Annotated in this window: 45 protein-coding genes and 1 tRNA gene (1 of these 46 only partly in view); 17 read left to right on the top strand and 29 right to left on the bottom strand. The window is 33.6% G+C overall.

Translation table 11 applies throughout. The features are described from left to right. The 6 genes in view from mraY to mraZ are tightly spaced (at most 57 nt apart) and all read right to left on the bottom strand, a layout consistent with a single transcriptional unit that may run on beyond the window. Nucleotides 1–1,126, bottom strand: partial view of a phospho-N-acetylmuramoyl-pentapeptide-transferase gene (gene mraY / locus ACTU6T_RS09055; RefSeq protein ID WP_460217890.1) — the 5' portion only. It extends 116 nt beyond the left edge of the window; the window shows 1,126 of its 1,242 coding nt (coding positions 1–1,126); its start codon is at nt 1,124–1,126; its stop codon lies off the left edge, out of view. 36 nt (nt 1,127–1,162) lie between these two features. Continuing rightward, the gene (locus ACTU6T_RS09050; RefSeq protein ID WP_460217889.1) at nt 1,163–2,626 is read right to left on the bottom strand and encodes a UDP-N-acetylmuramoyl-L-alanyl-D-glutamate--2,6-diaminopimelate ligase; all 1,464 of its coding nucleotides are present in this window, start codon (nt 2,624–2,626) and stop codon (nt 1,163–1,165) included. After that, nucleotides 2,626–4,572, bottom strand: a complete 1,947-nt coding sequence (locus ACTU6T_RS09045; RefSeq protein WP_460220757.1) for a penicillin-binding protein — start codon at nt 4,570–4,572, stop codon at nt 2,626–2,628. Before ACTU6T_RS09045 ends, ACTU6T_RS09050 begins: the two co-directional genes overlap by 1 nt. A gap of 57 nt (nt 4,573–4,629) precedes the next feature. After that, on the bottom strand, nt 4,630–4,947 hold the full coding sequence (locus ACTU6T_RS09040; protein ID WP_460217888.1) for an FtsL-like putative cell division protein: 318 nt from the start codon (nt 4,945–4,947) through the stop codon (nt 4,630–4,632). Further along, nucleotides 4,944–5,840 (bottom strand): 16S rRNA (cytosine(1402)-N(4))-methyltransferase RsmH, encoded by an 897-nt coding sequence (rsmH, locus tag ACTU6T_RS09035; protein ID WP_460217887.1) that lies wholly within the window; start codon nt 5,838–5,840, stop codon nt 4,944–4,946. Before rsmH ends, ACTU6T_RS09040 begins: the two co-directional genes overlap by 4 nt. Then, nucleotides 5,827–6,294, bottom strand: coding sequence for a division/cell wall cluster transcriptional repressor MraZ (mraZ, locus tag ACTU6T_RS09030; protein WP_460217886.1), 468 nt, complete (start codon nt 6,292–6,294; stop codon nt 5,827–5,829). The genes rsmH and mraZ overlap by 14 nt, the downstream gene beginning before the upstream one ends. A gap of 299 nt (nt 6,295–6,593) precedes the next feature. Here mraZ and ACTU6T_RS09025 point away from each other — a divergent pair, with 299 nt between their 5' ends. Together ACTU6T_RS09025 and yihA are read left to right on the top strand one after the other, a co-directional pair. Then, nucleotides 6,594–7,358, top strand: a complete 765-nt coding sequence (locus tag ACTU6T_RS09025) for an alpha/beta fold hydrolase (RefSeq protein ID WP_460217885.1) — start codon at nt 6,594–6,596, stop codon at nt 7,356–7,358. Between the two features lie 32 nt (nt 7,359–7,390). Next, entirely contained in the window at nt 7,391–7,999 is a 609-nt protein-coding gene (gene yihA / locus ACTU6T_RS09020; RefSeq protein WP_460217884.1) for a ribosome biogenesis GTP-binding protein YihA/YsxC, read from the top strand. Here yihA and ACTU6T_RS09015 read toward each other — a convergent pair whose 3' ends face one another. Next, nucleotides 8,000–9,094 carry an ABC transporter permease gene (locus ACTU6T_RS09015; protein WP_460217883.1) on the bottom strand — a complete coding sequence of 365 codons (1,095 nt, stop codon included), beginning with the start codon at nt 9,092–9,094 and terminating at the stop codon, nt 8,000–8,002. 1 nt (nt 9,095) lies between these two features. Beyond that, nucleotides 9,096–11,261, bottom strand: coding sequence for a carboxy terminal-processing peptidase (locus tag ACTU6T_RS09010; protein WP_460220756.1), 2,166 nt, complete (start codon nt 11,259–11,261; stop codon nt 9,096–9,098). A 214-nt stretch (nt 11,262–11,475) separates the two neighbouring features. Between ACTU6T_RS09010 and surE the strand changes: the two genes are divergently transcribed. The 3 genes from surE to lpxB are packed head-to-tail and all read left to right on the top strand — an operon-like array spanning nt 11,476 to nt 13,688. Next, a complete protein-coding gene (gene surE, locus ACTU6T_RS09005; RefSeq protein WP_460217882.1) occupies nt 11,476–12,255 on the top strand; it encodes a 5'/3'-nucleotidase SurE in 780 nt (259 codons plus the stop codon). After that, a complete protein-coding gene (locus ACTU6T_RS09000; RefSeq protein WP_460217881.1) occupies nt 12,245–12,529 on the top strand; it encodes a hypothetical protein in 285 nt (94 codons plus the stop codon). Before surE ends, ACTU6T_RS09000 begins: the two co-directional genes overlap by 11 nt. A gap of 49 nt (nt 12,530–12,578) precedes the next feature. Then, the gene (lpxB, locus tag ACTU6T_RS08995) at nt 12,579–13,688 is read left to right on the top strand and encodes a lipid-A-disaccharide synthase (protein ID WP_460217880.1); all 1,110 of its coding nucleotides are present in this window, start codon (nt 12,579–12,581) and stop codon (nt 13,686–13,688) included. Here lpxB and ACTU6T_RS08990 read toward each other — a convergent pair whose 3' ends face one another. Beyond that, nucleotides 13,689–14,033, bottom strand: coding sequence for a hypothetical protein (locus ACTU6T_RS08990; RefSeq protein WP_460217879.1), 345 nt, complete (start codon nt 14,031–14,033; stop codon nt 13,689–13,691). It lies immediately after the preceding gene. Between the two features lie 46 nt (nt 14,034–14,079). On the opposite strand from ACTU6T_RS08990, the gene ACTU6T_RS08985 reads away from it, so the two are divergent. Next, the gene (locus ACTU6T_RS08985) at nt 14,080–14,592 is read left to right on the top strand and encodes a C40 family peptidase (protein ID WP_460217878.1); all 513 of its coding nucleotides are present in this window, start codon (nt 14,080–14,082) and stop codon (nt 14,590–14,592) included. Between the two features lie 38 nt (nt 14,593–14,630). After that, nucleotides 14,631–16,664, top strand: coding sequence for a ComEC/Rec2 family competence protein (locus ACTU6T_RS08980; RefSeq protein WP_460217877.1), 2,034 nt, complete (start codon nt 14,631–14,633; stop codon nt 16,662–16,664). Between the two features lie 5 nt (nt 16,665–16,669). On the opposite strand, the gene ACTU6T_RS08975 is transcribed toward ACTU6T_RS08980, so the two are convergent. The 3 genes from ACTU6T_RS08975 to ACTU6T_RS08965 form a co-directional block, all read right to left on the bottom strand. Beyond that, nucleotides 16,670–17,227: a thioredoxin family protein gene (locus ACTU6T_RS08975; protein WP_460220755.1), complete on the bottom strand. Its 558-nt coding sequence runs from the start codon at nt 17,225–17,227 to the stop codon at nt 16,670–16,672. Nucleotides 17,228–17,311: 84 nt separating this feature from the next. After that, nucleotides 17,312–19,096, bottom strand: a complete 1,785-nt coding sequence (locus tag ACTU6T_RS08970; protein WP_460217876.1) for a peptide MFS transporter — start codon at nt 19,094–19,096, stop codon at nt 17,312–17,314. 73 nt (nt 19,097–19,169) lie between these two features. Beyond that, entirely contained in the window at nt 19,170–20,600 is a 1,431-nt protein-coding gene (locus ACTU6T_RS08965; RefSeq protein ID WP_460217875.1) for a peptide MFS transporter, read from the bottom strand. 416 nt (nt 20,601–21,016) lie between these two features. On the opposite strand from ACTU6T_RS08965, the gene ACTU6T_RS08960 reads away from it, so the two are divergent. Both ACTU6T_RS08960 and ACTU6T_RS08955 read left to right on the top strand, forming a co-directional pair. Then, the gene (locus tag ACTU6T_RS08960) at nt 21,017–22,333 is read left to right on the top strand and encodes a hydroxymethylglutaryl-CoA reductase, degradative (protein WP_460217874.1); all 1,317 of its coding nucleotides are present in this window, start codon (nt 21,017–21,019) and stop codon (nt 22,331–22,333) included. Continuing rightward, nucleotides 22,334–23,251, top strand: a complete 918-nt coding sequence (locus tag ACTU6T_RS08955) for a GYDIA family GHMP kinase (RefSeq protein WP_460217873.1) — start codon at nt 22,334–22,336, stop codon at nt 23,249–23,251. Nucleotides 23,252–23,299: 48 nt separating this feature from the next. On the opposite strand, the gene ACTU6T_RS08950 is transcribed toward ACTU6T_RS08955, so the two are convergent. The 7 genes from ACTU6T_RS08950 to ACTU6T_RS08920 form a co-directional block, all read right to left on the bottom strand. Continuing rightward, on the bottom strand, nt 23,300–25,462 hold the full coding sequence (locus ACTU6T_RS08950; protein ID WP_460217872.1) for a peptidylprolyl isomerase: 2,163 nt from the start codon (nt 25,460–25,462) through the stop codon (nt 23,300–23,302). A 165-nt stretch (nt 25,463–25,627) separates the two neighbouring features. After that, nucleotides 25,628–26,917 carry a hemolysin family protein gene (locus ACTU6T_RS08945; RefSeq protein WP_460217871.1) on the bottom strand — a complete coding sequence of 430 codons (1,290 nt, stop codon included), beginning with the start codon at nt 26,915–26,917 and terminating at the stop codon, nt 25,628–25,630. A 5-nt stretch (nt 26,918–26,922) separates the two neighbouring features. Further along, a complete protein-coding gene (locus ACTU6T_RS08940) occupies nt 26,923–27,111 on the bottom strand; it encodes a hypothetical protein (RefSeq protein ID WP_460217870.1) in 189 nt (62 codons plus the stop codon). Nucleotides 27,112–27,172: 61 nt separating this feature from the next. Continuing rightward, the gene (lptC, locus tag ACTU6T_RS08935) at nt 27,173–27,742 is read right to left on the bottom strand and encodes an LPS export ABC transporter periplasmic protein LptC (protein ID WP_460217869.1); all 570 of its coding nucleotides are present in this window, start codon (nt 27,740–27,742) and stop codon (nt 27,173–27,175) included. Next, nucleotides 27,743–29,125 carry a tetratricopeptide repeat protein gene (locus ACTU6T_RS08930; RefSeq protein WP_460217868.1) on the bottom strand — a complete coding sequence of 461 codons (1,383 nt, stop codon included), beginning with the start codon at nt 29,123–29,125 and terminating at the stop codon, nt 27,743–27,745. Nucleotides 29,126–29,142: 17 nt separating this feature from the next. Then, on the bottom strand, nt 29,143–30,447 hold the full coding sequence (locus ACTU6T_RS08925; protein WP_460217867.1) for a hypothetical protein: 1,305 nt from the start codon (nt 30,445–30,447) through the stop codon (nt 29,143–29,145). Further along, the gene (locus tag ACTU6T_RS08920; RefSeq protein ID WP_460217866.1) at nt 30,447–31,175 is read right to left on the bottom strand and encodes a type III pantothenate kinase; all 729 of its coding nucleotides are present in this window, start codon (nt 31,173–31,175) and stop codon (nt 30,447–30,449) included. The genes ACTU6T_RS08925 and ACTU6T_RS08920 overlap by 1 nt, the downstream gene beginning before the upstream one ends. 191 nt (nt 31,176–31,366) lie before the next feature. On the opposite strand from ACTU6T_RS08920, the gene ACTU6T_RS08915 reads away from it, so the two are divergent. Continuing rightward, nucleotides 31,367–31,442, top strand: a tRNA-Phe gene (locus tag ACTU6T_RS08915). A gap of 144 nt (nt 31,443–31,586) precedes the next feature. Here the strand turns inward: ACTU6T_RS08915 and ACTU6T_RS08910 are convergent. The 10 genes from ACTU6T_RS08910 to ACTU6T_RS08865 form a co-directional block, all read right to left on the bottom strand. Further along, complete coding sequence (locus ACTU6T_RS08910) at nt 31,587–32,888, bottom strand: dicarboxylate/amino acid:cation symporter (RefSeq protein ID WP_460217865.1); 1,302 nt, start codon at nt 32,886–32,888, stop codon at nt 31,587–31,589. Nucleotides 32,889–32,930: 42 nt separating this feature from the next. Continuing rightward, the gene (locus tag ACTU6T_RS08905; RefSeq protein ID WP_460217864.1) at nt 32,931–34,232 is read right to left on the bottom strand and encodes a fibronectin type III domain-containing protein; all 1,302 of its coding nucleotides are present in this window, start codon (nt 34,230–34,232) and stop codon (nt 32,931–32,933) included. Nucleotides 34,233–34,237: 5 nt separating this feature from the next. Then, nucleotides 34,238–35,773, bottom strand: a complete 1,536-nt coding sequence (locus ACTU6T_RS08900) for a glutamate racemase (RefSeq protein ID WP_460217863.1) — start codon at nt 35,771–35,773, stop codon at nt 34,238–34,240. After that, nucleotides 35,757–37,331 carry an N-acyl-D-amino-acid deacylase family protein gene (locus ACTU6T_RS08895; RefSeq protein WP_460217862.1) on the bottom strand — a complete coding sequence of 525 codons (1,575 nt, stop codon included), beginning with the start codon at nt 37,329–37,331 and terminating at the stop codon, nt 35,757–35,759. The genes ACTU6T_RS08900 and ACTU6T_RS08895 overlap by 17 nt, the downstream gene beginning before the upstream one ends. Then, nucleotides 37,321–38,481, bottom strand: coding sequence for a M14 family metallopeptidase (locus ACTU6T_RS08890; RefSeq protein WP_460217861.1), 1,161 nt, complete (start codon nt 38,479–38,481; stop codon nt 37,321–37,323). Before ACTU6T_RS08890 ends, ACTU6T_RS08895 begins: the two co-directional genes overlap by 11 nt. Then, nucleotides 38,482–39,477: an NAD(P)H-dependent amine dehydrogenase family protein gene (locus ACTU6T_RS08885; RefSeq protein WP_460217860.1), complete on the bottom strand. Its 996-nt coding sequence runs from the start codon at nt 39,475–39,477 to the stop codon at nt 38,482–38,484. Nucleotides 39,478–39,616: 139 nt separating this feature from the next. After that, nucleotides 39,617–40,780, bottom strand: coding sequence for a hypothetical protein (locus ACTU6T_RS08880; RefSeq protein WP_460217859.1), 1,164 nt, complete (start codon nt 40,778–40,780; stop codon nt 39,617–39,619). A gap of 12 nt (nt 40,781–40,792) precedes the next feature. Continuing rightward, nucleotides 40,793–42,397: a SusD/RagB family nutrient-binding outer membrane lipoprotein gene (locus ACTU6T_RS08875; RefSeq protein WP_460217858.1), complete on the bottom strand. Its 1,605-nt coding sequence runs from the start codon at nt 42,395–42,397 to the stop codon at nt 40,793–40,795. A 17-nt stretch (nt 42,398–42,414) separates the two neighbouring features. Continuing rightward, nucleotides 42,415–45,492 (bottom strand): SusC/RagA family TonB-linked outer membrane protein, encoded by a 3,078-nt coding sequence (locus tag ACTU6T_RS08870; RefSeq protein ID WP_460217857.1) that lies wholly within the window; start codon nt 45,490–45,492, stop codon nt 42,415–42,417. Between the two features lie 15 nt (nt 45,493–45,507). Continuing rightward, nucleotides 45,508–46,752, bottom strand: coding sequence for a M14 family metallopeptidase (locus ACTU6T_RS08865; RefSeq protein WP_460217856.1), 1,245 nt, complete (start codon nt 46,750–46,752; stop codon nt 45,508–45,510). A 79-nt stretch (nt 46,753–46,831) separates the two neighbouring features. Here ACTU6T_RS08865 and pdxR point away from each other — a divergent pair, with 79 nt between their 5' ends. From pdxR to ACTU6T_RS08830, 7 genes are all read left to right on the top strand, one after another. Beyond that, complete coding sequence (gene pdxR / locus ACTU6T_RS08860) at nt 46,832–48,307, top strand: MocR-like pyridoxine biosynthesis transcription factor PdxR (RefSeq protein ID WP_460217855.1); 1,476 nt, start codon at nt 46,832–46,834, stop codon at nt 48,305–48,307. A gap of 492 nt (nt 48,308–48,799) precedes the next feature. Then, entirely contained in the window at nt 48,800–50,479 is a 1,680-nt protein-coding gene (gene ilvD, locus ACTU6T_RS08855) for a dihydroxy-acid dehydratase (protein WP_460217854.1), read from the top strand. Nucleotides 50,480–50,491: 12 nt separating this feature from the next. Beyond that, nucleotides 50,492–52,228 carry a biosynthetic-type acetolactate synthase large subunit gene (gene ilvB, locus ACTU6T_RS08850; RefSeq protein ID WP_460217853.1) on the top strand — a complete coding sequence of 579 codons (1,737 nt, stop codon included), beginning with the start codon at nt 50,492–50,494 and terminating at the stop codon, nt 52,226–52,228. 16 nt (nt 52,229–52,244) lie between these two features. After that, on the top strand, nt 52,245–52,775 hold the full coding sequence (ilvN, locus tag ACTU6T_RS08845) for an acetolactate synthase small subunit (protein WP_460217852.1): 531 nt from the start codon (nt 52,245–52,247) through the stop codon (nt 52,773–52,775). Nucleotides 52,776–52,791: 16 nt separating this feature from the next. Beyond that, on the top strand, nt 52,792–54,291 hold the full coding sequence (gene ilvC, locus ACTU6T_RS08840) for a ketol-acid reductoisomerase (RefSeq protein WP_460217851.1): 1,500 nt from the start codon (nt 52,792–52,794) through the stop codon (nt 54,289–54,291). 99 nt (nt 54,292–54,390) lie between these two features. Then, entirely contained in the window at nt 54,391–55,659 is a 1,269-nt protein-coding gene (gene ilvA, locus ACTU6T_RS08835; RefSeq protein WP_460217850.1) for a threonine ammonia-lyase IlvA, read from the top strand. A gap of 11 nt (nt 55,660–55,670) precedes the next feature. Next, nucleotides 55,671–57,248: an NADP-dependent glyceraldehyde-3-phosphate dehydrogenase gene (locus ACTU6T_RS08830; protein ID WP_460217849.1), complete on the top strand. Its 1,578-nt coding sequence runs from the start codon at nt 55,671–55,673 to the stop codon at nt 57,246–57,248. Nucleotides 57,249–57,671: the final 423 nt, after the last annotated feature.

Genomic DNA, 57,671 nt, shown 5'->3' with positions numbered 1-57,671 from the left:
GCGACATCTTAAAAATGCGTCGACCTTCACCATACTTTTTCCTTGTGTATTTGAAATAACTAACCTGCATAATCACCGATAAGTTTTCGGCCAAAAAGATTCCGCACAATACAGGTATTAACCATTCTTTACGAACTGCTATAGCGATAACAGCTATAATTCCTCCAATAGTCAAACTCCCAGTATCGCCCATAAACACTTGTGCTGGATAGGTATTATACCACAGAAATCCAATAAGAGCTCCTACAAAAGCAGCAATATAAATTGTAATTTCTTCCACCCTTGGGATGTACATGATATCTAAATATTCTGAAAAAATAATGTTACCCGAAACCCATGCAAATATTCCTAAAGTGAGCACAATAATTGCCGAAGTTCCAGCCGCCAGTCCATCAATACCATCAGTAAGATTAGCTCCATTAGATACAGCTGTAATAATAATAATGCAAGCCAAAATAAAAATCAACCAAGCATATTTTGCCAAATCTGGGCTAATCCAAGTAATCAAATTAGCATAGTCAAATTCATTACCCTTTACGAAAGGAATTGTTGTTTTTGTTGATTTTGCTTCATCTTCAAATAATTTTGATGGTGCAATATCAGGGTCTTCTGCTTTTAAGATTCTTTGCTGTTCTATTGGTAACTTTTCCTTTATAGTAACATCATTATGAATGTACATTGTTGCGCCTACAATGACACCTAACCCTACTTGCCCAAGGACTTTAAAACGACCTTTTAAACCATCTTTATTATTCTTAAATTTTTTAAGATAGTCATCAATAAAACCGATAATCCCCATCCAAACTGTAGTCACAATAAGTAGAATGATGTAAATATTTTCAAGCTTAGCTAATAACAACACCGGAATTAAAGTTGCCAAAATGATAATAATCCCACCCATAGTTGGCGTCCCTGCTTTTTCAGCTTGACCTTCTAGTCCAAGATCTCTAATTGTCTCACCCATTTGCTTCTTTTGCAAAAAACGAATGATACGCTTACCAAAGATTGTTGAGATTAATAAGGATAGAATAATTGCAACTGCAGCTCTAAAGGTTAAAAAACCAAAAAGCGATGCTCCAGGAAACTGAAACTGTTGTTCCAAATATTCAAATAGGTAATACAACATATTATTTCATCTGGTATTTAATACTGTTACTAACACTCATTTTTGTAATTGTTTTAAAAATTCTTCAACAATTTTATAATCATCAAAATCGGTACGCTCACCTTTGATTTCTTGGTAGGTTTCATGTCCTTTTCCAGCAATCAAAATGATGTCATTTGAACTAGCCAATTGACACGCTGTTTTAATTGCTTGTTTTCTATCTACTATAGACATGGTTTTTTTGAAATTTTGAGGCTCTACACCTTTTTCTATATCATTAATTATGATTTCAGGCACTTCACTCCTTGGATTATCGCTTGTAAAAATCACTTTAGTACTCAATTCTGAAGCGATATGTCCCATCTTAGGGCGTTTGCTCTTATCGCGATCGCCTCCACAACCAACTACAGTGATTAACTCTTCATTATTTGTACGTATACTATTTATAGTTTCAAGGACATTCTTCAATGCATCAGGCGTATGAGCATAATCAACAATTGCAGTAACCTTTTCTTCTGAAATGAAATACTGAAAACGCCCACTTACGCTTTCTAATTCACTTATAAGCCGTAATACTTCGACTTTTTCAAGACCTAATAAATCTGCAGCACCAAAAATTGCTGTGACATTGTAAGCATTAAAACTTCCAATTAATTTTGTCCATAATTCATTATCGTTGAGTTTTAAGAGCAACCCACTAAACTCATTTTCTAATACCTGAGCCTTATAATCGGCATAGGTTTTAAGAGCATAAGTATATTTCTTGGCTTGTGTATTTTGCAACATAACCAAACCGTTTTTATCATCAATATTAACTAGCGCAAATGCCTGTTTTGACAAATGATCGAAGAATGATTTTTTAACATCGCGATACTCTGCAAACGTATTATGATAATCTAAATGATCATGTGTGATGTTTGTGAAAATTCCGCCTTCAAAATGTAAGCCTTCTGACCTATGCTGATGAATCCCATGTGAACTCACTTCCATAAAACAAAACTCAACACCTTCTTCATTCATCAACTTTAAATATTTATTAATTGTCAGCGAATCTGGTGTCGTATGCGTAGCTTTATATTCTGTATTATCTACCATTATTTTTACAGTAGACAACAACCCAACTTTATAACCAGCTTTTTTAAATAACTGATATAATAAGGTTACTATAGTTGTTTTTCCATTGGTACCTGTTACTCCTACCAAGCGTAAGTTTTCTGATGGGTTTCCATAAAAATTGGCAGCCATAAATGCTAATGCTTGACTAGCATTTTCTACTTGCACATAGGTAACAGCGTCTTCTAATTCAGAAGGCAATACTTCACAAACTATAGCTTTAGCACCATTTGTAATAGCTTTTTCAATAAACTCATGACCATCTACAACTGTGCCTTTTATAGCCACAAAAACATCACCATTAGATACTTGTCGAGAATCAAAGTGTAATGCATTAACCTCTGCACTTGTGTTTCCAACAACAGCATTAATAGTAACCTTGTACAATATGTCTTTTAATTGCGTCATTATGTCCCTAAGACTATTACTTGATTTCGCTTAATTTTCACACCCTTTTTAATTGATTGAGAAGTTATCGTTCCGACACCATTCAACTTCACTTTCATTCCCATATTTTCCAATAATGCCAAGGCATCCATTGCTGGCAATCCAACTACATTAGGCATGATTGTTTTATAGGTTTGAGCTGTATTGTAGAACGACTGAAATGCCTCTTCAACTTGCGTATTATCAACCACTAAAGATTCCACCTCATCTATTAAAGGGGTTTCGGTATATATTTTTTGAGCAATTCTTTTAAAGACAGGCCCTGATACGTCCGACCCATAAATACCAATTTTTGTGCTTGGTTTATGAATAACAACAATGCAAGAATATTTAGGATTCTCTGCCGGAAAGTAACCCGCAAATGATGACACATATTTCCTATCCTTTAACCATTCTTCATAATTACTATAATCTGTTCTTGCAGTTCCTGTTTTTCCAGCCATGGAGAAATTTTCAGAATACATACGCTTACCCGTACCTCGGATTACCACATTTTTCAAAATTTCACGAATTTCACCTAGTGTTTTATCAGAGCATATTTTTTGATTAATAACCTCTTTTTCAAATACTTCGATTTCCTTACTAAATTCTTTTACAGCTTTTAAAAAACGAGGTTTTACCATTTCACCATCATTAGCAATAGCATTATAAAAAGTTAATGTTTGCAATGGTGTCATTTCAAGATTATAGCCATAAGACATTGATGGCAACGCATTACGACTCCAATTTTGTTTACCTGGTTCTGAAATATCCGGAATTCCTTCTCCAATAATTGCTACCCCTAATGGCTCATGAAGCCCCCAACTTTTTATTCTATTGATAAATTTTTTAGGCTTCTTTATATAATGTTCATCAATGATTGTAGCAAGTCCTATATTTGATGACACTTCTAAAGCCCTAGCCGCCGAAATTTTTCCGTGCCCTCGAGAATCACTAATCGTTCTCCCATACAGACGTTTTGTTCCATTTTTAGTATCAACAACAGTAGAAGTATCAATCACTTTATCTTCAAGTGCGGCCATCAAAGCCATTACCTTAAACGTTGATCCTGGCTCATGACTTTCTCCAACAGCATAATTTAAGCGTTCATAATAGTTCCCATTTTTATTTCGCCCTAAATTTGAAATAGCTTTAATCTCACCAGTCTTTACATCCATCACTACTGCACAACCATGATCTGCTTCGTATTTTTCTAACTGACCTAATAAAGAATGATGAGCAATATCTTGGATATTAACATCAATAGTTGTGTATACATCATAACCATCTTGAGGCTCAACTTGATTATAATCAACTATTGGTTTCCATTGTCCGTTACCAATTTTTTGTTTGAGGCGCTTTCCATTAGTCCCTCTTAAATACTTTACTCCAAAGGCGCCATCAATTCCAGGTCTAGTTACATTACCGTCATCATCAATTTTCTCATAACCAATAGTACGCTCAGCAATACCACCCATAGGATGCTCACGTCTAGTAGTTTGCTCAACAATGAGCCCACCACGAATTGCTCCCAATTCTAGCATTGGGAAATTTCGTAATCTTATATAATCTGAATAGCTAATATTACGAGCTAAGAGGAAATATCTATTCTTATTTTGTCGTGCTTTCTTAATCGCATTTTGATGATAACTTGAAGTCTTTCCCGAATATTTAGCTAGCGAATCTCCAAGCGGCTTTATGAATTCGTTGAACGTTTCTTGTTTTGGCTGAATAGCATCAATTCTAATATCATACTTCGGAATTGAAGTTGCTAATAAACTTCCATCCGCAGAGTACACATTACCTCTATTAGCTGGAATCTCAACATTTTTAACTGTACGTTTCTGGGCAAGACTTCTATATTCATCCCCTTGAACAAACTGTATAGTACACAGCTTGAAGACCACAGCTAAAGCGAAGACAAACATACTGCCAGCTATGAAATACAATCTGTTTAATATGTTAGTTTCTGTTGTTGCCACGAATCAGTTTTGTGCTTTTACTTTTATTTTTTTTGGTGGAATTTCAGATATCTTAATCCCCTTTTCTGCTACCTTTTTAATAATTGATGATTCCATTTTTAGCCTCATCAGTTTTGATCGACCATCTACAAAAGCCGATCTGTATTCTTTTGCCTCATTTTTAAGTCTTGCAATTTCATAGACTTTTTGATCTGCACTATGCGAACTAGCAATCATAATTATTGCAAGTGCAGAAATAAAAAGGATAATTCTCCAATTTTTAAATGAGTCATCACTCACTAAAAATTTACCTCTCAATATGCTATAAATGTTCTTCTTCATAATTTTTCAGCAATACGAAGCTTTGCGCTTCTTGCTCTATTATTTTGAACTATCTCTTCTTTTGTTGGAACAATTAAACCTCCTACTTTTTTTAATGGAACTTCAAAATTGCCAAAGACATCTCGTTCTGGCTCTCCTTCAAACAATCCATTTCTTATAAATCGTTTTACCAATCGATCCTCTAATGAGTGATAAGAAATCATACTTAATCGGCCTCCTTTAACTAACACATCTGGTGTTTGTTCCAAAAATTCTTTCAAAACTTCTATCTCTTGGTTCACTTCAATCCTAACAGCTTGATATATTTGCGCAAGCACTTTATTTTCTTTCTTATGATTTAAAAATCGTTTTAGAGCAGCTTTTAATTGCTCACTTGTTTTTATCCCACCTTCCCTTCTCGCTTCAACTATAGCTCTTGCCATTGCTGGAGCTTGCCTCAATTCTCCATACTGAAATAACACCTGTCTAATTTGATCCTCATCATAATCATTAATGACATGGTATGCAGATAATTGATCATCCTGATTCATTCGCATGTCTAGGTTAGCTTCGAAACGAGTTGAAAATCCTCGTTCTGCCACATCAAACTGATGCGATGACACACCAAAATCTGCCAAGACACCATCTACTTTTTTTGCTCCATAAAACCTCAAAAAACGTTTTAAATGCCTAAAGTTTTCATTGATTAATGTGAAACGTTCATCATCAATTGTATTTAAAAGAGCGTCCTTATCTTGATCAAAAGCAAATAGCTTTCCGTTTGATCCAAGTTGTTTTAATATTTCTCTGCTATGACCCCCACCTCCAAAAGTGACATCAACATAAACTCCATCAGGTTTGATATTTAAACCCTCAACCGTTTCTTTGAGTAATACTGGATTATGATAATTCATCGCCATCATCTTGTCCCATAACTTCTTCAGCTAAATCTGCAAAATCTCCTGTGGCATCATCAATAGCTTTTTCGTACTTGTCCTTATCCCAAATTTCAATGATATTAATTGCAGATGCCACAACAATATCCTTCTTGATACCAGAAAAAGCAACTAGGTCTTTTGGAATTAATAATCGTCCAGCTGCATCAACTTCTACTTGTTTTAAACCTGCTGTAAATCGACGTATGAAATCGTTATTCTTTTTTTTGAAACGATTAAGCTTATTCACTTTTTGCATCAAAACTTCCCATTCACTCATAGGATACAACTCTAAACATGGCTGAAATACAGCACGCTTCAATACAAAACCATTTTGCAATAACGGAAGTAACTGCTTTTTAAGCGCAGCAGGCAACATCAGACGTCCTTTGGCGTCGACTTTGCATTCGTATGTTCCGATTAAAGGGTTCAAAATGATTGATTTACTTAGAGTAACGATTAAGATTCAAATATATTGAAAAATTTACCACTATTTACCACACTATCCCACTTTTGTTAATAATTTTCTTCTAACGCAATGAAATTCATCTTTGAATTAACGCTTAAAACGCATATAAAAATCTTAAAATCAACTTACTACAATTCAAAACCATCATCCCATTTCAATTGTTAACATCTTAAGGTTTTGACACACTTGAAGACCTAAATAATATGCTCATGTTTAAACTGAAATACCTATATTTGTTTTTGACGAAAATCACTAACTAATACATGGCGCACCGTTTAAAGAAAGAGAAAAACTACAGGTATATAGAAGTTGGAGAAGGCACACCTATTATTGTGTTGCATGGATTAATGGGTGGATTAAGTAATTTTGATGCTGTTACAGAATATTTTAGTAAAAAAGGCTACAAAGTTTTAATTCCTGAGTTACCCATTTATACGATGTCACTTATTAAAACCAATGTCAAAAGTTTCGCTAAATACCTTCGGGATTTTATAGATTTCAAAGGATTTGACGAGGTAATATTACTCGGAAATTCCCTTGGCGGTCATATTGGATTATACCACACAAAATTATACCCTGAAAAAGTAAAAGCATTGATAATTACAGGAAGTTCAGGCTTATATGAAAGCGCAATGGGTGGTGGTTACACAAAACGCGGAGACTATGAAGTTATCAAGAAAAAAGCGCAAGAAGTCTTTTATGATCCTGAAGTTGCTACAAAAGAGATTGTAGACGAAGTATACGAAACTGTCAACGATAGAAATAAGCTTATCAAAACATTAGCTATTGCAAAGAGTGCTATTCGTCATAATATGGGAAAAGACCTACCAAAAATGGTCTTACCCGTTTGCATTATCTGGGGTAAAAATGATACTGTCACACCACCAGAAGTTGCTACTGAATTTAATGAACTCTTACCTAACTCGGATTTATTTTGGATTGACAAATGTGGTCATGCCGCTATGATGGAACATCCCAAGGAGTTTAATATAATTCTTGATGGCTGGTTAACTGACAAAAAACTATAGTTCTAACAACTTCAAAACACTAAAGAACTATTATGATTATAAAAACCGCCGAATTTATAATAAGCAATTCTGATGTAGATAAATGTCCAAACAATCAGATACCAGAGTATGCTTTTATTGGGCGTAGCAATGTTGGGAAATCGTCATTAATCAACATGCTTACTAATCATAAAAATCTTGCCAAAACATCAGGAAAACCAGGAAAAACACAACTTATTAATCATTTTATGATCAACAAATCTTGGTACTTAGTAGATTTACCAGGTTATGGTTATGCACGTGTTTCCAAAACTGCAAAGAAGAAATTTCAGAAATTTATTACTAATTATTTCGAAAGAAGACGACAGCTTGTTTCGGCATTTATATTAGTAGATGTACGTCATGAGCCTCAAAAAATTGATTTGGATTTTATGGAATATTTAGGCATTAATCAAATCCCATTTTCAATCATATTCACCAAGGCAGATAAACTCAAACCCAATGCCATAGAACGTAATGTAGACCATTATTGCAAGACACTATTAAATACTTGGGAAGAAGTCCCTAATTATTTCATCACTTCATCATCTAAGGCTATTGGCAGAGATGACGTACTGCAATTTATTGACGACACCAACAGAGAAATTGAGACACTTCGCTAGTTAGGATTTTACGTCCAAAGCATCACGTAAGGCATTGCCTATAAGCATAAAAGCCATTACTAAAATCATAATACAAAATCCCGGAATTAGAGCCAAGTATGGCTTTCCTAGAATAATATAATTGTAATGATCCTTTATCATAGCTCCCCAACTTGCCATAGGAGGCTGTGCTCCAATACCCAAGAAACTTAATCCGCTTTCAATCAATATGGCAGCAGCAAAATTAGCTGCAGAAATCACTATGATTGGCGCCATAATATTAGGTAAAATATGTTTGGTTATAATTCTATAATCATTAAAGCCTAATGCCCTAGCAGCTGTGACATATTGCATTTCTTTAGCGCTTATTATTTGACCTCTAACGACCCTTGCAACTTCAACCCACATAGTCAATCCAACTGCAATAAACACTTGCCAAAAACCTTTATCTAAGGCTAAAGTAATTGCTATTACTAGGAGTAAGGTTGGAATAGACCAAGTTACATTTATTATCCACATAATAACCGCATCAACTTTACCTCCATAATAACCTGCTAGACTTCCCATAAATATTCCTATAACCAAAGAGATAAAAACTGCAATAAATCCAATTGAAAATGAAATTCTCGATCCAATTACAATTCGGCTAAACAAATCTCTTCCATATTTATCTGTACCAAAAAGAAAACGTTTTTGCTGAATATAAGACGAATAATCATTTTCTGGAAAAACCGTCAAATCTAAAGACTTCTTGACACCTAAAAGCCCGTCAGATGCATATTCGGTATAGATCAACTTATTGTTTTCAACAGTATAAGCAGAAATAGGAATCTCAGTATTGTTGTTGATTTTACCTAATAATAATTGAGAAAATAAGTTTTGAGTAGTTTCAATTTCAGTGGGTATACTTAACATCTGTACTTCAAAGCCAGGTCGTTTCGAATGAATGGATAAATGCATTTGATTTGCATTTTGAGAATCGTCAGGTGCAATGACATACGCAAACAAAGCTATTAAACCTATTAATACTATAATCCAAAAACTCAAAACGCCCCAAAAATCCTTTTTAAACTTTTGGAGCGCTAATTGTGTTAATGAGCTACTTGTATTACTCATTTTAGTTTTTTACTGAAGTCGCTACTTTTTTAATTTCGTAAGTCATTTTTAGGTCATTCAAGACATTTAATGCCTCTTCAATATAAACATCCTTACTCAAACTAGCATGCCAGCGATCGCGCTTTTCTTTTAACACTGAATCTTTCTCCATTATTTTCAATTCATAAGGTAATGACTGAAAAGAAAGGTTCGTTTTATAATCTGACAACTTTTCAAAACGCTTAGATTCTTGCTCGTTAGTCTCTAAGGTCTTTTTGTATTGTTCATAGTTAAGAGAATATGATTCTCTATCTCGCATTTTTTTAACCCATTGCGCATTAGCATCGATAAGCTTTAATTGCTCGTTATTAGCCATACGCTCTTTACTCTTAGCGATAGTTGTATCATAATCGTAATAACTATTCCAAAGACTATAATCTACAGCATCAATTTTATCCCATTCTAGTGGATTTTCTTGATCTTTTTCTCCAATATCAATATAGCTATAACGGTCTGGAACCACGACATCACTTTTCACACCTTCCAATTGTGTTGAACCTCCATTAATTCTATAGAATTTCTGAGTAGTGAACTTCAATGCTCCCATATCACCATTACTATTTTGCCTTACCATTCGGTTAAGATCTAATACATTCTGCACAGTCCCTTTTCCGTAGGTTTGCTTACTTCCAATAACAATAGCTCTTTTGTAATCCTGCATCGCAGCAGCTAAGATTTCTGAAGCCGACGCTGACAACTCATTAACTAAAATCACTAGTGGACCATCCCATACAATTGACTTATCTCTATCTTTTAAAACCTCTTTAGGCTCTCCAGCAGTTTTAACTTGCACTATAGGTCCTTCATTGATAAATAAACCTCCCATATCAACCACAGTTTGTAAAGACCCTCCTCCGTTGTTTCTCAAATCAAGAACGAGACCTTCGACACCTTCTGCCTTCAACCTTTCAATTTCAAGTTTAATATCTGAAGCAGCATTGCGTTTGTTATAATCTTCAAAATCTACATAGAATTTAGGCAGATTTATCACACCAAATTTTTTATCATCTTTGATTACTGTTGAAGATTTAGCATAGGTTTCTTCGAGTTCAACAATATCTCTTTTGATTGTTATATCTTCAATTGTTCCATCCACTTTTTTAAGTGTTAAAGTAACATTTGTACCTTTAGGCCCTTTGATGAATTTAATCGCATCATCAAGACGCATTCCAACTACATTTACTGGCTCTTCTTCGTCTTCTTGACGCACTTTCATAATTTGGTCTCCAACTTCCAATTGGTTTTGTCTCCACGCTGGACCTCCACTAATAATTTCATTTACTGTTATAGCGTCCATTCGTTTTTGAAGTCGAGCCCCAATACCTTCAAAATTACCAGACATAGCTACATCAAAACGATCTTTGTCTTCTGGTGCAAAATAAAACGTATGCGGATCAAACTCTTCTACAATGGCATTGATATAAACTGCAAACCAGTCTTTACGCTGACGATCATCAATAAAATCATAAAGCTCATCAAGAGATCGTCTAGTTACATCTCTAGCTTCAACTTCTAATTCTTTTTTTGACTTATTAACTATGGTAGTTTCGCTACTTTCAGAAAAATCTTTTTCAGGTAAATTTTGCTTTTTAGCATTCTCCTGATCACCTAACAAGTCATCAAAATTGGCAATTGTAGAGAATTTAAGTTGTTTTCTCCAACGCTCTTTCATTTCTTTTTTGGAATTGACATATCCAAGCTTCTCGTAATCTGTAGAAAAGTCTTCGTTTATAGAAAAGTCGAAAGGTTCAGATAATACATTCTTGTATATCTCTTTAGATTCTGCTATTCTCTTAAGCAACCTATCATGTGTTAAACTGAAAAAACTAACATCATAAGCATTAATTTGATCATCTAATTGCAGTTTATAAGCTTCAAACTCTTTAATGTCTGACTCATAAAAATAACGCTTAAAGGGGTCTAATTGCTCCAAATAATCATTAAAAACCTGCTCGGAAAAACGGTCATCAACATCTTGCGGATTAAAATGTCCTTGTTCTAACACATAAGAAATGAGTTGAATTAACAATTTGTCTTTGTTTGGATCTTCAAATTTTTTAGTCGTAAAACTGCATGAGGCAAAGGCTAATAGCAATACTAGTAGCGGCAGTTTATAATTCCTCTTCATCATATTTATCATATTTTTTAATGTAAAATGCAATTAACAGCAAATCAATTTGGGGTTAATATGCACTGTAGATGTCACACATAATTTCTACTAAAATAAAAGAAAAAACCATGCCAATAAAAATGCAAGCTAATAAATTTTTGTTAAACCTTTATTTATAGGAATTTCAAGCCTGTTTGCCTATTTTTGTAATACTTAAAAATCATTCCTTTTTATGTCAGAAAAGCCTCTTATTTTAATTACTAATGATGACGGTATTACAGCCCCAGGAATTAGAGCACTCATTAGCGTTATGAACACCATTGGTGATGTCGTAGTAGTAGCTCCAGATAGCCCACAAAGTGGGATGGGGCATGCCATAACTATAAATTCTACATTACATATTGAAAAAGTAACAATAGATGGAGGCGAACAAGAAGAATATAGTTGCTCAGGAACACCTGCAGATTGCGTAAAGCTTGGCGTAAAAGAAATATTAAAACGACGACCAGACCTTTGTGTTTCTGGAATAAATCACGGATCTAACTCTTCTATTAATGTCATTTACTCTGGTACAATGAGCGCAGCTATAGAAGCGGGTATCGAAGATATTCCTGCAATAGGTTTTTCTCTTTGTGACTACAACTGGAGTGCTAATTTCGAACATTGTAAAGCTTATGTCAAAATCATTGCTGAAAACGTTCTAAAACATGGCTTAGATAGTCGAACTGTTTTAAATGTCAATTTTCCTAACCTTGAAAAGAAAGACATTAAAGGCATCAAAATATGTAGACAAGCACTTGCAAATTGGGAAGAAGAGTTTGATAAACGTGAAAACCCTTATGGAAAAGAATACTATTGGCTCACGGGTAAATTTGTCAACTTAGATCATGGACAAGATACCGACGAATGGGCTTTAGCTAATGGCTATGTCTCTGTTGTCCCTATTCAATTTGACTTAACAGCACATCATAGTATTCAAAAACTAAATACTTGGAATTTTAATGAAGCATAAAGAATTAATCATAGGCATACTTATTGGTTTAATGGCTAGTGCTATCGGACTATTACTCACACTTCTAATCTTTGGAAAAGGGAATTCTATGAGCGATTCACTAGATATTGCTATTAATAATGGGGTTTTAACCAAATTAGTAAGTATGGGAGCTATTTTAAACCTAGGTGCGTTTTTCTTATTTCTAAAACTTAGTAAAGATCTGAGAGCTAGAGGAGTACTTATTGCTACTATAATTGTAGCAATTATAACCATAATCGTTAGATTTGTTTAACCTAATAATTTCTAAATCTAAACATTTAGGTTTTTGAAATTTTAATTATATGAAATATTACATCATTGCTGGCGAGGCCTCTGGAGACTTACATGGTTCCAATTTGATGAAAGCATTACAACAACAAGATGTTCATGCTGAATTCAGATTTTGGGGAGGCGACTTAATGCAATCTGTTGGAGGCACATTAGTTAAGCATTACAAGGAACGTTCATTTATGGGATTTGCTGAGGTCATTCTCAACCTTAGAAAGATTCTAGGCCTAATTTCATTTTGCAAAGCAGATATTGACACCTATAGACCAGATGTAATTATTTTTATTGACAACTCCGGATTTAACTTACGCATTGCTAAATGGGCAAAAGAAAAGAATTATAAAACGCATTATTATATCTCACCTCAAGTATGGGCATCTCGTGCCAGTCGTGTAGAAAAAATAAAGCGTGATATTGATGCGATGTATGTTATTCTTCCATTTGAAGAGGAATTTTATAACACCTATGACTACAAGGTTCATTTTGTAGGCCATCCTCTTATTGATGCCATAGCAGATAGAACTCAAGTAAATGAATATGACTTTAGAGCAGCGCATAATTTATCGGATAAGCCAATAATTGCTTTATTACCTGGAAGCAGAAAACAGGAAATCACAAAAATGTTAGGCGTAATGTTGAGTTTGGTTAACGATTTTCCAGAGTATCAATTTGTGATTGCAGGAGCTCCCAGTCAAGATTATAGTTTTTATACACCTTTTATTAAGGAAGATAATGTAAAGTTCATATCGAACAAAACTTACGACTTACTGAGTGTATCAACTGCAGCATTAGTTACTTCGGGCACAGCCACCTTAGAAACAGCCTTATTTAAGGTTCCACAAGTAGTTTGCTATAAAGCAAATGCGATTTCATACCAAATTGCCAAGCGTATCATTACACTTAAGTTTATATCTCTGGTGAATCTCATTATGGATCGAGAAGTTGTTACTGAGTTAATTCAAGGAGATTTAAATAAAAATCGATTAAAAAAAGAGTTGGAGGTTATTCTGGATGAAGACCAACGCGTGAAATTCTTTATCGATTATTATGATTTGGAGAAAAAATTAGGTGGAAAAGGCGCTAGTGCAAACGCTGCAAAATTAATTTTTGAGAGCATACAATAATCAACTAAGAAAACAAGTCCACCCTTGAACATATTCTATAGGTCTAAGAGTTTCAACAAATTCATAAAATGGGACGAAAGCGACTATTAAAGCTAATGTTATTAATATCATTTTTGAAACTACAGAAGGTGTTTTGATTATTTGAGTTTCAGTATTAAAATCTAAAACATACGATTTAACATCTAAGTCCTCATTACAATTTATAATAGATACTTCAGAATTACTACTAATAGTTCTAATGTATTTTACAAACAAATGCACCCCAATACAAAGCGCAACTAGACCTACGAAATAAGCCACAAACAATTCATCAGTATCAGCATGTAGAGTTAAGAGTTTAATCATAATCTAAATGTACAAAAAGTTTTATTTTTTTATTACTTTCGGAGCAATGAAAAAAATTATCCTACTTCTAATTATTGCCATAGGATTTACAAGTTGTAAATCTTCAAAAGGTGTCGTAACTAAGAAAAGTAAGACCTCAAAAACCACCAATAGAACACCTTCTACTTCGGTTTCAAAAGATGTCCAAAATATTATTGACTATGCAAAAACATTTAGAGGTACACGTTATAAATATGGCGGAACTACCAAACGAGGGATGGATTGTTCTGGTCTTGTTGTCACTGCATTTAGCAAGGAAAATATTAATTTACCAAGAACCACTGCCGATTTATCAAAGCAAGGTGAGTGGGTTGATGTAAAAAAAGTACAGGCTGGTGATTTATTGTTTTTTGCTACAAAGAAAAATAGCCGCAAAGTAAATCATGTTGGCATTGTAACAAAAAGTAGGCCTGGTCATGTAGAGTTTATTCATTCTACAACAAGTCGTGGTGTTATTACTTCAAAATTATCTGAGCGCTATTGGTACCTAGCCTATGTACAGGCAAGACGCATTATGTAGTTTATTTTCTATATATAGAATATTTACTATATTAGGGTGTGAAACCTCTAAATTTTATCGTTATCAAACTTACAGGATGTCTTAGTCTTGGCATTCTGACATGTCATTTACTATCAATCCAATCACATATCACTTTTTACGTTACTGGATTTACATTTATAATTTTTATAGTAACGTATATCCTTGCTATAGATCAATTTCAAAAAACCATAGGCTTTGGTTTATCTGCATACCTACTCATGATTAACATAGGAATGTTAACCTATACTATACACAATCAATACAACTTCAAAAACCATTACACAAAACATATTAGCTTAGACCAATCGTTATTACTAACCTTTAAGGTTAAGGAGCGATTAAAACCAAGTTTATATCATAAAAAATACATCACAGAACTCATCTCAATTGACAATCAACCTTTACGCGGAAAGTTTTTATTAAACATTGAAATAGATAGTTTAAATACTACCTTTAACGTTGATGATGTTCTCTCGGCATATACAAAGCTTCAAACCATACCAGAGCCTTTAAATCCAAATCAATTTGATTATAATTATTACCTCAAAAAACAATATATATATCATCAGCTAACCATAGCGTCCACTACTATTTTACAACTGAAATCAGATACACATACACTGTCTGGTTATGCCGCATCGCTTCGCAACCTGATTAATAGGAAACTTAATTTATATCATTTTAAAGCATCTGAACTTGCTATTATTAATGCCATGCTTCTCGGTCAACGTCAGGATATAAGTAAAGATCTTTATGAAAATTATGTTAGTGCTGGAGCAATACACATTTTAGCTATTTCTGGCTTACATGTTGGAATCATACTGTTGATATTAAATACACTTTTAAAGCCCTTACATCATTTTAAACAAGGTAAACTCATGAAGGTGTGTTTAATTATTTTACTATTATGGTCTTTTGCTATAGTCGCAGGGCTTTCGGCATCGGTCACAAGAGCGGTAACCATGTTTAGTATAATAGCTATTGCTATGCACTGGAAACGTCTAACTAACATCTATAATACTCTAGCGATTTCTGCTTTTGTGCTATTATTATTTAAACCTATGTTTTTATTTGATGTAGGGTTTCAAATGAGTTATTTAGCTGTTATTGCCATAGTCACAATACAGCCTCTACTATACAAATTATGGCAACCCAAATGGAACATCATCAACTATTTCTGGCAATTGTTAACTGTAACCATTGCTGCACAATTGGGAGTTGTCCCTATTAGTTTGTATTACTTTAATCAATTCCCTGGATTATTTTTTGTATCGAATCTTGCTATTATTCCATGCCTTGGACTCATTTTGGGTTTAGGACTATTTATTATCATTCTAGCATTATTAGACTTACTTCCAGAGGTGATTGCACAATGCTACGGAACAATGATTAGCTTAATGAACAACATCATAAATTGGGTAGCCCAGAAAGAGGCTTTCATATTTAAAACTATTTCTTTTGACATTGAACATGTTTTTGCGAGTTATCTACTAATTATGACTGCTGTTTTATTTTGGAAGACACAACAATTCAAAAGCTTATTGACGTTCTTAATTTCAATTTTAATTGTTCAAGGCGTTTGGATCTATTCAGCATATAAACATTCAAATAATTCGTTTGTTATTTTTCATAAAAACAGATACAGCATATTAGGGCATAAAAAACATTTAGAGTTGATGGTGTTTCACAATTTAGACAGCACTGCTAAATCTAAAGATAAGGTAATCACAAATTATACTACTGGTAATTTTATTGAAACCAAAAAAGAAGACAGCATTGCCTCTGTATATCAATTCCAAAACTCTATCATCTTAATTATTGATAGTTTAGGAGTTTATAATGTAAATACATTTTATCCAGATTATGTTTTGCTTCGCAACTCACCACGCATCAACTTAGAGCGAATGATTGACTCCATTCATCCTAAGCATATTATTTCAGATGGCAGTAATTACAAATCTTACATCAAACGTTGGGAAGCCACATGCAGAAAAAGAAAACTCCCATTTCACCAAACTGGTAAAAAAGGAGCTTTTATCATTAGTAAGTAAAACTCTTATTTACTTGCGTTAAATTCTGGTTTAAACGCTTTATAATAGGCATTAAATTGCTCTTGAGTTGTGATGTTTTTATAATCATCAGTATGAAACAATTTTAAGTATAATTCAATTTGTTGTGGCTTCATATACCCGCTTATTGGTTGAATTTTGTTGCCTTGCTCATCAAAGTATACAATTGTTGGATAAGCTCTAATTCCAAGAACACGTCCAAACTCATGATTGCCATTTCGGCGATTTTTAAGTTCTTCCTTATAATTAGGGTTGGTGTAGGTTTTTCCTTTGTATGTGATCACAGAATTACCTTCACCATTAAACTTTACAGCATAATAGTTTTTGTTGACATAATCTACAACATCTTTATTATGAAAAGTGTTTTTATCAAGCATTTTACATGGACCACACCAATTGGTATAGACATCCATCATAATCTTCTTCGGGGTTTTCTTTTGAGCCGCTAATGCCTCTTCAAAAGTCATCCAATTAATTTCTTGTGCCGACACAGTCATTGATGCTATCAATGCTACTGCAAATACTAAAACTATATTCTTCATGATTACAACTGTTGCAAAACTTGTACCGAACTTACAAAAAATGCTCCTAAATAGGAGCATTTTACGTTATTTTAACTGTTTTTATCGTTATTTAACACCATGCATTAGTCGTTTTAACACTGGATTAAGCAACATTGAAATGACACCAACTCCAGCTGGAACCAACGTAAAAATCAAAAAGAAGGTACTTAACGAATATTCTTCAGTAATTTTATCAATCATTCCTCCCATAGTTCCTGCAGCCTTTTGCCCAATCGCAATTGCTAAATACCAGATCCCAAACATAAATCCAATCATACGTCCAGGCACTAACTTACTTAAATAAGACAAACCTACTGGTGAAATACACAATTCTCCCATAGTATGAAACAAGTAGGCGAGAATCAAAAAGATCATACTTACTGATGCAGTTTTGGCACCTTGAGGAATTCCCATTGTTCCAAATACTAAAATCCCAAATCCGAGTCCTAATAAAATAAGACCGATACCATATTTCATGGCAACACTAGGATTGTATTTACTTTCCCACCACTTTGAAAATAGAGGCGCTAATGTTATTATGAAGAAAGAATTTAATATTCCAAACCATGACGCACCAACCTCTGTTGCATCTTTACTAAACTCGTTTACTATTTTATACCCAACCACAAACCATAGAAATACAAAGGTAAGTGCTAGTACTATATTAGAAGATGGAATTTTAGAAAAGGTTTTCTTGAACAGCAAATATAACACCCAAGTTATTATAGCAAGTGGAACAACTGTCAAAATACCATCAATGACTTTAAAAATCATAGCAGAAGACCCTTCCAATACCCTATCTGTATAATCTCTAGCAAAAAGCGTCATTGAGCCTAAAGATTGTTCAAATGCTGCAAAAAAGAACACTGTAAATATTCCAAAAATAGAAACCGCTATAATTTTATCTCTAACAATTCGATTATATCTTGAAATTCTAGTTATAATAAGATATAAAAACAACACAAGGGCTGTTAAAATAGTGACATTAGAACCATCAAGGTTTCCAATACTAAAATCAAGCATATTGATATTTCCAATCTTTGACATTGGATCATTAAATAAATACAGTAGACCTCCAATTGCAGACAACGCTATAAGTACTTTATCAACCATTGTAAAAGGGTTTAGCTTTTCAGCAACTGCATTAACATCATGCTCTTTTGGGCTTTCTTCATTTATATTTTGAGGCAATTCGACTTCATGTATTTTAGAAGGTTTTTCTCCTATGAGACCGAATAGATCCTTAGCTAACCAAAACTGAATAAGGCCTCCTAACATAAATATTCCAGCTAATCCAAAACCGTAACTCCAACCAATATTTTCGGCTAAATACCCACAAAGCATCATTCCGAAAAAGGCGCCAGCGTTTACACCCATATAATAGATGGTATATGCACCATCTTTTTTAGATTCTTTCCCTTTATACATTTCAGAAATCATAGATGTCATATTCGGCTTAAAAAAACCTGTACCAATTACAAGTAATGCCAAACCTAAATATAAAGACCATGTGGTTTCAAACACCATAAAAGCGTGACCAAGCATCATAATAAAACAACCGATAATAACAGCCCATTTGTAGCCTGTATACTTATCAGCTAACCATCCACCAACTATTGGAGTAAGATATAGTAAGGACGAATAGGTTCCAATTAATGCTAAAGCATTTTCTCTTGACCATTCCCATCCTGGATTATCACTTAAAAATGGAGCTGTTAAAAATAAAACTAGAAGTATTTTCATTCCATAGAATGAAAAACGCTCCCACATTTCAGTAAAAAATATAACAAACAGTCCAGCTGGATGACCAATGACTTTGTCTTTAAATAGGTTTTCGATATCTGTATTCATAGGGATTAAATTTAGTTAGAAAAGAAAAAACCCTGTAATAGCACATTACAAGGGTTTTATATATGAGTATATTTTAATTATCTGCTATTTCAAAACCTTCAGCCTCTTCATGGCTAGTCCCTTCAATATCTTCAGCCCCATGAGTTAATCGTTTAAGTGGCTTCAATATTAAGATAATTAATATTCCAAATAGAGTACAGAAAATGGCAATACCTGTGAATACTTGAAATTCTCCAGCGCCTTCAGATAATCCTCCAACTAATCCAGCTAGTTTATTCCCTAAACCGGTTGCGGCAAAATACGCTCCCATCATAAACGATGCATATTTGAGAGGCGCTAATTTTGTAATAAAAGATAATGCTACTGGTGAAGCACATAATTCTCCAAGCGTATGGAACAAGTAGGCAAGCACTAACCAAATCATTGCTGATTTAGCAACAACATCATCACCATCCATAACAACTTCAGTTGATGCCTTACTCATAAAGAAAAAGCCAAAAGCCATAATAATAACACCAATTGCCATTTTAAATAAAGAAGAAGATTCCTTTCCTTTCTTTCCCCATTTATACCAGAACCCTCCTACTAAAGTACCTAATGTAATAATAAAGAAAGCGTTAATAGACTGAAAAACTGCAGCGGGGACTTCATCACCAATGAAAGGTAATGAAAAAGATAACATCCTATCTGTCTTTTGTTCTGTATAGATACTCATAAGTCCGCCAGCTTGTTCAAAAGCGCCCCAGAAAACTATAATTATCAAAAATGATAGAAACATAACTAACATTCTATCTTTTTCTATTTTAGTTAAAGGCCTTTTTCTTGCTTCTTGTTCTTCAATCGATGCCTTAGATCCGCCAGAAAATTCTCCTACTCCCTTTAAGTATTTTTGTCCATATAGATAAACTACTTGGCCTAATGCCATTCCAATTCCAGCTAAACCAAATCCGTAATGCCATCCATATTTTGCTGCTACTGCACCAACTATCAATGCTCCAAGAAAAGCACCTAGATTAATTCCTATATAAAAAATATAGAACCCTCTATCTCTTCTGTCGTCTCCTTTTTTGTACAATCCACCAACCATTGAAGAAATGTTAGGTTTTAAAAAACCTACTCCTATCACAATCAATACTAGGCCTGTAAAAAATGCCCATTGTGCATCTATTGCTAAAATTCCATGGCCAATACAGAGTAATAATCCACCAAGCATAACAGCTTTTTTCTGACCTATAAACTTATCTGCAATCCATCCACCTGGAATAGAAGTTAGATATACAAACATGGTATAAGTGCCATAAAATGCTATAGTTTCTGCATTTGACCAACCATATCCCGATTGCGGATCACCTGTAATGATTGGAGCTACCAAAAACAAGGTAAGTAAAGCCCTCATTCCGTAATATGAGAAACGCTCCCACATTTCAACAAAAAATAATACATAAAGTCCTACTGGGTGACCAAATAATTCCTTTTGGTGCGGTTCTTTAATTACTGTCGACATAAAATTTATTTTTATTAATAGTTAGTTATTTATCTTTAATTCTCGACTTGAAACACTTTAGCTCTCAAAACCTAAAACCAAATATTGTTACCTGTTTTTGATAAGCTGGATGGTTTATAATGTTTTTGTTTTAAACATATTAGTCGATATCTCTTCAAGTGTGATTTCCTTATTTTGCACTGACATTAAAGTCATTACGAGAAAAATAAGACACATGAAGGATTTGAATATGCGCATAGGGTTATTTTTTTGACAAAATAATGTCAAGTTTACTAAAAATAATGCAAAAAACAGTAACTATGCTGTGTTAAATGTGCAATATTCTGATAATGCATCAATAATAATACCAAGATATAGTATCTTTACATTTTGCATTTCCTCCCAATTTACGGATTTTAAATTTTAAATTTCAGCAGATGAATAAAACGATTACAGGCTTTTCTAAATTATCTAAATCAGATAAAATCAATTGGCTTGTTAGTACTTTTTTTACCGATTCAGTTTCAGCAAAAACTCTTTTAGAGAACTATTGGAACACTGATAAGAAGTTACAACAGCTGCATGATGAATTTATTGAGAATACAGTAACTAATTTTTATCTTCCTTTTGGTGTTGCTCCAAACTTCTTAATTAATAATAAAGTGTACACCATACCAATGGCTATTGAAGAAAGCTCGGTAGTTGCAGCAGCTAGTAAGGCAGCTAAATTTTGGTTTGATCGCGGCGGATTTAAAACTGAAATTATCTCGACCCAAAAAATAGGGCAAGTGCATTTCATGTATAAAGGAGATGCTCATAAATTATACGCGTTTTTCAAAACACTGAAACTTAAACTAATTGAAGATGCGAAACCTATCACTAGGAACATGGAAAAACGTGGTGGTGGAATTTTAGATATCGAATTAAGAGATAAAACAAAGACAATAAGTAACTATTATCAGCTACATGCAACCTTTGAAACTTTGGACGCCATGGGAGCAAACTTTATAAACTCGTGCTTAGAGCAATTTGCTAAAACACTCAAGAATGAAGCCCAAATATTTGATTTGTTTTCTTCTGAAGATAAAGATATACAAGTCATCATGTCTATTCTTTCCAATTATGTTCCAGATTGTTTGGTTCGCGCCGAGGTGAGCTGCAAAGTTGAAGAGCTTACTGAAAACTCTGATATTTCGGCTCAAGAATTTGCTGAGAAATTTGTCCAAGCCGTTCAAATCGCAGAAGTCGAACCCTTTAGAGCAGTAACACACAACAAAGGAATTATGAATGGTATTGATGCTGTAGTATTAGCTACCGGAAATGACTTTAGAGCAGTTGAAGCAGGCGTGCATGCTTATGCGTCAAAAGATGGACAATACCGTAGTTTAACACATGCCAAAATTGAACATGGTGTTTTTAGCTTTTGGATAGAAATTCCTTTAGCACTGGGAACAGTTGGCGGATTAACAACATTGCATCCACTTGTAAAATGGGCTTTAGAACTCCTTGGAAACCCATCGGCTAAAGAATTAATGCAAATAGTAGCTGTAGCAGGATTAGCACAAAACTTTGCTGCTTTACGTTCACTAACTACTACTGGTATTCAAGAAGGACACATGAAAATGCATTTAATGAATATCCTAAATCAATTTGAGGCCAGTTTAGAAGAGAAAACGAAGTTAGTTGCACATTTTAAAAACAACGCGGTAAGCCATAGTGCTGTAGTTAATGAAATTGAAAAATTAAGACAGTAAATGAAAAAAAATTACAGTCATGGGAAATTACTGCTCACTGGAGAATATGTAGTTCTTGATGGTGCTAAAGCTTTGGCTGTTCCTACATTATATGGCCAGTCATTAAATATAGAAAAAGGAAGTCATAATAAATTACGATGGATCAGTCTTGACGACCAGAATCAAGTTTGGTTTGAAACGGAATATAAATTATCAAATAATGAGATTCTAAACCAAGCTCATAATGACAACCCTATTTCTAGACGCTTACTACAAATTCTCAAAGCAGCAAAAGAATTGAATTCAAGATTCCTAAGTGATGACACAGGATATACAATTACTACTACCTTAGATTTTCCAAAAAATTGGGGACTTGGCACGTCTTCTACGTTAATTAGCAATATCGCAAATTGGGCAAATATTGATCCTTACAAATTACTCGAAATGACTTTTGGAGGCAGCGGATACGACATAGCTTGTGCTCAGGCAACAAGTAGCTTGAGTTACCAATTAGACAACACAAAACAACCAATTATACAAGATGTATCCTTTAATCCAGCCTTTAAGCAACATCTATACTTTGTATACCTCAACCAAAAGCAAGACAGTCGCGATGGGATTGCGCAATACAGAACAAATACATCAGACTTATCGGCTTCGATTGCAAGAGTTAGCGAGATAACCAATAGTATGATTGTATGTGATACACTTAAAGTATTTCAAGAGTTAATGAACGAACACGAACTCATCATCTCAGATATTATAAAACAAACACCTATTAAAGCACGCCTCTTTAATGATTTTAAAGGCAGTATTAAAAGCTTAGGAGCTTGGGGTGGTGATTTTATTATGGTCGCTTCAGAAGCAAATCCAGCCGCTTATTTTCAAGCTAAAGGGTACTCTACTATTTTATCTTATTCTGAAATGGTTAAAAATTAAAAAAGCCTCACACATTGGTGAAGCTTTTTTTATCATGAGATGCAACGCTTAGTAAAACGTAGCTCTATTATCTTCAATATCTGCAGTTTCCTTTAAAGCATTATACACTTTAGTTTGGGCTGCATTAGTTCTAGCAGTACTTAAACGATTAGCGATGGCTTGATAGTTATCTAACTTTGCAGCATCGTTAATCTTAGTAACGCTCACCATAAACACACCTCTATTACCATCAATCAAGCCTGAAGTCTCTCCATCTTTTAATGAAAAAGCAACACCTACAACCTTAGGCTCTAAACCAGCTCCAGAGATTGTTGGGTTTTTCATGTTTACTGCAGTTGCAGTTCCTGTAGGTCTATTTTGGTTTTTAGATACTTCATCAATTGTTGCTCCTGTAATTTTAGCACGAATCATATCGGCTTTTTTCTTATTTCTAATTTCAACTAAAGCAGTAGCTGATGCATTTTCAGGATCCATTAATCCTTCTTTACTAATCTTTACCACTTGAGCCACTGCGTAACCACCGCCAGGAATTGTGAAACGCTTGTAATCACCAACCTTAGTTTCTGCATCAAATGCCCAACGTACTATTGGACGTTGCGCTCCTAAACCTGGAATGTTTTCATCTAATATTTTAATACTATTCACTGGTTTTACGTCATAACTACGTTCTTCAGCAACCTTTTGAAATTCTCCATTTTGAAGAGCGATTTCAAACTTAGACGCTTCAGTAAATACATTATCAATAGTTTCAGTAGACGCCTCAATAGTCTTAGCAATTGTTGCTGCTTTAACCGCTCTTGAAGCTCCTTTTTGATCTAAAATTTCAATAATATGGAACCCAAATTGTGTTTGAACTACACCAATATCTCCAACCTTATTTTGAAATTCAAAATCACTAAATGGCTTTACCATCTGTGTGCTTGGGTGAAAATCATAAACACCACCTTTTGCAACGCTTCCTTGATCTGATGAATACGCTGTAACGAATTCTTCAAACTTAGAACGATCTCCTCTTACAACGTTGGCAAGACTATCAGCAAAAGCTTGAGCTTGAACTTGAGTTCTTGTTACATCTGGTGCAGCTCTATTAGAGCCTAAAAATGGAATTAATATATGACGAACTTTAGCTGAATCGGGAACAGTAGTTTCTGCAACTATTTTTGTTAATTTCATCATACCGCCATCCTTATATGGTCCATAAACACCTCCAACATTTAAGTTGAATAAAGTGTCTGCAGCAACAGTTGGCAATACCGATTTCTTAACAAACGAATCATTGTAGTTTAAATCGGATTCTGCAATAAAATTCACATAATTAGTCATTTCCTCTGCTGTAACATTAGCAAAAGGCACAACTTGAATCGTATCTTTTGTATTAGGGTTTACCTCTAGCTTACCATTAATCAACCTATCGAAACTCGCTTTTAGAGTTTCTTCATCTTTAAGGCTTGGATCTTCATTAAATTGAACAAACACTATATCACGAGAAGCTTCAACTTCAAATTTCTTTTTATTGTCATTAATATAGGCTTTAATATCAGCTTTAGTTACTTCAACCAAACTATCAGGAATTGTAGTGTAAGGTACTTGTACGTATCTCAAATCTCTAGTAGAATTCTCTAACAAGTAATCTACTTCAGCTTCATTTAAAGTGGCATTTACACCAGCCTTAATCATATTATAGTAGACAGTTTCCTTTGCTCCTATAGCAATTGAATTCTCATTATTAACCCATTCATTATAGTTAATTTGAAAATTCCCTAATGTAGCTCTCTCAGGGTTTATCGCTTTTAAATTGGCAACAAACTCAGTAAGTTTGTTTTCATCAAAAAGACCTGCTTCATTTTGAAATTCAGGATAAGATGCAAAATTTTGCTCTAATAAAGACTTCATTTGGTCTTGCTCAACACTTAACCCCAATTTTTCAAATTGAGAATTCATAACTGCACGTCGTACCTCCTGATCATAAACTCTATTCATTGTTTGAGTTGATGACGCACCAGGGATTTGTCTCTGAGCACCTTCTACTCTATTCATAAAGTCTACTCTGTTGATGTTTTTTCCATTTACAGTAGCGACTACATCTTGTGATCCACCAAATAATGCATCACTATTTTTGAACAAATCTGTTAGTACAAATGCGAACAATGCCATTGCGATGATAAAAATCAAAAACAGTGAACGTTGTCTAATTTTATTTAAAACTGCCATTTTAATGTATAATTTATCGAATAATAAGTGGGCGAAAATACCATTTTCTATCAAATAATAAAAGGAGAATTATGTTTTTATTCCCGATTTTTAATGGGTTTCGTCGAATGTTAGTATTGACAGCTCTTTTTGTAGGATAACACCGTAAGAATATAAAGACAAGTTTTAATCGACTTCAATAAGTTCTAAAGAAACGATATCAATTTTTGTTGAAGACACTTCCAAAATGGTAAATTTGAATTCCCCAATGATAACCTCATCATTTTCTTGAGGAATCCCTTCGGTTTCATTTACAATTAACCCGCCTATTGTTTCATAAGTTTCATCTTCTGGCAAATCTAGCTTGTAAGTTTCATTGATATAATCAACTTCCAAACGCGCTGAAAACTTGTAACTCACTTCACTTAGTTTTTCTTCAATAAGTTCTATACTATCGTGTTCATCTTCAATTTCACCAACTAATTCTTCGACAATATCTTCTATAGTCATAATACCTGCTGTTCCACCATATTCATCAATAACAACGGCCATACTTTTTCGCTTTTTGGTCAAAATATTAAGAACATCTTTTGCGAACATTGTTGCAGGAACATAGACCACAGGTTTAGTTACAGATTTGATAGATTTTGGTTGTTTAAATAAATCAAAAGAATGTACATAACCCAAAATATCGTCGATATTCTCTTTATAGACTAAGATTTTAGACAAGCCTGATTCTATAAACATTGCACTGATATTTTTTATGGTATCATTAACTTCAAGAGCCGTAATTTCGGTACGCGGCACCATGACTTCACGAGCTTTTACTTCTGAAAACTCTAAGGCATTCTGAAAAATTTGAATTTCGCTATCCACTTCATCATGTTCTTCAACTGACTCCATTTGTTCACTAATATAATTTCCTAGCTCTACCTTGGTCATAGCGAGCTGGACATCATCTCCTTCAGTTTTAAAAAAACGTTTCAAGATGATATCTGATATCCAAATAATAAATGATGATAAAAACCAGAACAGCACATAAAACAGATACGCTGGAAAAGCAAAAATCTTTAAAAAGGAATTAGCATAGATTTGAAAAAACACTTTTGGTAAAAATTCTGCAGTAATTAAAATAACAATTGTTGAAATTATGGTTTGCGTCAATAGACTTAGATCAGTTAATAAATAGCTTACTAATTGATGTTGTGAAGGTAACATGGATTGAAACCAATCTACCAAAACATCTCCCATTACAAACCCATAAATAACTAAAGCTATATTGTTTCCAATAAGCATGGTTGCAATAAACTTAGATGGTTTTTCGGTGAGTTTGGTAAGGATTCTAGCAAGGAAATCATCTTGTTTCTTTTCTATTTCAATATGAATCTTATTGGAAGACACATAAGCGATTTCCATTCCGGAGAAAAACGCCGAAAGCAAAAGCATAAGAACAATTATAACAATGCTAAAATCCATGCTTGCTATTTATCTCTATTTTCGAATTTTTTTCTGAATTTTTTCCTAAAGAAAAACATAAAAATAGCCAGAGCTGCAAATACGAAAGAAATAATAACTCTACTGTTATCAACTCCAATGTTTGAAAATCCATCCCAAATAAAAAGTGCAGCGAAAAACAAGTAGATATATTGAAAAAACTTGAGTGTTTTCATATTAAATATTTAGAATTAAAGTACAAAGATAAAGATGTTTTGGTTACAATCTCAAGAGACCTTAATCTTTTAAAATCATATCGCCACGACCTTCTAATATGGTGTAGTTTTTAAACTTAGTATCAGAATCAAAAATATCACCATGCCCATTATTGGCGGTAGCAGATTTGAGACGAACCGGTTGATTTGTAAATAACCATTCTCGTTTTTGGTCGTAATATAACTGTTCTGCAAATAAGCTATCTTTTTGAGGTGTAATTAAGATAACATTACCTTGGAGGTCAATTAAATCGGTGGCATTGTAAACGATTCCATAATCGGCTATTACAATGTTCTTTTGGTTATTCTCATCATAAAGCGACAATCTTAAACCATCAGGAAATTCAGAAAATGAAAACTCACGATTAGAATAATCTAACATTTTCGGGCTTTCCAAATTGGCAATTACACGACCTATTGAATCTTCGGCTTCGGTATATTTGAGATTGATGTTTTTTGCTTCTCCAATAGGTTGATTTTGAAGCACACCTATTTGCTGTACTTCTTTGAAGTTATTTTTACATGAAAAAAACATAGTCACAGCAATAGCTGTGACTATGTATACATTTTTATGTAAAACTCTTGTTTTCATTTAAAGGCTTGGCACTTTTACGCTTCCTCCAATCCAGCAACCTATGCTTATTGTTTCTCCAGCATTTCCTGCTGTAAAAATTTCAGATTTTGTAGGCGCATTGGCATTATAAGATGCTGCAGCTTGATTAGCTGCTTTCTTTAATGCTGGATCTACTCTACCAGCTTTTAAAGCTTCTTGCGCTGCAAACCAGAATACTGCTCTTTTGTTAAAATTAGAATCTCCACAGTTTTTTGCACTCTTTGCATACATAGCTGCAATTTGTAAGTGTGGCGTACCATCTGATGGATTAAGACTTAATACTTCTCTATAGTATTTTCTAGCTGCACCATAGCTTCCTCTTTTCTTAAATCCATTAGCAATTTTCTTTGCTAATCTTGCTTTTTTGAAAGGATCTGATTCTAAATCATAAGCTTGCTTGATATAGCTATCACCTTCCTGATTCTTACCTTCTTTGTATAATATAGTTGCAACGAAGTATTTTGTATCTGATGAAGGAGCAGTAGCATCATAAGCTTTTACTAAATCTATATAAAGTGGATCATCTGTACACTCTTTATTATACATTCTACTTACAGCTCTCTTTAACCAAACAGCATCGTTCTTGTAAGTAGGAAAGTCTTTTTGATATAATGGAATTAAATTCTCACAGTTTGCTAACTGACCTAAATATGTATCTAGACTCCCAGCAATTTTACCATTAGCTTCTAATGATTTTTGGTAAAACGTTTTGTACTTACCATCTTTTTTACTTAATGTTTGTCCGCCTTCTTCTTTCTGAATTAATTTATTCAAAGATTTTGCATGACCTTCATTTAAGTTCTCTAAGAGTTCATTAACATCATCATATTTATCAAATACTCGCTGAAGTTCAAATTTTCCAGCTTTGAATAAATCTACCGTTTTAGTAAAGTATACATATAAGCCTTTAGTACTTTTAAAGTCCTTAGCAAAGTTCTTATAAACATTATCAAAACCATCAAAGATTTGCATATCAGTAAGACCTAAAGCTTTTTGATTCTCATATTGCAATAAAGCTTTTTTCTCTGCAATTTTTCCAGCAGGATATTTACTTGAGAAAAACTCTCCACCCTTATCTAAAAGTGTCATATAATCTTCAACAAAAGCAACTTTTTCAGCTCCTGATGAATTTTCAATTTTATGGTCTAAAATTTTCTCTCCATACTTATAGATAGACAGATTGAACTTTGGACATTTGTTTCTCACTTTCATCCAAGGCTCAAAAGCTTGATCATATTTCTTACTCTTAACAAAGTCGTTCATTAACGTTAGGTTAAGCATGCACTCTTCATCTTGTTGCGCAAAACCGAAATTCGTTGCCATGAACAAAGCTGCTATGATTAATGTAATTCTCGTTTTCATCTTCTGTTTATTTTACGTTAGTTATATTTTCTTTTCTGGAACCATCTATCGTTTAACGACAGACTTATATTCAAATTGAAGAAGTTTTCTTGTATCAAGTTTTGGCTTGTTGTTCCTCGTCTTCCGAACTCTATACCAATATTCGCATTTGAGAATACTTGTCCAACTGGTAATCCTACTCCAAAAGACATGCCAAACTCATTAATGGCTTCGTTATTAATTTCTAAGCCTGTGTTCTCAAAGTGGAAACCTGCTCTGTAGGTTGCTCGTTTCCAATAACTTGAAAATGACGTATAATCTGGAATATAAAACCCTCCAACAGAAAAATTTGAAGCATTTACAAAATTAGCATTTTCTATTGAAACAATCGGATTAGAAAATTCACTTGTATTCTGGCGCGTATATTCAGCACCTATAAACCAATGCCTTGGTTCTCCAATTCCTCCTCCAAAAGAAAACCTAGATGGCAACCTAAGATCTGTTTCTTTTAGACCATCTTCTTGCAAATTAGCATCAAATTCGTTAACCACAAACTCTTGACCTGTTGATTGATTAATTAATATGGTTGCAAAGGAGCGCTCATTAATGGAAGACAAATCACTTACTGGAGAATATGTAGCTCCAGCTTGCAATTCTAATTTTTCATTCAACATCGTTTTATAAGTCAAGCCAATATTGAAATTTAAACCACTTAAGTCTGAACGATTACTTTCTCTAGTTTGATATTGAACAGGATTACCTTCTTCATCGTATACAAACTCAACAACACTATTTTGAATATTTCCGAAGTTATAATTTGCATCAACGCCAACACTCAACTTATCGGTAATTTTATATCCTAATCCTAAAAATGCTCTATTGAGTCCACCTTCTCCTCGATATCTATTTTGGATAACGTCGTCTGAAACATCTTCTAGCTTGTAACCCACAGATGTATAGGGCAGCAATCCAAATCCAAATCCAAAACGACCTAAAGGCATTGACAGTGCTAAATAGTCAAAAGATGTTGCGTTCACTTTAGCATCTCCTGAGTTAGCCTTAAGAGTTGAACTACTATGGCTAGCACCAACAGAAAATTTCACTGGACGGCTTTCATCATTCCATAATTTCAAATTTGGTCCCACATAAGCCGCTGGGTTTCTCAAATTCACATGTACACTATCTGTATAAATGCTTAAGCCTCCCATACTTCTATTTTCAACTGTACCTTTGAATTTCAGGCTTCCTATTCCGTAGAACGAATATGGAGAAGCGGTACCTTCCTGCGCATACGATTGTAAAGCAAAAAAAGCGATGAAAACTATAACAAGTTTTTTTATCATTATTGTGAGTTATATTCTAAAATAAAATTCAAACCTTCTAAAAGAAAATTTGAGTTGGCAAATATGCTATTTTTTAATTGGTTTGACAAGAATTTGGCGTCTCCTCCTGTTAAAATAACTGTTAAATCTGAATATTTTTTAACATATTCATCAATTATGCCATCAATTTCTTTTAAAACGCCTATCACAACTCCAGAGTGAATTGAGTTATGCGTGGAATCTCCAAGGATATCCTTAGGCATTTCTGTATCCAATAACGGTAAATTAGCCGTTAAATTATTTAGCGTTCTATAGCGTAGTCGAATACCCGGAGAAATAGCACCACCTAAATATTCATTATTTATGTTTATAAAATCATACGTAATACAGGTACCAGCATCAATAATGAGTACATTATGGTCTGGAAATTGTTCAACTGAAGCGCTCACTAGAGCAATGCGATCCACGCCCAATGTTGTAGGTGTAGCATATAAATTTTTAAAAGGCAATTTGAGTTGATGTGAGAGCTCAATCACCTCAATTTCAGCTTTCAAAACATCAACATGAGACGATTTTAACCGTCCTACGGACGATACTATAGCAGAATTGATAGCAGGATGCTCTTTAAGAACATCTAAAGCGATGGCTTGAAAATCATTCAACTCACCAACTATCTTCTCCTTGAGTTTGCTTTGATTGTAAACTGCAAACTTAACATAGGTGTTACCAACATCAACAATTAAATTCATACCTATTTTAAAAGTGTTAAAACTACGAAATGAGAAGTCATTTTCGGCAAGTTATTAACCAAATTATAACATTATTTTAGTTGAAATCAATGATTTGAGGTAAGAAACAAATAATTAGTATAAATTTTTATGGTTTCTTTTTGTGAATATTAAAAATGGGTCTATATTTGCACTCGCATTTTTATGCAACTGGTGCCTTAGCTCAGTTGGTAGAGCAAAGGACTGAAAATCCTTGTGTCCCTGGTTCGATTCCTGGAGGCACCACCATCAAAAACCCGATTCATCTGAATCGGGTTTTTTGGTTTTTAACACATTAGAGTAGACAGAGATTCAAATTCGACTTTAAAAGATATAATCAAAGAATATAAAATGTGATGAATGCATCATCTTAAGCCTTACATATTTACTTTTTTACTTTACGTAATTATCATCCCAATTTTTCACATTTGGAGTTCCCAATTTCCCTACAGATTTTGCCACTAGCATTGACACCGCAGCATCACCTGTAACATTAACTGTAGTCCTGCACATATCTAAAGGTCTATCTACAGCAAAAATCAGAGCTAATCCTGCTTCTGGAATACCAGCATAACCAAGAACTCCAACTAGCATAACCATTCCAGCTCCAGGAACCGCAGCACTACCTATAGAAGCTAAAGTTGCTGTAGCGATAATTCCCAATTGAGTTGAGAAGTCTAAATCCATACCAAATGCTTGCGCAATAAACACTGCTGCTACTGCTTGGTACAAACTTGTTCCATCCATATTTATTGTAGCTCCAATCGGCAACACAAAGCTAGCCACTTCTTCTTCCACTCCTAGATGTTCTGTAACACGCTCCATAGTAACTGGTAAAGTTGCAGCACTCGAACTAGTGGAAAAGGCCAAAAGTTGCGCAGGTGAAATTCCATTTATAAAAAACTTTGGTTTCTTCTTAGCAAATATCAATACGAAAGTTGTGTAGATAATTATCATTAAAATGAGTCCAACAACAACTGTTAATGAATACCAACCTAAAGCTTTAAACAAATCTACACTTGGAGATTCTACAACTAATGCAGCAAGCAAAGCAAATACACCATAAGGAGCAGCCAACATAATAAGGTCTACCATTTTTAAAATAACCTCATTAAAACCATCAAAAAAGTGTTTTACTGTTTTGCCTTTTTCTTCAGGAATTAAAATTAACCCTATTCCAAAAAAAACAGCAAAGAAAATAACTTGAAGCATATTGCGGTTACTAGTTGCCGAACTAAAAATATTTTCAGGAACTAAATCTTCTAGAGGTTTTAATGGTCCTGCTTCTTTTTGTGTTTTTGCTGTTTCTTTGTATTTGGTAGTATTATCGCTATAATTACTCACCATTTCTGTTCTAGTGTCTTCAGAAATTGAATACCCAGGGTTCACAATATTAACTAGAAGCAATCCAATTGAAACCGCAATAATTGTAGTCGTTATATAAATTCCAATCGTTCTACCTCCCATTTTTGAAAGCTTAGAAATATCTTTTAAATCTGAAACTCCTTTAATTAAAGCGGCCAGTATTAAAGGGATTGCGATAAGCTTCAAGGAATTAATAAATATTTTACCGAATGGCTTTACCCAATCCTGAATAATTTCTTTTCCACCTTCAAAATTAGTCATTATTAATCCAACAATAACTCCCAAAAGCATTCCCAAAAGTATCTTCCAATGTAAAGCAAGTTTTTTCATATCAGTATTTAATTTAAAATTTTAGAAGCCTTATTGAACTAATTAAAACACACTTTTTAACGCATTACTCATTTTTGCCCACCCATTCACATCATCTCTTAGCTTTGTTTTCTCTTGCTCAATATGAATAAATCTTCCTGATGTAGTAATAGCAGAAGTATTGCAAAAATCGGTTGAATTATTAATTAATCGACCTTGAGTATTAGTAAAGCCTATCAAACGATTCCAATCTTGATCGATATGAGCTAACCTAAACGTAAGTGTATTATCCTCTAATATAAGTGCATCTTTAATTAAAGTGGCATAATCTGTAACTGGAGCTTCTCTAGTACCATTACTCATAATAACATAAGGATCTGTTGGCTGCTTAGCAAAACCATGCAATTGAACAAAAACAGAATTAGTTACATTACTAAATAGATTTTCAGTTGTTTTTTGAAACATAGATGAAATAGTATGTGCCATATCTGAAATCCTAAAAGGAGCATTTGAACCACAAGCACTTGTTGTACCAGAACAGGATGAGGCCAAACTACTATTACAACGATGAGTACCATTAATAAGTAAAGCTTTAGCAGAAGCATCTTTAAAGCAATACACAGCCTCTTTCCCTGTATTTGTATCATATTTAGCATGCGGTGCCATTATAACTAAATTTGCTCTTTCTGGCGTTTTATTAAATACGTATGTTCCCCAAAAATTAGTACCAATCATTTTTTTCTCAAGCACATAAAATATTTGATTTGGGGCACTTGTTGTGTCTGTAAACTCAGTTATTTGATACCCTAAACTTCCAGCATTAGGCACAGCTGTATTTATACTTTCTTGAAGAATATCTGTTATAATCGTATCCCAAAGATTACGCTCAGACAATAGCGGGTCTTCATAATTATTTCCAGAATTTCCAGGAGCGCTATCTATTATATTACCTATATACATTTCTAAGTTTCCTGAAGCCATTTGCAATGTGCTGTTATCAGCTTCAGTAGTGATTGTAACTTCATTACTAAACTCTGACTGATTATTAGCGGCATCCCTAGCTCTCACTTTAAACGTATAAGATGTATTTAGACTTAGATTGTTAATGGTAACACTAGGTATCGTTGAGCTGGTTAAAACCGTATTATTTCTGAATACAGAATAACTTGTAACACCTACATTATCAGTAGCTGGAGTCCAAGTAAAATCTACAGAGGTTTGTGTAATATTTGAGGATGCTAAGTTTAAGGGCTTTGATGGCGCCTCATTATCTACATTAGATTGAGATCCGCTGTCATCATTGGAAGAGCATGTGTAAACCAATACTAATATAATAACTATAATACCTTTTTTAAAAATTTTCATAAATACTAGATTTTATGTTCTTCAGATAAATGTGATGTCTTAGAATTATTATTATTGAACGTTTGCATTAATTGATATACATAAGGAATTTGTTTTTGAAATCGTGTTAAGATATCATTGGATATGTTTTGACGACTAAAGGGTACAACTTTCACATATTCCTGAATTTTATTAGCATCTCTACCATATTTATAATCGTAAGGGAAGCGCCCATCTCCATCGATTAAATTATTGGGATTATCTTTATTAGTTACACTTATATAAAATTCACTGTCTTTTATATTTCCGTTAGGATTAAACAATTGCTCTTGCTTTAAATAGTCATGCAATTCTTTTGCTGTATCTACAGCTGGATCAATCAATTGAATATGTTCTACCATGAAATCACGATAAAGGTATTTACCATTTGCACCTTTATAATTGTATAACTCTTTTAAGATACCATCAATTTCATCAGTCATATATGGATAATGCGTGCATCCCAAAATAATAGATTTCAATTTGTTTTTAGATTTTGACAAACGTATTTGCTCCAATAATGTCACCAAATGATATCTAACATAATTTTCAGCATCATTAATTTGAAGAATAGAGCAATCGTCAGATTTTTCCGAATCACATAACATTTTACTATCATTAAAATCGAAATTATATACATCAAATAGTGTTTTGTCAATTTTAACATCACCTTTCAATCCTGGTCCTTTATAGTCTTTTCGTGGTTTTTTTAAGTTTTTGTCAAAATAATTAGGATCTTCATCAACAGCTTCTGCAATGCCTATTCCTCCTTGTGAAAACACTTCAATATTACCTTTATAACCCATTTTATCTTTCATTTTCACAATGGTATTATGGTAGCCTTTTGACGCAACCGTTCCTGCGGTGGCTAACACCCCTATAATAGCATCTTCATCTTTATTAAGACTTGCTAGAGTTCCTCTAACACCAGCATCAATCACACCAATAACCTTAAGGTTGGAATTCCCCTTTTTTAGTAGTTCTTCAATATATTCTTTACCATATGCGGTTGCAGTATTACAAGCAATGACTAATGCTTTAACTGGTTTTTTATCAGTATTTATTACTTTATCATTAGCATCAGAATAATATTTATTATCCATTAAAAACTGAGCATCTTTTATAATATGCTCTTTTAATAAATCTACTTTATTCTCTTTCGAATAATTTCCGTAGGGCATATTCGCCTGGTCGCCTAAATAAATAAAAGACTCTTTATCAAAGTCGAGTGCACCATCACTCCCATTTTCATGTGAACTATTTTGATTTTCATCGTAATTAACTATTGCCTTAAGAACTGTTAAACCTCCTGTTCCAGAATCAAATATACCAATAGGTAATGTTTTATCCTTAGCAGGATAATTAACCATATCAATATGATAAAAATTGTTTTCATCATTAATTACTGCATCAACAATATTTTGTTCTTTTGCAATAGGTTGTTCAACCTTCTTTGCCTCTTTTTTACAACCTACTAATATCAATGTTGTTAGTAGAAATAATACGTTATAAACCTTTTTCATTGGTATTGTTTTTTTTTAGCACTCTTCCGTTTAATTTATTTGTAAACTCTCCTTTATTAACAGTAATTACACCATTAATAATACTATATTCTAAGCCTTCAGCATATTGAAAAGCATCACTATAATCTGCAACGTCTCTAAATGTGTTTGGATTAAAAATGATGACATCTGCATAATTACCTTCTTTTAATTCTCCTCGCATGGGAATTTTAAAAATAGCTGCTGTTTTAGATGTACTATTATTTATAAAAGATGCCAAGCTTATGATACTATCTTGAGTAACATACTTATAGTATTTCCTTGGAAATGAGCCATACTTGCGTGGATGCCCAGTATTACCATCTGAACCAGTTACGACCCAATCTTGCCTCATAAAATTGTGAATATCATCAGAATTCATATTAAAAGATGCAACGCGAACATATCCTGTTTCAAGAACTGGATAAACAGCTTCTTCTGCTGGAATCTTTAGCAATTCTGCTATTTCTTGAAGTGTTTTTCCGAGGAATACAGAATCATTACATTTTACTACTAGTAGCTTTGTTGGTCCTCCTCGCCTTATAATATTAATTTTTGTGTCTTTAAAAATGCGATCTTTTAATTCTGGCTGTTTAACTCTATATAATAACGAATCTTTGCCACCACTTTCAGCCCATCGAGGAGAAACTGCAGCATTTAAGCTTGTTCCTGATGCATCATATGGATACTGATTTGCTGTTATTTCAATACCTTCCTTTCGAGCATTTTCAACAATCTTTATAATAGAATCACTTTGATGCCATACATCAACACCTAAACATTTAATATGAGAAATATGAATTGGTAATTTAGCTTGTCGTCCAATTTCAATAGCCTCTTGGACGGACGCAACTAACCCTATTGTATTAGAACTTTCATCTCTCAAATGTGTATCATAAACACCATCATTCTTTGCAACAATTTTTGCAAGTGCTATCACTTCTTCTGTGCTTGTATAACTCCCAGGAGAATAATACAAACCCGTTGACATTCCGAAAGCCCCAGCATCCATTTCTTTCTGCATGAGTTCTTGCATTTCTATTATTTGTTCTGGAGTTGGCTCAATATCACTCTTTCCAATTACAGCTTCTAATATTTCATGGTGACCAATAAGTTGTACTGCATTGGTTCCAATGCCTTGTTTTTCATACAACTCTTGGTATGTTTTACTAGGGTAAAAGCTATCACCATCATTACCGATAATTGTAGTTGTGACGCCTTGCATCAAAAATGGTAAATTATGAGCAGTAGACGGATCTTTATATTCTCGATCGGCATGTGTGTGTGGGTCTATAAAACCAGGAGATACTATTAGACCTTTGGCATCTATAATTTCTTTAGCATCTATTAAAACTGAATTTTCATCACCAAAAAATACAATTTTATCATCTTTAATCGCAATGGCATTATTTGTAGCATGAGAATCAATCCCATTATAAACAATCCCATTTAGGATTAAAATATCTGCCTCGATTTTTTCTTTGGAACAAGAAAAAAAACCTACAATAATCAGAAAGAAAAATAATGTTTTAGAGTTCATTGTTTTCAAGTTTTGAAAGCATTGTTTTCATAAATTCATTTGCGTATATTTTGGCCCTAGTCCTAATAACATCTCTGTTTACTTCATCTCCTTCTTCATAAGTTATGGCTTCACAATTAAACCTATTAATAAAATAATTATAACAATAAGGCAACTCTTGACTTCGTCTACGTGCTTCAACTTCAAAGTTGGAATTTCGTTCAATGTTTTGAATCCAATCATGAATTATATTTCTGGACTTAGCAACATGCACAGAATCTAGAACCAATAAATAAGGCCCAGAATAAGATGTATGAAAATCTATAGCAAATTGTACTTTTGTTCCTTTCTTGACTTTATTCTCAATATAATTCTTAACCATTTTTGTTTCAGGTTGCGTAAAACTGTTCCAATCTCTATTTAAATCAACACCTTTGGCATTATGCCTCCAATGTCCTAAATCTGCTCCATCTGGGTTTAATAGAGGAAAGGCGTAAACATTAAAATACTTCCTAAAAGAGTTTGAAGTTGAATTACTACCCATTAAAGCTTCAAAAAAAGCTTTAAACCCTATAGTTCCTCCAGGGATTTCTGGTGGATGCTGCCGAGCAATTAATACCACCGAATTACTAATAACTTCTCTATCTAATTCAATACAATAATTATTATTATTTAAGACTGTTTGTCCTGCCACCACTTTTTTAAGTTCAGGATTCTTATTTACAATTGAATCTAACCATAAATAAGTGTCTTGAGAGGTTTCTAATTCCTGAGCTGCAACATATAGTTTTTGAGGTGACACCTTGAGCTTAATCGTTGTTTTACCAGAAAGCGTATCTAAAAATACATGATTGGAATCTATGCTCTTCCAAGTTGTCTTATCTAGACTTAACTTGGGAATGTATCTATGAGTATAATTTCCGTAATTTAATGTCACATGAATCCATTTTTGTGTTTCACTCAATACTGAAAACGCAAACCAAGGACTCTTATTAACAGGCTCAAAAGCTGGGTTAATATAAACCTCAAAAGCACTATCGTTATATGAAACAACACTATCCATACTAGCTCCTAGAAATGATGCATCAAACAACACGTCCTGATTCTTTTTTGAACATGACGAAATGCTTACAAAGAAGATTAGCAGGTATGTAAATTTTATTAGTTTCATTTAATTTATAAATCCAGGAACAGCGATATCTGCCATGGTATGCAACCCTGGAGGCGCTTTCAAAATACTATTTATACAATTAATCGTAATAGCACAAGTTGCAATGTCACCATTAATTCCACCTTCAATTTCCGAAGTGAAATTTGGAACGCCTTTTATCGTAACTTTATCGTAAGATCGAGGTTCTCCGATAGCTGCTTTAAAGCGCATCTTTATTTTACATTCATCATCTTTATAACCATAGGCAATTTGTTCTACCCCTCTTGCATTACCAATTTTAACTTTAATTGCTTTAGATTCAACTTCTACTTTTGCAATAACTGGGTCTAAAGTTTCTGTAACTCGATCTAGTTCTAAACCAATAGTTTTTGCCAATAGATAAACGGATTCTTGTAGTCCTACATGTCGTAAAGTTCCTATTTCTTGTTTCTTCTTAAATGCTTGTAAATCCAGACCTGCTCCAATTTTTTGTTGAAAAGGAATACGCCTTGGCGTAGCATCTTGAATTCGCTCTATTGTTATATGTTCAATTTCTTTTGAAATTGAAGAGAAGACAGATGGCAAATAATCCATTAAAAAGCCAGGGTTTACACCTGTTCCTAAACAAGCTATATTATTTTTTTTACAGATAACATCTAGCCTGTTACTTAATTCTGGCTGCAAATTCCATGGATAAGACAACTCTTCACAAGTAGAAATTACAGGAATTCCAAATTTAGCAACCTCCTCAATTTGAGGAATTATTTTATTAAGACTAGACACTGTTGTTATTATTGCTACATCAGGTATTAAACTTAAGGCATCAATAGCCTCCTTTACAGAAGCAAAAACTCTAATATCGCTAGACAAGCTACTATCTAAATCTGATAGTTTGTTATCAATCACACTAGGGTTTATATCAACTCCTGCAATAGTTTTTACACTTTTTTTTGCAACTATATACTTTGCGATCTGAACACCTAAAGGGCCAAAACCTATTTGTAAAACATGTATCATATTAAGCGTTAAAAAAAAGAGGTCGATCAAATAACACTATCATTTAAGCAACCTCCTTTTTGACTAAATCAAATCTATATTTGTCGTATTTCGATATGACTCTTGCTATTAAGCTAAAAGTCATATGACTGAACAGTTTTTAATCTTCAGTTTCGTAAACAATAACATTATCGATATCAATAGACTCTGGTGTAGCTCCTCCAGAACCTTCTAAAACCAATTGATAAGAGCGTACTCCAGTTAAAAATCCAGTATTATATGTGTTCCATACACCAGCAACTGCTTCAACCTCATCATCAAAAATATTTACCATTTCAATCACGTCACTTCCAGAATCAGTTGTAATATTAACATATGCATGAAAACCATCTAGTGCTTCCCATGAAGTATCATTAAAGAATGCTTGAAAAGAAATACCAGAATTTTCTTGGCCATCCGGAACATCAACAACATCAAAAGTAATTCTAATCATTCCATCAATATCCTCCATATGAAATCCTTGAGTCCCATCAGGATAAGCCTCATAATCTTCTAACAGACTGTAAACACCTATACGTTCAGCAGTAAAACCTAAACCACTACTACTAATTCCAGGAACAGCAATATATTCTGTATTAAATCCAATCTCATCTTCAGGACTAGTTCCTGTTGCTGTAAAATCAACAAAAGGTGGGTTAGCTCCATTCACCAAATCTCCAGTTTCATCAGCGCCTCCATTTCTAACATAAGGCTCATCATTTGGTCCAATAGTTACTTCTTCGAAAGACGTCATTCTTACAGTTTTCGCAGGAGGTTGAAAAAATGTGACATTAAACTCAATAGCATCTCTTAATCCTGTTGCTTTCAAACGCACTGTTGAATCTCCTCCCAGATTAACATTGTTTTCATCTAAATCTGGTGTCTCTCCTGAAAATGTTCCTGTAGGCGTTGTAATTAATGCGACAAAAGTAAATTCGGTGTCTAAGGAAACATCGTCATTAGAAATCCCTAAAGCACTTGTAATATCATTTACAGATATGTTGAGATTGGTTGGAAAATTATTCAATATTAAAAAATCTGTCACTACTATATCTTCATAAAATAAATTTAATGAATAACTTATGATATTATTATTAGGATCAACCAGCTCTTCTGAAACCATTGCTGTATCCAATTCAAGTATATTTAAATTCAACGTTGTTGGCGCTTCTTTAAATTGAACAAATCCTCCTCTAACTGCAATATCTTCTAACAAATTATTATCATCTGAACAACCTGTGACTATAAGAAAGCAAGCCATTATTTTTATTATTGTTTTTTTCATAATCATAGCGTATTAATTAATAAATCCGTCTGGGTTTTTATCCCAAAACACTTTATCTGTTATTGGTTTTTGTGAAATTGAAGTATTTAAATTCACAGCGTCTTCTGCATATCGGAAAGTTCTCGGAAATGTTGGCATAGCATTATCAATTGGAATTTGAATATTTGAAGGAAACCCTGTTCTTCGATAAGCATTATAAGCTTCAATAGAGTTTCCATAGGTTGCAAGATAATATTCAGTAATTATGACATCTAACTTTGCCGCATTATCACTAGCTGCATTATAATTATTAATTACCTCAGCAACATAATCGTCAACATCCGAATTAGTAGCTTCAAATGTTGAAGAAACCCCTCCAAAGCCTAATACTTTAGTCATTGAAGCTCTTACAGCTTCTTCTAACAACACCACAGGATCACCTGTTGTACCTAACATTAAGGCAGATTCTGCCATCAAGAATTTCATATTAGATGAAGTCAATATTGGTAAAAACCCTGCGCCTCCTAAATTAGACGTATCTGGCGTACCATCAAATTGATCCTCATCAAAAGCCCCACCTCCAGGATATATTCCATAAGCAGTTCTAAATAAATTATCGCCTCGACCTGTACGACCTTCTCCATGATCTAATCCCCAATATTGATCTCCCACATAACAAAATCCAATCATAGGGTCATCTTGACCACAAGCAAGGTACGGAGGACCACTAAATGGATCAAGATCAGATTGTCTGTATAGATAGTAACGAATTCTAGGGTCACTTATACTTTTTGAATCTTTTAACATGAACATAAAGTAGTTACCAATGTATTGAGAAAATCCATTAATATATGCTCTAGTAAAATAAGGATGTCTACTCTCTGGTTCTTCAACAGCAGCGAACGTATATACAAAATCTTCTGATTCAGTATCTATGATATCTGAATTAATAAGCGCATTAATTTCACCTTCTAAATCTGATATATTAAGATCTCCACTTGCCATTCTAGTTTGAATAAGCAGTCTAAGTTTAAACGAATTTGCGAATGCAATCCAATTATCCTTATTACTATTATAAAACAAATCTGAAGAGACGTCAAATGTCGCCGCTTCAATATCAAATTTTGCTTGATCAATATCTTCAAGTACCATTTTATATAATTCAACACCACTATCAAGTTCGGGATCTGAAAATTCTCCTGGATTGGTAGCTTGAGAAAAAGGAATATTACCTACATAATCTACCATTGTAATTGTTAAATATCCCATTAAAAGTTTATTAATAGCATTATGAAACAATAGATTATCATTATCTGTCGCCTGAGCATTAATGGTTCTAGAAACAATCAAGGCTTCATAAAAACGCTCCCATTCTGTATTTAAAACATTAGCTTCTACAACATCACTATAGGTGTCGGTCATTGCTTCATAACGCATTATGTCATCTGTATTTAGCGTCATATCACCCATAATATCTTGAAATAAGTATTGTAATTCATTTAACAAGAATTCTGGATTAGCACTATCTGGTGTTAATAGGTTAGGGTTATCTTGAAGGTCAAAATCATTTACTTCACAACCAAATAATAAAAGTGAAGAGATGATACTTAAACTTATATATTTTTTTATTTTCATCATGTTTTCTTATAATTTAATTAAAAAGTGAATGTCATTCCCAATGCAAATCGTTTACTAGATGGAATATTATTTCTACCTAAACCACCATCATTTTCAGGATCATAATTAACATACTTTGGAAAATTAGGCGCTACGTACCATAAGTTTCTACCTGTCAAGGTAATATCAATTCTTTCAAACGGAATTTTTTGACCTTTTTTTCTTATGAGAGCATACCCAAAGGCAATTTCTCTAATACGAAAAACTGATGCATCCCACATACTTAAATCATTGGCATTGTAATAATTTGAAAAAACGGTTCTTAGTCCATTTAACTGAAATGTATTTGGAATTGGGTTTCCACTAGGATCTAATAGAATTTCTCCTGTTTCGTCATCTCCTAAAAATCCTGGAATAACAAATGACCCTTCTCTATTTTCAGTATCTCTTGTAACACCACGTTCTAATAAGTCTTCAACAGATCTAGAAGAAATGTCTCCACCATGTCTGTATTCTATTTGAGCGCTAAAGGTGAAATTTTTATAACTCAAACTATTTATAGTTGTTAATCTCCAATCGGGATTAGGGTCTCCAATCACTTTATCATCAAGTCCAACATCAGAGCTTGTAATAACTTCTCCAACTCTAGAGCTAGAACCATTTCCACTAATAAGCAAATTTCCATTTTCATCTCTTAATGCATAATCTCCAATTATCACGCCTAGAGGTTGACCTTCTACAGCCCATCTATCTGTACCTAAAGACACATTACCTCCTCCAGGTCTAGTCTCAACCACTAAAGACTCTGTTGCAGTGAAAATATTACGGAGATTCCACCTAAAGTTATCATTTTTTATAACATCAATACCTAAGTCGATTTCGATACCTTCATTATCAATTCTTCCTAAATTAAGAAATTGAGAATCGAAGCCCGTTGAAGGTGCTAATGGTGAATCTACAATTTGATCTTCAGACACTCTTTTATATAGAGATGTTTCAAAAGTAACTCGGTTTTTAAATAATTTTGCTTCTATACCTATTTCAAATTCTCTATGCAATTCAGGTTTCAAATCTGGATTAGCAAACGTTCTACTAAATCTATTTGTTACTGGCAATGTCCCATCGGCTGCAGCAAATCTATTCGCATCTATGACCAATGCATCTCTTGTTCTATAGGGTTCTGGAAATCCTGAAGATGTTGCATAAGCTCCTCTAATTTTTAGATAATTTATAACATCACCACCAAAGTCGAATGCAGAGGTTGGGATAAATGAAAGAGATACACCTGGATAGAATAATGATCTATTATCCTCTTCAACAGTACTTCCCCAATCGTTTCTTCCAGAAAGCGTAGCATATAAGTAATTTTTGTAACCAAATTGAAATTGTCCAAATACACCCGCAATATTTTCATCTGTTGTTGCAAATGAAGACTCTGTAAAACCGAAATTACTAGGTCTTAGAAAATCATAAACTATTTGACCTTGTGAATCAGATGACAGACGCTTCCTTTTTGATAGTTTAGAATTAACACCAACTTGCGCTTCTAAATTTAAATCTTCAGTTAAGTTTTTATTATAACCCAAAATTAAAGTTTGATCAACTACAACTTCTTTTTGGTAATCTATGTTAAGGTATCCTGTCCTAAAAGCATCATCTCTAAAACCACCTTTATTTGAGTAATCAAATGTATCTAATTGCTCGTTGTCATAACCAACTCTATACGCTAAATTTAAGTCATCATTGAATTGATAATTTGCATTAAAGGTTCCAAATACTCTAACAATGTCATCATTTATTCCAGAATTATTTAATACCCATAAAGGGTTAGTGTCATTTCTATAATAAACAGATGCTCCTGTTAATGGATTTTGATATGGTAACTCAGTTAAATCAATATTTCTTGGCAAATAAAATGTACGTCTAAATATCTCCTGAGACTGAACACGATTAACCTTTCTAGTCGAATAATTTAGTGTTGCAGAAATGTTTAACTTATCTGTTACTTGAGCATTTCCACCAATACCTAAATTAAATCGTTTCAAATCATTATGAGCAATTATACCTTCTTCATCTGTATAACCAGCTGAAATATTAAAGGCCAACTTTTCTTTTGTTGTCGACACATTAAGCGCATAAATATTACCAACTCCAGTATTAAAAACATTTTCTACATTATTCCTTTTGGCTGTATAAGGAACAGTAGCATCTGTATATTCAGGAAAAACACTACTCAAGCCAGCATAAGGATGAGGCACCTCATCTAATTCAGAAAATGCTGGTCCCCAAACCGATAAGAATGTTGGTATAAAATTACCTTCTTGACCCTGACCATATTTATTTTGATAATCTGGCAATTGTGATACTGAATTGATATATGTAGTTGTAGAAAAAGAAGCCGTTGTCTTACTTTCACCTAAACTCGCATTACCACTTTTGGTTTGAATTAAAATAACACCATTTCTACCTTCTGTTCCATAAAGTACTGCTGCATTAAAACCTTTTAACACGCTCATACTTTTAATATCATTTGGATCAATATCTCTCAACAATCCATTAAAAGGCACATTATTTACAATAATTAATGGACTATTAACACCTGTAAGTGAAATATTCCCTCTTATCCTAATTGGAGAAGAAGATCCTGTTTGACCATTTGCAGATGAAATATTTACACCAGCTATTTTTCCTTGCAGTGTCCTAGCCAAATCGGCTTCTGGTCGCTTTTCAACATCCTTAGACTCAAGTTTAGAAATTGCATACCCCAAAGCTTTTTTAGATTTTTTTATCCCTTGTGCTGTAATAACTACCTCATCTAAGGACTCACTATCTTCAACTAAAGTTACATCTATTTGGGTTTGTTCTCCAACAGTAATTTCCTGTGTTTTAAAACCTAAATAACTAATCACCAAAATATCTTCTGGATTAGCACTTATTGTGTAATTCCCATCAAAATCTGTTGACGCTCCATTACTTGTACCCTTTACAACAATATTAACACCAGGCAAAGGCATACCAGTATTGTCAATCACAGTTCCTGTTATTGTATTTTGCGCATACGAAAACGAACACATCAATACGACAGCAAGAATTGAAAAAATTATTTTTTTATTCATACTTTTTAGAGTTAGTTAATAATTATTTTTAGTTAAAATTCTCATCATTTGTTGTGCTGAAACACGACCTATTAATTCAATTTTATCCTTAGGTGTTGCGTCTCCTATTTCATAAGTAATACCTACAGCATTATGGCCGTATAAGAACCAACCTTTTGATACTGGTTTAGTGCTATTACCTGCAGCTTCATTAACTTTATAACCAGAAATATTTGATTCGAGAGCATCAAACCAATCTTCAATAAAATGGGGCAATGTTGTATTCTCTCTAATTTTATTTGTGTAAAACACATCTTCATATGTGGAATGAAAATCTAGTCCTAAAACAATAGTTCCATTATATTTTTTACTTTGTTTAGTAATAAATGAAACAATATTTTTTATCTCAGGCTGTCTATATTTTGACCAATCACGATTTGTATCTACGCCATTTGCATTATGCCTCCAATGTCCTAAATCAACTCCATCTGGATTAACAATAGGAAAGGCCAAAACTCTATACTTATTAAGGAATTCATCAGTCAATTGATTATCATTTAAAATGGCACTTAAAAACGATTGGAACGCAAAAAAACCTGTCACTTCTGGTGGATGTTGACGAGTTAATAATACAATTATTGGTTTATTCTTTTTTGCTCCTTTGTATATATCTAAAACAGGTATTGGTCGACCTTGTTTTGAATTCCCAACCTGACTTAATTGTACATGTGTTTTATTCTTTATTAAATTTTTATACCAGTTTTCGGTATCATGAGATGTAACTATTTGTTGAGCACAAACCAATGTAGTGTCCTTAGAAACATTCAATCTTACGGTAACATCCTCTCCTTCTTCAAAAACATTAGTCTCACTTAACACATACCAATCTCCATCAGCTGTTTTTAATTTTGGTGTATATCTATGTTTAAAACCTTTAGGGTATTCGAATTTAAAATACACTGTTTTATCAGAATTAGACCAAACCTTGAACGCGTAATAAGCGCTATTATTTATTGGACTATTTTCTGGAGTAATAATTAGTTTTACTGTTGAATCATTAAGTTTTTCAAAACCATTTAATCTTGCTCCATCAAATTCATTTGATGCGAATACTCCCATATTATTAAGAGAATAGATTTGCTTTTTCTGATATTGAATGGTTTTGTTATTTGTATCAACAGGAGTTTTAAATCCCACCTCTTTTACGCCTGAACATCCAGTTAAAACGAAAAGAACAAATAATATTCTAATAGATAAAAATTGATATATAGTTGGCTTCATTATTATTAAATAATTATAAAAGTAACCAAAGAATAAGCTATATTGTACATACCAATTTTATAATAAAACACATACCAATTTGCATTTTAACATAAAAAATATACTAATCACTAATGGTTTTGATCTTATAAACAATACTAACAATATTTATTTCAATCTATACGAATCATTAAAAAAAGCTATCATTAAAAGGTACTTAGAAGAAAACTTTAAATTACCTCCAACACGGGTTTTATCTAAAGATTTGAATGTATCTCGTAGTACGGTTATTAAAGCATACGACATCCTAGTATTAGAAAAGTTCATTAAATCCAAACCAGGTTCTGGTTACTATGTAGCGTCTTTAAAAAATAAAAAATTTAATCACAATTTAAATGCAAACCAAACAGAAGGTAATTATCCTAAAATATCAAAAAGAGGGTTAGCGTTTAAGAAAAACATTCAATTAATAACTAATCGACCTAAAGGAATTGCCTTTAGACCTGGGCTACCTCCACTAGATATTTTTCCTGTACAACAATGGAAAAATCTTTCAAATGATTATTGGAAAACAGTAAAAGCTTCAGAACTTTCTTATTCAAATACACTTGGATTAGAATGCCTAAGAGAAAGTATTTCAAACTATTTAAAAATTTATAGAAATATTGATTGTAATCCTAATCAAATAATTATTACAACCGGTTCACTCCATTCTCTTTCATTAATTAGTAATTCATTAATTGATAAAAATGATAATGTTGTAATAGAAAATCCAACATACCCGCACGCATACAACTTATTTCATAGCTTAAAGGCCAAAATCCATACATCAAAAATTGATAATGAAGGCATAATAATTAAGGATGTTAAATGTGTGAACCCAAAACTCATATACACAACCCCTTCTAATCAGTATCCTACAGGAATAAAAATGAGTCTTAAACGTAGATCTGAACTATTAAAATGGGCGTCTGCTAACAACTCATTAATTATTGAAGATGATTACGATCATGAATTTAGCAATTGGGAAAAACCATTGTCTTCAATGTTTAGTTTAGATAGACAAGAACGTGTGGTTTATTTAGGCACCTTTAACAAACTTATGCATCCATCCATTCGATTGGGATATATGATATTACCAGATTTTTTAATTGACACCGTTAGAGCTTTATATGAGCAATCTAGTAGATTTGTTTCTCCTTCTCAACAAAAAATATTAAATGATTTTATTGAAAAAGACTACCTAAACAAGCATTTAAGAAAAGTAATTCAGGTATCGATACAACGTAAATCATTATTCTTAAAACATTTCAATGATGCGTTTGAAAATGATATAATTATAAATTCCGAAAATTCCGGACTGCATATTATCGGTAATTTAAAAGCTAATATTGAAGATGTTAAACTTTCAGATTTATTAAGTCAAAAAGGTATAATTGCTCACCCATTTTCTAACTATTTCGTAAATGGAAAAAAAGAAAATGGACTTGTAATGGGTTATTGTTCAGTTAATCACAAAGTGATTAAAGAAACCATAATTAAAATGAAAGCCGGTTATTCAAACTACTTAAAATAACCACATTAATAAAAATATCTAACAAACTAAATTTTGATTTATAAAATCCTTTTCTAATCTTTGACTCTACAAATGCAAAAACACAGTTTAAATATCATTTCTATTTGTGTCGTGATTATATCACCAACATATGGGATGCTATAGTAAATTAAAAACATAAAAATTATTTAAGCCTTCTACAACCGGAAGGCTTTTTTATTTAAGTATGAACGTATTACTAATCATTATTAAAAACATTGTCATTATAGACTCCAGTTAGTTGATACAGCATGATATGTGATAAATCCAAGCCTGTATCAAATAGATTCAGGTTTTTTTATTGAAATTTTAAACATTTGAACATCATATTAATTTACACTCAAGTTACTTGTTATCAGGCGTTTAAACATTTGTCCGTAACATTGAATTTAGCGTATCAAACAAAATTTGAATCCTAAAACATATAACAACAATTAATTTTAACCTAGCAAATATTTTTTGCCTATAAAAACTATGAGTCAATTAAATAAATACAGTAAAACTGTTACACAAGATCCAACACAACCTGCAGCCCAAGCCATGTTGCATGCTATTGGATTAACAAAGGAAGATTTTTATAAGCCCATTGTAGGAATTGCAAGTACTGGATACGAAGGCAATCCTTGTAATATGCATCTTAATGACTTAGCTAAACTCGTCAAGAAAGGCGCTACAAATGAAGATGTAGTTGGGTTAATTTTTAACACTATAGGTGTGAGTGATGGTATTTCTATGGGAACACCTGGTATGCGCTACTCTCTTCCATCTCGTGATATTATTGCAGATTCTATGGAAACTGTAGTGCAGGCTATGAGTTACGATGGTTTAGTAACAGTTGTTGGGTGTGATAAAAATATGCCTGGCGCCTTAATGGCAATGATTCGTTTAAATCGTCCTTCTATACTTGTATATGGCGGAACTATTGATTCTGGATGTCATGAAGGCAAAAAACTAGATGTCGTTTCTGCCTTTGAAGCATGGGGAAGTAAAGTTGCTGGAACCATGACCGAAAACGAATATCAAAATATTGTTGAAAAAGCTTGTCCTGGCGCAGGTGCTTGTGGAGGCATGTATACAGCGAACACTATGGCTTCAGCTATAGAAGCTCTTGGGATGGCCTTACCGTTTAATTCCTCAAATCCAGCACTAAGTGATGACAAGAAACAAGAATCTGTAAAAGCTGGAGAAGCTTTAAGGGTTTTACTTGAAAAAGATATTAAGCCTTCAGATATTATCACAAGGAAATCGTTAGAAAACGCCATTCGATTAGTCACCATTCTTGGTGGTTCTACTAATGCTGTCCTACATTTTTTAGCCATTGCTAGAGCTGCTCAAATTGATTTCACTCTTAAAGACTTTCAAAACATTAGCGATAACACTCCTTTTTTAGCCGATTTAAAACCTAGCGGAAAATATCTGATGGAAGATGTGCATGCTGTTGGAGGAATTCCTGCTGTTTTAAAATACCTTTTGAAAAAAGGCTTAATTCATGGTGATTGCCTCACTGTTACAGGTAAAACATTAGCCGAGAATTTACTTGATGTTGCCGATTTAACTGAAGGGCAAGATGTGATTAAACCTATTGAAGAACCGATTAAGATTTCTGGACACCTTAGAATGCTCTATGGAAATTTAGCAACTGACGGAAGTGTTGCCAAAATCACAGGTAAAGAAGGGCTTAGTTTTAAAGGAAAAGCAAAAGTCTTTGAAGGCGAATATGCTGCTAATGATGGTATTAGAGACGGATTAGTACAAAAAGGCGATGTTGTAGTTATTAGATATGAAGGGCCAAAAGGTGGCCCTGGAATGCCCGAAATGCTAAAACCAACTGCAGCCATAATGGGAGCTGGTTTAGGTAAAGATGTTGCACTAATCACAGATGGAAGATTCTCTGGCGGAACCCATGGCTTTGTAGTTGGCCATATTACTCCTGAAGCTCAAGAAGGCGGAAACATTGCCTTAGTAAAAGATGGAGATATCATTACAATCGATGCAGAAACTAACTCTATTTCAATGGAAGTTTCCGAAGAAGAATTACAAAAAAGAAGACAACAATGGACAGCACCAGAATTGAAATTTGAGCGTGGTGTACTTTATAAATACGCAAAAACAGTATCATCAGCATCAAAAGGTTGTGTTACTGATGAATTTTAAACGACAGAGACAATGAAAGGAACTCAAACCATACAAAATCAAGCAACTAAAACGGAAATAACAGAACGCATATCGGGTAGTGAAGCCATTATTAAATGTTTGTTAGCAGAAGGTGTCGATATTCTTTATGGATATCCTGGTGGTGCAATCATGCCTGTTTATGATGAGTTATATAAATATCAAGATAAAATTCACCATGTCTTAACTAGACATGAACAAGGTGCTACACACGCTGCTCAAGGTTATGCTAGGATTTCTGGAAAAGTAGGTGTCGCTATGGCTACATCTGGCCCTGGAGCTACCAACTTAATTACTGGAATCGCTGATGCGCAAATTGATTCTACACCAATGATATGCATCACTGGTCAAGTAGGCTCTCATTTATTAGGCTCAGATGCGTTTCAAGAAACAGATATCGTAGGCATCTCAACTCCAGTAACTAAATGGAACCACCAGATTACTAAAGCATCAGAAATCCCAGAAGTATTTGCAAAAGCGTTTTATATCGCTAAAAGCGGAAGGCCTGGTCCAGTGCTAATAGATATTACTAAAGATGCCCAATTTGAAGAGTTTGATTTTTCATATGAAAAATGCTCTGGAATTAGAAGTTATAAACCTGTTCCAGAAACTAATGAAACAGATCTAAAAGCTGCTGCAGAGCTCATTAATAACGCTAAAAAACCAATGGTCATTTGGGGACAAGGTGTTATTCTTGGTGAAGCAGAAGAAGAATTTAAAGCAGTGATTGAAAAAGCTGGATTACCATCAGCTTGGACTATTTTAGGTGCTTCTGCCATTCCATCTAGCCATCCTTTAAATGTAGGCATGGTTGGAATGCATGGTAATTATGCACCCAATATATTAACCAATGACTGTGATGTACTAATAGCTATAGGTATGCGTTTTGATGACCGTGTAACTGGAAATTTAGCAACCTATGCTAAGCAGGCCAAAGTGATACACTTTGAAATAGATCCTGCTGAAGTTGATAAAAACGTAAAAACTGATATTGCCGTTTTAGGAGATGCTAAACAAAGTTTAAAAGCCTTGCTTCCATTACTTAATAAAAACGAACACAAAGATTGGCACCAAAAATTCAAAGATTTATATCAGATAGAATTTGAAAAGGTCATCAAGAAGGATTTACATCCAACAAAAAACGGTTTGACTATGGGTGAAGTCTTAAAAGAAATCAATACCCAAACCAAAGGAGAGGCGGCAATTGTTAGTGATGTTGGTCAACATCAAATGATTGCCTGTCGTTATGCCGATTTCAATACAACTAAAAGTAATATCACGTCTGGCGGATTAGGCACTATGGGCTTTGCCTTACCTGCTGCCATTGGGGCAAAAATGGCTGCTCCCGAACGTGAAGTAGTTGCCATAATTGGAGATGGTGGTTATCAAATGACAATTCAAGAACTTGGTACCATCTTTCAACAAAGAGTTCCTGTTAAAATTGTTGTGCTAAACAATGAATTCTTAGGTATGGTTCGCCAATGGCAACAGTTATTTTTTGACAAACGCTATGCCTCAACAGAAATGATAAATCCAGATTTTGTCGCTATAGCCAAAGGCTATCAAATTGATGCCAAAAAAGTAACAAAACGAGAGGAATTAAAAGATGCTGTAGAAGAAATGATTGCTTCAAAACATTCCTACTTTTTAGAAGTATGTGTTGAAAAAGAAGATAATGTATTTCCAATGATACCAACGGGATCAAGTGTTTCAGACATCAGATTAGAATAAATAAAAGATCTAGAAAATGAGTGAAGATAAAAAATTATATACCGTTTCAGTGTACACCGAAAACAACATTGGGTTACTAAATCGTATTTCTGCAATATTTCAGCGTAGACACATCAATATAGAAAGTTTAAACACATCTGTTTCTGAAATTGAAGGCGTTTCAAAGTTTACAATTCTCATCAGAATTACTGAAGAACAGATAAAGAAAATTATTGGTCAGATTGAAAAACAAGTTGAAGTTATTAAAGCTTATTACCATTCTGAAGAAGATACCATTTATCAAGAATCGTGCTTATTCAAAATTAAATCCGATTTATTATTTGAAGAACGTCAAATTCAAAATATTATTAAAGATAGTAATGCCAGAATAGTTACAGTAAACAAAGAGTTTTTTGTGCTAGAAAAATCTGGAAGAACACAAGAAATAGAATTATTATACAGAGAATTAAGTGTCTTTGGAATTATGCAATTTACACGTTCAGGACGTATTGCAGTTACTAAAGATGAAATGAAAATTTCAACAATGCTAGAAGCATTTCAACATTAAATAAATTAAGAATAAGATGTCAAATTATTTTAACACATTACCATTAAGAGAACAATTAGAGCAATTAGGACAATGTCGCTTTATGGATGCTTCAGAATTTGAAGATGGTGTAAACGCATTAATAGGGAAGAAAATTGTAATTGTGGGTTGTGGTGCTCAAGGACTCAACCAAGGCTTAAATATGAGGGATTCAGGCTTGGATATTTCGTACGCTTTACGACAAGTTGCAATTGATGAACAACGTGATTCGTATAAAAACGCAACATCTAATGGCTTTAACGTTGGAACCTATGATGAATTAATTCCTACCGCAGACTTAGTATTAAACTTAACTCCAGATAAGCAGCATACAAATGTTGTAAAAGCAGTTATGCCGTTAATGAAAAAAGGAGCTACTCTTAGTTATTCGCATGGTTTTAATATTGTAGAAGAAGGTACTAAAATTCGTGAGGACTTAACGGTTATTATGGTGGCTCCAAAATGCCCTGGAACCGAAGTAAGAGAAGAATATAAACGCGGATTTGGAGTACCAACATTAACTGCAGTACATCCTGAGAACGACCCTGAAAGCAAAGGTTGGGCACAAGCAAAAGCTTATGCTGTTGCTACTGGTGGACATAGAGCGGGAGTTTTAGAATCTTCTTTTATTGCTGAAGTAAAATCAGATTTAATGGGAGAACAAACCATTCTTTGTGGCTTATTACAAACTGGAGCTATTTTATCATTTGACAAAATGGTTGAAGAAGGCATCGAACCAGGTTATGCCGCTAAATTAATTCAGTTTGGCTGGGAGACAATCACTGAAGCCTTAAAACATGGAGGCATCACTAATATGATGGATCGATTATCAAATCCTTCCAAAATAAAAGCCTACCACTTATCTGAAGAATTAAAAGACATCATGCGTCCACTATTTAACAAACATATGGATGATATAATCTCAGGACATTTCTCAAAAACCATGATGGAAGATTGGGCTAATGATGATATTAACTTATTACAATGGAGAGCTGCAACTGGCGAAACAGCATTTGAAAAAACTGCTTTGACTACAGATCACATCTCAGAACAGGAATATTTTGATCATGGTGTATTATTAGTTGCTTTTGTGAAATCTGGTGTTGAATTGGCTTTTGAAACTATGGTTAGCGCAGGAATTATTGAAGATTCTGCATATTATGAATCATTACACGAATTGCCATTAATTGCAAACACAATCGCTAGAAAAAAATTATTCGAAATGAATCGTGTAATTTCTGACACTGCTGAATATGGCTGCTATTTATTTGATCACGCATGTAAACCCTTACTAACAGATTTCATGAAAACAGTAGACACGTCTATCATTGGAAAATCATATACAAACACCAATAGTGTAGATAATGTTGAATTAATCGAAGTTAACGATGCTATCCGAAATCACCCAATTGAAGCCGTAGGGCAACGACTGCGTGCAGCAATGACAGCTATGAAAGTCATCAAATCTGCACCTGTTGAAAATACAGTATTAGCTTAACAACAATTTACCCTCTGAGGCTTTATGGTTTCTAACAAAAGTCAAAACCTTAGAGGAGTCTTACAAATCAATAAGAGTTCAGTATTCTTATAAACATGGATGGAAAATACAACAACACTATATAGACCTAAACTTGAAGCTATTGAAGCGGCTGCAGAAAAACTAAAAGGCATCGCATCTGTGACACCTTTAACTAAAAATGTGCGCTATTCAAAACACTTTGGAGCAAATGTTTATTTTAAAAGAGAGGATCTACAAGTGGTCCGCTCTTATAAAATTCGTGGTGCGTATAATAAAATTTCATCCTTAAATGCTACTCAAATAGAAAACGAAATTGTGTGTGCAAGTGCAGGAAATCATGCTCAAGGTGTAGCGATTTCCTGTAAATTACTTCAAATTAAAGGTACAATTTTCATGCCTTCACCAACTCCAAACCAAAAAATTGAACAAGTAAAAATGTTTGGTGAAGATTATATTGATGTAGTTTTGGTTGGTGACACGTTTGATGATGCTTATCATGCAGCAAGACAACAAAGTGAGGAGATGAACAAAACCTTTGTGCATCCTTTTGATGACAAAAAAGTAATTGAAGGACAAGCAACAGTTGGTTTGGAAATTATAGACCAATCAAAAGTACATCCCATTCATTACGTTTTTGTGCCAGTAGGCGGTGGTGGTTTGGCAGCAGGATTATCTTCCGTATTTAAAATGTTATCACCACAAACTAAAATCATTGGTGTAGAACCAAAAGGTGCTCCATCAATGTTAACATCAATTAATAACAATAGAAATACTGAGCTAAAATCTATAGATAATTTTGTAGATGGAGCTGCCGTAAAACGTGTAGGTGATTTAAATTTTTCAATCTGCAAAGAAACCTTACATCGTGTTGTCTCTGTTGACGAAGGCAAGATTTGTCAAACTATTTTAGAGCTTTACAATAAAGATGCAATTGTGGCAGAACCTGCTGGAGTTCTTAGCCTTTCAGCCTTAGAACAATTTAAGGATGAAATAAAAGGTAAAAATATTGTTTGTGTCATAAGTGGAAGTAATAACGATATTACACGTACTGCAGAAATAAAAGAGCGTGCATTACTCCATGCAAATCTCAAGCACTATTTCATTATTAAGTTCCCACAACGAGCTGGTGCTTTAAGAGATTTTGTAGTAGATATATTAGGACCTACAGATGATATCACACATTTTGAGTATACCAAAAAAGTTAATCGTGAAAATGATGTCGCAGTGGTAGGTTTAGAATTAAAACATCCTGACGATTTAGAACCACTAATCACCAAAATGAAGCTTCACCAATTCTACGGAGATTATTTAAACGATAAACCAGATTTATTTCAATTCTTAGTCTAAACAACATAGCAATGACAATTCCAGAACATTATCAAATCAAAAACTTAATAATACAAAACACCTATTTAGTAGATGGCGAATTAAAATCTTGGTCGGGCACTACATCTGAGGTTTATTCAACAATTTCTTCGACAGAAGATTACAAACCAACACTACTAGGTTCTATCCCAACCCTTGGCGAACAACAAGCTTTAGAAGCCTTAGACGCTGCTGTTAATGCTTATGACAAAGGGCAAGGTTTATGGCCAACAATGAAAGTTGCTGATCGTATCTCTTGCATGGAAAAATTTGTTGAACAAATGAAAACCAAACGCGAGGAAGTTGTTAAACTTTTGATGTGGGAAATTGGAAAAAATTTACCAGACTCTCAAAAAGAATTCGATAGAACTGTCGAGTACATATATGATACGATCGAAGACTACAAGCAAATGGATCGCAATAGCGCTAAATTTGAAAAACATGCTGGAGTTCATGCGCATATAAGACGCGGACCTCTTGGTGTTGTACTTTGTTTGGGGCCATATAACTATCCATTAAATGAAACGTTTGCACTCTTGATCCCTGCATTAATTATGGGAAATACCGCTATTTTTAAACCTGCCAAATTTGGAGTACTACTATTATCACCTTTATTAGAAGCGTTTCAAAATAGTTTCCCAAAAGGTGTAGTTAATATTATCTATGGAAGAGGTCGAACCGTTGCATCACCAATTATGGCAGATGGAAGAGTTGATGTTTTAGCATTAATTGGCAACAGTAAATCAGCAAATGCATTACAAAATCAACACCCAAAAAGCAACCGTCTTCGTATGGTTTTAGGCTTAGAAGCTAAAAACCCTGCCATAGTACTAAAAGATGCCGATTTAGATTTGGCAATTAACGAATGTATTGCAGGTGCTACATCTTTCAATGGTCAACGATGCACGGCACTAAAAGTTTTGTATGTACACGAAGACATTGTAATCGAATTTAACAAAAGATTTTCTGAAAAAGTTGATGCATTACAATTTGGTAATCCTTGGGAAGATGGTGCACAATTAACACCTTTACCAGAACCTGATAAACCAGCATATATTCAAGAACTCATTAATGACGCCCAAGAAAAAGGTGCTACAATTATTAATACTAAAGGCGGGAATACAACAGATAATTATATTTTCCCAGCGGTATTGTTCCCAGTATCAAAAAACATGCGTGTGTATGAAGAAGAACAATTTGGACCAGTAATACCAATAATACCGTTTTCAGACATTGAGGTTCCTTTAGATGATATGGCGGCTTCCAATTATGGACAACAGGTAAGCTTATTTGGAAAGGATGTTAACACTTTAGCTCCTTTAATTGATACACTTGTAAATTTAGTATGTCGTGTTAATTTGAATAGCTCATGTCAACGTGGTCCTGACGTCTATCCATTTACAGGGCGAAAAGACTCCGCAGTTGCAACTTTGAGTGTGCATGATGCGCTACGCTCATTTTCAATTAGAACCTTTGTTGCATCAAAAGACAATGCTTATAATAATGCTATTTTAAAAGAACTTTTAGAATGCCGTGCGTCTAACTTCGTTAGCACAGATTATATTCTTTAATCTAAAGGGCTTAAAAATGAGATATTTACATTATAAGCAGCCAATTTTTAGAATCTCATAATTCTTTTACAAAATCAAAGAATACCTATTGTCATTAAAAATTTAATATGTAGTTTAGCTATATGTTTACACTAAGACACAAATATAGAACCCCCAGACCTACTGGTCTTAACTTGGCAAAACGCCGCCGCTAAAACTTCTATTTAGCAAACAGTTTCTATTGTCATTTTCATTTCATTATTGTGTATAACTTTTTTCTCAAATATCATTTTCAAACATTAATTATCTTAAAAGATAATACAGATATTGTGCGTCGACTTTTTCCACGTCGCCCGTAAGGGTATGTTTCTATTTTTAGAACTTAGGTGAGTCCGGTTCAGCTTTCAAACAATATAATAACACATCTTTTTAATTTCTAAACCA

The organism is Psychroserpens citreus (genome assembly GCF_055686305.1).
This window is presented reverse-complemented; position numbering and strand designations above follow the sequence as displayed.

What these genes read in the sequence shown, in the direction of transcription:
- ACTU6T_RS09050 (WP_460217889.1), bottom strand. Translation starts at nt 2,626, where the DNA reads ATGACGCAATTAAAAGACATATTGTACAAGGTTACTATTAATGCTGTT.
- ACTU6T_RS09045 (WP_460220757.1), bottom strand. Translation starts at nt 4,572, where the DNA reads ATGTTTGTCTTCGCTTTAGCTGTGGTCTTCAAGCTGTGTACTATACAG.
- ACTU6T_RS09040 (WP_460217888.1), bottom strand. Translation starts at nt 4,947, where the DNA reads ATGAAGAAGAACATTTATAGCATATTGAGAGGTAAATTTTTAGTGAGT.
- rsmH (WP_460217887.1), bottom strand. Translation starts at nt 5,840, where the DNA reads ATGAATTATCATAATCCAGTATTACTCAAAGAAACGGTTGAGGGTTTA.
- ACTU6T_RS09025 (WP_460217885.1), top strand. Translation starts at nt 6,594, where the DNA reads ATGGCGCACCGTTTAAAGAAAGAGAAAAACTACAGGTATATAGAAGTT.
- yihA (WP_460217884.1), top strand. Translation starts at nt 7,391, where the DNA reads ATGATTATAAAAACCGCCGAATTTATAATAAGCAATTCTGATGTAGAT.
- ACTU6T_RS09015 (WP_460217883.1), bottom strand. Translation starts at nt 9,094, where the DNA reads ATGAGTAATACAAGTAGCTCATTAACACAATTAGCGCTCCAAAAGTTT.
- ACTU6T_RS09010 (WP_460220756.1), bottom strand. Translation starts at nt 11,261, where the DNA reads ATGAAGAGGAATTATAAACTGCCGCTACTAGTATTGCTATTAGCCTTT.
- surE (WP_460217882.1), top strand. Translation starts at nt 11,476, where the DNA reads ATGTCAGAAAAGCCTCTTATTTTAATTACTAATGATGACGGTATTACA.
- ACTU6T_RS09000 (WP_460217881.1), top strand. Translation starts at nt 12,245, where the DNA reads ATGAAGCATAAAGAATTAATCATAGGCATACTTATTGGTTTAATGGCT.
- lpxB (WP_460217880.1), top strand. Translation starts at nt 12,579, where the DNA reads ATGAAATATTACATCATTGCTGGCGAGGCCTCTGGAGACTTACATGGT.
- ACTU6T_RS08990 (WP_460217879.1), bottom strand. Translation starts at nt 14,033, where the DNA reads ATGATTAAACTCTTAACTCTACATGCTGATACTGATGAATTGTTTGTG.
- ACTU6T_RS08985 (WP_460217878.1), top strand. Translation starts at nt 14,080, where the DNA reads ATGAAAAAAATTATCCTACTTCTAATTATTGCCATAGGATTTACAAGT.
- ACTU6T_RS08970 (WP_460217876.1), bottom strand. Translation starts at nt 19,096, where the DNA reads ATGAATACAGATATCGAAAACCTATTTAAAGACAAAGTCATTGGTCAT.
- ACTU6T_RS08965 (WP_460217875.1), bottom strand. Translation starts at nt 20,600, where the DNA reads ATGTCGACAGTAATTAAAGAACCGCACCAAAAGGAATTATTTGGTCAC.
- ACTU6T_RS08960 (WP_460217874.1), top strand. Translation starts at nt 21,017, where the DNA reads ATGAATAAAACGATTACAGGCTTTTCTAAATTATCTAAATCAGATAAA.
- ACTU6T_RS08955 (WP_460217873.1), top strand. Translation starts at nt 22,334, where the DNA reads ATGAAAAAAAATTACAGTCATGGGAAATTACTGCTCACTGGAGAATAT.
- ACTU6T_RS08950 (WP_460217872.1), bottom strand. Translation starts at nt 25,462, where the DNA reads ATGGCAGTTTTAAATAAAATTAGACAACGTTCACTGTTTTTGATTTTT.
- ACTU6T_RS08945 (WP_460217871.1), bottom strand. Translation starts at nt 26,917, where the DNA reads ATGGATTTTAGCATTGTTATAATTGTTCTTATGCTTTTGCTTTCGGCG.
- ACTU6T_RS08940 (WP_460217870.1), bottom strand. Translation starts at nt 27,111, where the DNA reads ATGAAAACACTCAAGTTTTTTCAATATATCTACTTGTTTTTCGCTGCA.
- lptC (WP_460217869.1), bottom strand. Translation starts at nt 27,742, where the DNA reads ATGAAAACAAGAGTTTTACATAAAAATGTATACATAGTCACAGCTATT.
- ACTU6T_RS08930 (WP_460217868.1), bottom strand. Translation starts at nt 29,125, where the DNA reads ATGAAAACGAGAATTACATTAATCATAGCAGCTTTGTTCATGGCAACG.
- ACTU6T_RS08925 (WP_460217867.1), bottom strand. Translation starts at nt 30,447, where the DNA reads ATGATAAAAAAACTTGTTATAGTTTTCATCGCTTTTTTTGCTTTACAA.
- ACTU6T_RS08920 (WP_460217866.1), bottom strand. Translation starts at nt 31,175, where the DNA reads ATGAATTTAATTGTTGATGTTGGTAACACCTATGTTAAGTTTGCAGTT.
- ACTU6T_RS08910 (WP_460217865.1), bottom strand. Translation starts at nt 32,888, where the DNA reads ATGAAAAAACTTGCTTTACATTGGAAGATACTTTTGGGAATGCTTTTG.
- ACTU6T_RS08905 (WP_460217864.1), bottom strand. Translation starts at nt 34,232, where the DNA reads ATGAAAATTTTTAAAAAAGGTATTATAGTTATTATATTAGTATTGGTT.
- ACTU6T_RS08900 (WP_460217863.1), bottom strand. Translation starts at nt 35,773, where the DNA reads ATGAAAAAGGTTTATAACGTATTATTTCTACTAACAACATTGATATTA.
- ACTU6T_RS08895 (WP_460217862.1), bottom strand. Translation starts at nt 37,331, where the DNA reads ATGAACTCTAAAACATTATTTTTCTTTCTGATTATTGTAGGTTTTTTT.
- ACTU6T_RS08890 (WP_460217861.1), bottom strand. Translation starts at nt 38,481, where the DNA reads ATGAAACTAATAAAATTTACATACCTGCTAATCTTCTTTGTAAGCATT.
- ACTU6T_RS08885 (WP_460217860.1), bottom strand. Translation starts at nt 39,477, where the DNA reads ATGATACATGTTTTACAAATAGGTTTTGGCCCTTTAGGTGTTCAGATC.
- ACTU6T_RS08880 (WP_460217859.1), bottom strand. Translation starts at nt 40,780, where the DNA reads ATGAAAAAAACAATAATAAAAATAATGGCTTGCTTTCTTATAGTCACA.
- ACTU6T_RS08875 (WP_460217858.1), bottom strand. Translation starts at nt 42,397, where the DNA reads ATGATGAAAATAAAAAAATATATAAGTTTAAGTATCATCTCTTCACTT.
- ACTU6T_RS08870 (WP_460217857.1), bottom strand. Translation starts at nt 45,492, where the DNA reads ATGAATAAAAAAATAATTTTTTCAATTCTTGCTGTCGTATTGATGTGT.
- ACTU6T_RS08865 (WP_460217856.1), bottom strand. Translation starts at nt 46,752, where the DNA reads ATGAAGCCAACTATATATCAATTTTTATCTATTAGAATATTATTTGTT.
- ilvD (WP_460217854.1), top strand. Translation starts at nt 48,800, where the DNA reads ATGAGTCAATTAAATAAATACAGTAAAACTGTTACACAAGATCCAACA.
- ilvB (WP_460217853.1), top strand. Translation starts at nt 50,492, where the DNA reads ATGAAAGGAACTCAAACCATACAAAATCAAGCAACTAAAACGGAAATA.
- ilvN (WP_460217852.1), top strand. Translation starts at nt 52,245, where the DNA reads ATGAGTGAAGATAAAAAATTATATACCGTTTCAGTGTACACCGAAAAC.
- ilvC (WP_460217851.1), top strand. Translation starts at nt 52,792, where the DNA reads ATGTCAAATTATTTTAACACATTACCATTAAGAGAACAATTAGAGCAA.
- ilvA (WP_460217850.1), top strand. Translation starts at nt 54,391, where the DNA reads ATGGAAAATACAACAACACTATATAGACCTAAACTTGAAGCTATTGAA.
- ACTU6T_RS08830 (WP_460217849.1), top strand. Translation starts at nt 55,671, where the DNA reads ATGACAATTCCAGAACATTATCAAATCAAAAACTTAATAATACAAAAC.